This window comes from Kitasatospora sp. NPDC056651, assembly GCF_042792155.1.
Lineage (GTDB): Bacteria > Actinomycetota > Actinomycetes > Streptomycetales > Streptomycetaceae > Kitasatospora.
In genome coordinates, this window is the sequence record NZ_JBHTWX010000047.1 from 1 (window position 1) to 55,485 (window position 55,485).

52 protein-coding genes and 1 pseudogene (1 of these 53 only partly in view) are annotated in these 55,485 nt (G+C 72.3%); 24 read left to right on the plus strand and 29 right to left on the minus strand.

Features of this window, described 5'->3' with window-relative positions; translation table 11 throughout:
* Positions 1 to 182 precede the first annotated feature (182 nt).
* On the plus strand, positions 183 to 905 hold the full coding sequence (locus tag ACFRAR_RS19560; RefSeq protein ID WP_380699361.1) for a HEAT repeat domain-containing protein: 723 nt from the start codon (positions 183 to 185) through the stop codon (positions 903 to 905).
* A 19-nt stretch (positions 906 to 924) separates the two neighbouring features.
* On the opposite strand, the gene ACFRAR_RS19565 is transcribed toward ACFRAR_RS19560, so the two are convergent.
* The 5 genes from ACFRAR_RS19565 to ACFRAR_RS19585 all read right to left on the minus strand — a co-directional run bounded on the left by ACFRAR_RS19565 (position 925) and on the right by ACFRAR_RS19585 (position 4,959).
* Positions 925 to 1,308, minus strand: coding sequence for a hypothetical protein (locus ACFRAR_RS19565; protein WP_380699362.1), 384 nt, complete (start codon positions 1,306 to 1,308; stop codon positions 925 to 927).
* Positions 1,309 to 1,392: 84 nt separating this feature from the next.
* Positions 1,393 to 2,361: a hypothetical protein gene (locus ACFRAR_RS19570; RefSeq protein ID WP_380699363.1), complete on the minus strand. Its 969-nt coding sequence runs from the start codon at positions 2,359 to 2,361 to the stop codon at positions 1,393 to 1,395.
* A complete protein-coding gene (locus tag ACFRAR_RS19575) occupies positions 2,358 to 3,266 on the minus strand; it encodes a hypothetical protein (protein ID WP_380699365.1) in 909 nt (302 codons plus the stop codon). Before ACFRAR_RS19575 ends, ACFRAR_RS19570 begins: the two co-directional genes overlap by 4 nt.
* Positions 3,263 to 4,030, minus strand: coding sequence for a hypothetical protein (locus ACFRAR_RS19580; RefSeq protein WP_380699366.1), 768 nt, complete (start codon positions 4,028 to 4,030; stop codon positions 3,263 to 3,265). Before ACFRAR_RS19580 ends, ACFRAR_RS19575 begins: the two co-directional genes overlap by 4 nt.
* Positions 4,031 to 4,095: 65 nt before the next feature.
* A complete protein-coding gene (locus ACFRAR_RS19585) occupies positions 4,096 to 4,959 on the minus strand; it encodes a hypothetical protein (RefSeq protein WP_380699367.1) in 864 nt (287 codons plus the stop codon).
* Positions 4,960 to 5,262: 303 nt separating this feature from the next.
* Between ACFRAR_RS19585 and ACFRAR_RS19590 the strand changes: the two genes are divergently transcribed.
* Positions 5,263 to 5,994, plus strand: coding sequence for a helix-turn-helix domain-containing protein (locus ACFRAR_RS19590; RefSeq protein WP_380699368.1), 732 nt, complete (start codon positions 5,263 to 5,265; stop codon positions 5,992 to 5,994).
* On the opposite strand, the gene ACFRAR_RS19595 is transcribed toward ACFRAR_RS19590, so the two are convergent.
* From ACFRAR_RS19595 to ACFRAR_RS19605, 3 genes are all read right to left on the minus strand, one after another.
* Positions 5,967 to 6,626, minus strand: coding sequence for a class I SAM-dependent methyltransferase (locus ACFRAR_RS19595; RefSeq protein WP_380699369.1), 660 nt, complete (start codon positions 6,624 to 6,626; stop codon positions 5,967 to 5,969). The two genes, ACFRAR_RS19590 and ACFRAR_RS19595, sit on opposite strands and share 28 nt — an antisense overlap.
* 246 nt (positions 6,627 to 6,872) lie before the next feature.
* A complete protein-coding gene (locus ACFRAR_RS19600; protein ID WP_380699370.1) occupies positions 6,873 to 7,076 on the minus strand; it encodes a DUF397 domain-containing protein in 204 nt (67 codons plus the stop codon).
* Positions 7,066 to 7,926 (minus strand): helix-turn-helix domain-containing protein, encoded by an 861-nt coding sequence (locus tag ACFRAR_RS19605; protein WP_380699371.1) that lies wholly within the window; start codon positions 7,924 to 7,926, stop codon positions 7,066 to 7,068. The genes ACFRAR_RS19600 and ACFRAR_RS19605 overlap by 11 nt, the downstream gene beginning before the upstream one ends.
* Positions 7,927 to 8,162: 236 nt before the next feature.
* Here ACFRAR_RS19605 and ACFRAR_RS19610 point away from each other — a divergent pair, with 236 nt between their 5' ends.
* From ACFRAR_RS19610 to ACFRAR_RS19620, 3 genes are all read left to right on the plus strand, one after another.
* The gene (locus tag ACFRAR_RS19610) at positions 8,163 to 8,555 is read left to right on the plus strand and encodes an ATP-binding protein (protein WP_380699372.1); all 393 of its coding nucleotides are present in this window, start codon (positions 8,163 to 8,165) and stop codon (positions 8,553 to 8,555) included.
* A complete protein-coding gene (locus ACFRAR_RS19615; RefSeq protein WP_380699373.1) occupies positions 8,552 to 8,812 on the plus strand; it encodes a hypothetical protein in 261 nt (86 codons plus the stop codon). The genes ACFRAR_RS19610 and ACFRAR_RS19615 overlap by 4 nt, the downstream gene beginning before the upstream one ends.
* A 164-nt stretch (positions 8,813 to 8,976) precedes the next feature.
* Entirely contained in the window at positions 8,977 to 9,555 is a 579-nt protein-coding gene (locus ACFRAR_RS19620) for an RICIN domain-containing protein (RefSeq protein ID WP_380699374.1), read from the plus strand.
* Between the two features lie 5 nt (positions 9,556 to 9,560).
* Here the strand turns inward: ACFRAR_RS19620 and ACFRAR_RS19625 are convergent, their stop codons facing one another.
* Positions 9,561 to 9,965, minus strand: coding sequence for a hypothetical protein (locus ACFRAR_RS19625; protein WP_380699375.1), 405 nt, complete (start codon positions 9,963 to 9,965; stop codon positions 9,561 to 9,563).
* Between the two features lie 68 nt (positions 9,966 to 10,033).
* Positions 10,034 to 10,555, minus strand: coding sequence for a peptidylprolyl isomerase (locus ACFRAR_RS19630; protein WP_380699376.1), 522 nt, complete (start codon positions 10,553 to 10,555; stop codon positions 10,034 to 10,036).
* A 197-nt stretch (positions 10,556 to 10,752) separates the two neighbouring features.
* On the opposite strand from ACFRAR_RS19630, the gene ACFRAR_RS19635 reads away from it, so the two are divergent.
* Entirely contained in the window at positions 10,753 to 10,959 is a 207-nt protein-coding gene (locus ACFRAR_RS19635; protein ID WP_380699377.1) for a hypothetical protein, read from the plus strand.
* Between the two features lie 78 nt (positions 10,960 to 11,037).
* On the opposite strand, the gene ACFRAR_RS19640 is transcribed toward ACFRAR_RS19635, so the two are convergent.
* A complete protein-coding gene (locus ACFRAR_RS19640; protein WP_380699378.1) occupies positions 11,038 to 11,574 on the minus strand; it encodes a hypothetical protein in 537 nt (178 codons plus the stop codon).
* A gap of 869 nt (positions 11,575 to 12,443) precedes the next feature.
* On the opposite strand from ACFRAR_RS19640, the gene ACFRAR_RS19645 reads away from it, so the two are divergent.
* Both ACFRAR_RS19645 and ACFRAR_RS19650 read left to right on the plus strand, forming a co-directional pair.
* Positions 12,444 to 23,459, plus strand: a complete 11,016-nt coding sequence (locus ACFRAR_RS19645; RefSeq protein WP_380699379.1) for a LamG-like jellyroll fold domain-containing protein — start codon at positions 12,444 to 12,446, stop codon at positions 23,457 to 23,459.
* A gap of 33 nt (positions 23,460 to 23,492) precedes the next feature.
* Positions 23,493 to 24,062, plus strand: a complete 570-nt coding sequence (locus tag ACFRAR_RS19650; RefSeq protein WP_380699380.1) for a hypothetical protein — start codon at positions 23,493 to 23,495, stop codon at positions 24,060 to 24,062.
* Between the two features lie 288 nt (positions 24,063 to 24,350).
* Here the strand turns inward: ACFRAR_RS19650 and ACFRAR_RS19655 are convergent, their stop codons facing one another.
* The gene (locus ACFRAR_RS19655) at positions 24,351 to 25,658 is read right to left on the minus strand and encodes an ALF repeat-containing protein (RefSeq protein ID WP_380699381.1); all 1,308 of its coding nucleotides are present in this window, start codon (positions 25,656 to 25,658) and stop codon (positions 24,351 to 24,353) included.
* 79 nt (positions 25,659 to 25,737) lie between these two features.
* Here ACFRAR_RS19655 and ACFRAR_RS19660 point away from each other — a divergent pair, with 79 nt between their 5' ends.
* On the plus strand, positions 25,738 to 26,382 hold the full coding sequence (locus ACFRAR_RS19660; protein ID WP_380699382.1) for an NAD-dependent epimerase/dehydratase family protein: 645 nt from the start codon (positions 25,738 to 25,740) through the stop codon (positions 26,380 to 26,382).
* 137 nt (positions 26,383 to 26,519) lie between these two features.
* Positions 26,520 to 28,310, plus strand: coding sequence for a beta-galactosidase family protein (locus ACFRAR_RS19665; protein WP_380699383.1), 1,791 nt, complete (start codon positions 26,520 to 26,522; stop codon positions 28,308 to 28,310).
* An 87-nt stretch (positions 28,311 to 28,397) separates the two neighbouring features.
* Here ACFRAR_RS19665 and ACFRAR_RS19670 read toward each other — a convergent pair whose 3' ends face one another.
* The 4 genes from ACFRAR_RS19670 to ACFRAR_RS19685 all read right to left on the minus strand — a co-directional run bounded on the left by ACFRAR_RS19670 (position 28,398) and on the right by ACFRAR_RS19685 (position 32,766).
* Positions 28,398 to 29,549 (minus strand): SLC13 family permease, encoded by a 1,152-nt coding sequence (locus ACFRAR_RS19670; RefSeq protein WP_380699416.1) that lies wholly within the window; start codon positions 29,547 to 29,549, stop codon positions 28,398 to 28,400.
* 132 nt (positions 29,550 to 29,681) lie between these two features.
* On the minus strand, positions 29,682 to 30,560 hold the full coding sequence (locus tag ACFRAR_RS19675; RefSeq protein ID WP_380699384.1) for a DUF4253 domain-containing protein: 879 nt from the start codon (positions 30,558 to 30,560) through the stop codon (positions 29,682 to 29,684).
* A 62-nt stretch (positions 30,561 to 30,622) separates the two neighbouring features.
* The gene (locus tag ACFRAR_RS19680; protein ID WP_380699385.1) at positions 30,623 to 31,636 is read right to left on the minus strand and encodes an aldo/keto reductase; all 1,014 of its coding nucleotides are present in this window, start codon (positions 31,634 to 31,636) and stop codon (positions 30,623 to 30,625) included.
* Positions 31,637 to 31,776: 140 nt separating this feature from the next.
* Positions 31,777 to 32,766, minus strand: a complete 990-nt coding sequence (locus ACFRAR_RS19685; protein ID WP_380699386.1) for a helix-turn-helix domain-containing protein — start codon at positions 32,764 to 32,766, stop codon at positions 31,777 to 31,779.
* Positions 32,767 to 32,924: 158 nt separating this feature from the next.
* Here ACFRAR_RS19685 and ACFRAR_RS19690 point away from each other — a divergent pair, with 158 nt between their 5' ends.
* From ACFRAR_RS19690 to ACFRAR_RS19700, 3 genes are all read left to right on the plus strand, one after another.
* Positions 32,925 to 33,362 carry a hypothetical protein gene (locus ACFRAR_RS19690; RefSeq protein ID WP_380699387.1) on the plus strand — a complete coding sequence of 146 codons (438 nt, stop codon included), beginning with the start codon at positions 32,925 to 32,927 and terminating at the stop codon, positions 33,360 to 33,362.
* A 147-nt stretch (positions 33,363 to 33,509) separates the two neighbouring features.
* The gene (locus ACFRAR_RS19695; protein WP_380699388.1) at positions 33,510 to 33,668 is read left to right on the plus strand and encodes a hypothetical protein; all 159 of its coding nucleotides are present in this window, start codon (positions 33,510 to 33,512) and stop codon (positions 33,666 to 33,668) included.
* 274 nt (positions 33,669 to 33,942) lie between these two features.
* Complete coding sequence (locus tag ACFRAR_RS19700; protein ID WP_380699389.1) at positions 33,943 to 35,388, plus strand: CHAP domain-containing protein; 1,446 nt, start codon at positions 33,943 to 33,945, stop codon at positions 35,386 to 35,388.
* A 72-nt stretch (positions 35,389 to 35,460) separates the two neighbouring features.
* On the opposite strand, the gene ACFRAR_RS19705 is transcribed toward ACFRAR_RS19700, so the two are convergent.
* From ACFRAR_RS19705 to ACFRAR_RS19715, 3 genes are all read right to left on the minus strand, one after another.
* A complete protein-coding gene (locus tag ACFRAR_RS19705; RefSeq protein WP_380699390.1) occupies positions 35,461 to 35,871 on the minus strand; it encodes a sigma factor-like helix-turn-helix DNA-binding protein in 411 nt (136 codons plus the stop codon).
* A 78-nt stretch (positions 35,872 to 35,949) separates the two neighbouring features.
* Complete coding sequence (locus ACFRAR_RS19710; protein WP_380699391.1) at positions 35,950 to 36,735, minus strand: helix-turn-helix domain-containing protein; 786 nt, start codon at positions 36,733 to 36,735, stop codon at positions 35,950 to 35,952.
* 18 nt (positions 36,736 to 36,753) lie between these two features.
* Complete coding sequence (locus ACFRAR_RS19715; protein ID WP_380699392.1) at positions 36,754 to 36,981, minus strand: hypothetical protein; 228 nt, start codon at positions 36,979 to 36,981, stop codon at positions 36,754 to 36,756.
* A 630-nt stretch (positions 36,982 to 37,611) separates the two neighbouring features.
* Here ACFRAR_RS19715 and ACFRAR_RS19720 point away from each other — a divergent pair.
* Positions 37,612 to 38,160, plus strand: coding sequence for a DUF1062 domain-containing protein (locus ACFRAR_RS19720; protein ID WP_380699393.1), 549 nt, complete (start codon positions 37,612 to 37,614; stop codon positions 38,158 to 38,160).
* A 58-nt stretch (positions 38,161 to 38,218) separates the two neighbouring features.
* Here ACFRAR_RS19720 and ACFRAR_RS19725 read toward each other — a convergent pair whose 3' ends face one another.
* Both ACFRAR_RS19725 and ACFRAR_RS19730 read right to left on the minus strand, forming a co-directional pair.
* Entirely contained in the window at positions 38,219 to 38,770 is a 552-nt protein-coding gene (locus tag ACFRAR_RS19725; protein WP_380699394.1) for a hypothetical protein, read from the minus strand.
* Positions 38,771 to 38,786: 16 nt separating this feature from the next.
* Complete coding sequence (locus ACFRAR_RS19730) at positions 38,787 to 39,221, minus strand: ATP-binding protein (protein WP_380699395.1); 435 nt, start codon at positions 39,219 to 39,221, stop codon at positions 38,787 to 38,789.
* A gap of 272 nt (positions 39,222 to 39,493) precedes the next feature.
* On the opposite strand from ACFRAR_RS19730, the pseudogene ACFRAR_RS19735 reads away from it, so the two are divergent.
* The 3 genes and pseudogenes from ACFRAR_RS19735 to ACFRAR_RS19745 form a co-directional block, all read left to right on the plus strand.
* Positions 39,494 to 39,640: pseudogene (locus ACFRAR_RS19735) on the plus strand (helix-turn-helix domain-containing protein); the annotation flags it as partial.
* 48 nt (positions 39,641 to 39,688) lie between these two features.
* Positions 39,689 to 40,324 carry a DUF5753 domain-containing protein gene (locus ACFRAR_RS19740; RefSeq protein WP_380699417.1) on the plus strand — a complete coding sequence of 212 codons (636 nt, stop codon included), beginning with the start codon at positions 39,689 to 39,691 and terminating at the stop codon, positions 40,322 to 40,324.
* Positions 40,321 to 40,533 carry a DUF397 domain-containing protein gene (locus ACFRAR_RS19745; protein WP_380699396.1) on the plus strand — a complete coding sequence of 71 codons (213 nt, stop codon included), beginning with the start codon at positions 40,321 to 40,323 and terminating at the stop codon, positions 40,531 to 40,533. Before ACFRAR_RS19740 ends, ACFRAR_RS19745 begins: the two co-directional genes overlap by 4 nt.
* A gap of 201 nt (positions 40,534 to 40,734) precedes the next feature.
* Here ACFRAR_RS19745 and ACFRAR_RS19750 read toward each other — a convergent pair whose 3' ends face one another.
* From ACFRAR_RS19750 to ACFRAR_RS19760, 3 genes are all read right to left on the minus strand, one after another.
* Entirely contained in the window at positions 40,735 to 40,959 is a 225-nt protein-coding gene (locus ACFRAR_RS19750) for a holin (protein ID WP_380699397.1), read from the minus strand.
* A 105-nt stretch (positions 40,960 to 41,064) separates the two neighbouring features.
* A complete protein-coding gene (locus tag ACFRAR_RS19755; protein ID WP_380699398.1) occupies positions 41,065 to 42,075 on the minus strand; it encodes a questin oxidase family protein in 1,011 nt (336 codons plus the stop codon).
* Positions 42,076 to 42,141: 66 nt separating this feature from the next.
* Complete coding sequence (locus ACFRAR_RS19760) at positions 42,142 to 42,753, minus strand: hypothetical protein (RefSeq protein ID WP_380699399.1); 612 nt, start codon at positions 42,751 to 42,753, stop codon at positions 42,142 to 42,144.
* A 196-nt stretch (positions 42,754 to 42,949) separates the two neighbouring features.
* On the opposite strand from ACFRAR_RS19760, the gene ACFRAR_RS19765 reads away from it, so the two are divergent.
* Together ACFRAR_RS19765 and ACFRAR_RS19770 are read left to right on the plus strand one after the other, a co-directional pair.
* Positions 42,950 to 44,086 carry a DUF4037 domain-containing protein gene (locus tag ACFRAR_RS19765; RefSeq protein ID WP_380699400.1) on the plus strand — a complete coding sequence of 379 codons (1,137 nt, stop codon included), beginning with the start codon at positions 42,950 to 42,952 and terminating at the stop codon, positions 44,084 to 44,086.
* Between the two features lie 82 nt (positions 44,087 to 44,168).
* Entirely contained in the window at positions 44,169 to 44,933 is a 765-nt protein-coding gene (locus ACFRAR_RS19770; RefSeq protein WP_380699401.1) for a hypothetical protein, read from the plus strand.
* Positions 44,934 to 45,229: 296 nt separating this feature from the next.
* Here ACFRAR_RS19770 and ACFRAR_RS19775 read toward each other — a convergent pair whose 3' ends face one another.
* Positions 45,230 to 45,694, minus strand: a complete 465-nt coding sequence (locus ACFRAR_RS19775; protein WP_380699402.1) for a MarR family transcriptional regulator — start codon at positions 45,692 to 45,694, stop codon at positions 45,230 to 45,232.
* 129 nt (positions 45,695 to 45,823) lie between these two features.
* On the opposite strand from ACFRAR_RS19775, the gene ACFRAR_RS19780 reads away from it, so the two are divergent.
* The gene (locus ACFRAR_RS19780; RefSeq protein ID WP_380699403.1) at positions 45,824 to 47,356 is read left to right on the plus strand and encodes an alpha/beta hydrolase; all 1,533 of its coding nucleotides are present in this window, start codon (positions 45,824 to 45,826) and stop codon (positions 47,354 to 47,356) included.
* Between the two features lie 39 nt (positions 47,357 to 47,395).
* On the opposite strand, the gene ACFRAR_RS19785 is transcribed toward ACFRAR_RS19780, so the two are convergent.
* The gene (locus ACFRAR_RS19785) at positions 47,396 to 49,579 is read right to left on the minus strand and encodes an MMPL family transporter (protein ID WP_380699404.1); all 2,184 of its coding nucleotides are present in this window, start codon (positions 49,577 to 49,579) and stop codon (positions 47,396 to 47,398) included.
* A gap of 198 nt (positions 49,580 to 49,777) precedes the next feature.
* Positions 49,778 to 50,170, minus strand: a complete 393-nt coding sequence (locus ACFRAR_RS19790) for a RidA family protein (protein WP_380699405.1) — start codon at positions 50,168 to 50,170, stop codon at positions 49,778 to 49,780.
* Between the two features lie 168 nt (positions 50,171 to 50,338).
* On the opposite strand from ACFRAR_RS19790, the gene ACFRAR_RS19795 reads away from it, so the two are divergent.
* Positions 50,339 to 51,625, plus strand: a complete 1,287-nt coding sequence (locus tag ACFRAR_RS19795) for an FAD-dependent monooxygenase (RefSeq protein WP_380699406.1) — start codon at positions 50,339 to 50,341, stop codon at positions 51,623 to 51,625.
* Positions 51,626 to 51,685: 60 nt separating this feature from the next.
* Here the strand turns inward: ACFRAR_RS19795 and ACFRAR_RS19800 are convergent, their stop codons facing one another.
* Both ACFRAR_RS19800 and ACFRAR_RS19805 read right to left on the minus strand, forming a co-directional pair.
* Positions 51,686 to 52,102 (minus strand): VOC family protein, encoded by a 417-nt coding sequence (locus tag ACFRAR_RS19800; protein ID WP_380699407.1) that lies wholly within the window; start codon positions 52,100 to 52,102, stop codon positions 51,686 to 51,688.
* 10 nt (positions 52,103 to 52,112) lie between these two features.
* On the minus strand, positions 52,113 to 52,511 hold the full coding sequence (locus ACFRAR_RS19805) for a helix-turn-helix transcriptional regulator (RefSeq protein ID WP_380699418.1): 399 nt from the start codon (positions 52,509 to 52,511) through the stop codon (positions 52,113 to 52,115).
* 218 nt (positions 52,512 to 52,729) lie between these two features.
* On the opposite strand from ACFRAR_RS19805, the gene ACFRAR_RS19810 reads away from it, so the two are divergent.
* The 3 genes from ACFRAR_RS19810 to ACFRAR_RS19820 all read left to right on the plus strand — a co-directional run.
* Positions 52,730 to 54,010 carry a PP2C family protein-serine/threonine phosphatase gene (locus ACFRAR_RS19810; RefSeq protein ID WP_380699408.1) on the plus strand — a complete coding sequence of 427 codons (1,281 nt, stop codon included), beginning with the start codon at positions 52,730 to 52,732 and terminating at the stop codon, positions 54,008 to 54,010.
* Between the two features lie 193 nt (positions 54,011 to 54,203).
* Positions 54,204 to 54,782 (plus strand): carbonic anhydrase, encoded by a 579-nt coding sequence (locus tag ACFRAR_RS19815; protein ID WP_380699419.1) that lies wholly within the window; start codon positions 54,204 to 54,206, stop codon positions 54,780 to 54,782.
* Between the two features lie 177 nt (positions 54,783 to 54,959).
* Positions 54,960 to 55,485, plus strand: partial view of a flavin reductase family protein gene (locus ACFRAR_RS19820; protein WP_380699409.1) — the 5' portion only. 107 nt of this gene lie beyond the right edge of the window; only the first 526 of its 633 coding nucleotides appear in the window; the start codon lies at positions 54,960 to 54,962; its stop codon lies off the right edge, out of view.

A 55,485-nucleotide genomic window follows, 5' to 3' on the forward strand; every position in this document is an offset into this window, starting at 1 on the left:
CCGCCCCACCCGCATCCACTCACTCTGCACCCAACACGGCATCGCAACGGCGGCCTGAGCCTGACCTAGATCAAATACTTCGCCAGCAGAGTCGCTCCGTCGACTTCCCACCCCCGCTCCCACCCCCGCTCCCCGGGAAATCGGCTGGTCGCGGGGGGCGGTGTGGGCCAGACTCCGTGGCCATGGACAGCATGATCACCCGGCGGGTCCGCGAACTCGACGCGGACTCGACCGAAGTGGCGGAGGACGCCCAGTACGGGCTGATCGCCCTGGGGCCGCAGGTACTGGACGAGCTGATCGCGGCCACGCCCCGTCTGGGGATGTTCGGGCAGCTCTGCGCCATCGAGGTCTTCAACGCGCTGAAGGACCCCCGGCCGGCGGACGTCCTGATCGGCCTGCTGGACAGTGAGAGCGCCACCGTCCGCCAGTGGGCCGCCGAAGCCCTGGCCGGCCTGGGGGTCCAGCGCGCCGTGCCGGCGATCCGGCGGGTCTACGAGGCCTTCCGGCAGCGGGAGGAGTCCCCCGACGACAGCGAGGGGACGGGCCTTCGCTGGGCGCTGACGGACCTCGGGGCCCGCGAACCCGTGCTCCCGCCCCGGGCCGCCGCGCTGCGCGCCCCGCTGAAGGACCCGAATCCGGCGTGGCCGACGGCCTGCCTCGCCGAGGTCATCGAGGACCTCGCCGCCCACGGTCAGGCGGTGCTCTACTTCCAGGTGTGGCGGGTCGAGCGGGACACGCTGCACGGGGGCGGCGGCCCGGACCTCGACTGGGACGTCGACCGCCGCCTGCCCTGGGAGCGGATCGTGGCCGACTGCCGGGACTGGGCGCTCCTGGCGGCCGAGGAGACCGACAAGGCCCCCGGCCTGGTGGCGACGGTCTGCTGGATCGACGCCTCGGACCTCTGACGATCCGCCGGCCGCGGCCTCACCACAGGCGCAGGAAGCTCCGGACATCGTCGTAGCCGTCGAGGGCCCGGCCGTCCACGTCCGACGGGTCCGCCTCGGAACGCGCCGCCAGCGACCGGGCCAGCGCGACGGCCTCGTCGCCCAGACGCCCGAAGCGCCGGGCGGTGTGGCCCAGGCACAGCCCGGCCAGCCCGAGCAGCGGGCTCCCCGACCGGGCCCGCGTCCCGACCCGCACACACCAGTGCTCGACGAACGCCCCGTCCTCGTCCCCCAGCGCGGCCCCGACCAGCACCCTCGCCGCCTCCCCCTCCCAGGAGGGATCGCGCAGCGCCCGCTCCAACGTCTCGGCCAACACGTCGCGGGGCGGCACGGGCGGGTTCTCGAAGGTCCGGTGCGCAGGCATCCCGCGATGCTACGCGCCGCCTCCCCGGCACAGTCGGGGCGGGGCGGAGCCGGCCGGCCCGGCGGGGGCTCGGCCGGCGGGGCGTCAGGCGAGGAGGTCGGACTGGAGGGTGACGACCTGGCGGAACGGGACGGCGGGGACGCCGGCGGGGTTGGTCATGGTGACGACGGCCACGATGTCGGCGGCGGAGAGGTAGGCGATGCGGGCGGCGGGGGCGCCCTTGGTGCCGGCCGTGGTGGATTCGACGACGGTCAGGCTGTTGCCGTCGGGGGTGTCCCAGTCGTCGTGGGGGGTGCCCTTGGTGTCGGGTGCGGCCTTGGGGGTGCCCTTGGAGCGCAGGTCGGCGAAGGCGCCGAAGGACTCCCCCACGGAGCCGAAGCGCAGCAGCCGGATCTGGGTGCGGGTGCCGTCGGGGGCGGTCCACTCCCGGACGGTGGCCGCGCGGCAGGCGTTCGCCAGCAGCAGGGCGCGTACCTTGACCGGGTCCTTCTGGTCCTCGGTGATCGCGTCGCAGGGCGTCCACCGGCCGAGCGCCGCTCCCGGGTCGGGTGCGCCGGCGGAGGCCGGGGGCGCGGCGGAGGGCGTGGCCGTCGGGGAGGCCGTGGGCGTCTCCGGGGCGGTCGGCGACCCGGCGGGGGCGGGGGCGAGGGTGGGGGCCGGGAAGACGGGCGGGGTCAGGGAGCCGCCGGCCTCCTTGGGGGCGGGCAGCAGCAGGTAGCGCAGGTCCGCACGGTGCGGGGACTTGCCCTTGCCGTCCGGGGTGTCCTGGCCGGCGGGCAGCGGCGGCAGGGTCAGCGGCGCGAAGGTGTAGCGGCCGTCGCCCGCCGTGGCCAGGCCCGGCAGGTCGGTGCGGTCGGCGGCGGTGACGGCCAGGGCGGTGCCGGTACCGGCGAGCACGAACACCAGGGCCGCGCAGCTCCAGCGCACCGCGGCCTTGCGGCGCGAGGCGCGGCGGGCCTCCCGCTCGGCGAGGACGGCGGGGTCCTCGGGCGTGGCGAAGAGGCCGGCGGGGTCCTCGGGGGCGGGCGGCGGCGGGGTGGCGTGGTCGGTCATACGGAGGCTCCGGGGCTGGCGAGGCGGTCGAGCTGGAGGGTGAACAGGGCGACGATCTTGTCCTTGGGCAGCGGTGCCACGCCCTCGGCGCTCATGACCACCAGGAGGTCGCCCTCGGCGGCCGAGCACTCCAGGTAGTCGATCGGCGCGGACGGCGGCGCCGGCATCAGGTAGCAGTGCGCCTCGGGGTGGCCGGGGACGGCCGGGCCGACCCGGAACAGGCCGGTGTCGCCGGTGAAGACCGCGGTGTACTCGTTGATCCGCTGCACTTCCTGCTGGTTGAACTGGCTCAGCGTCAGGCCGATCACCAGGTCGTCCCCGGCGGAGCGGTAGGTGCGCACGCCGGTGGCCTTGACGTGCATGCTCTCCCAGTAGGAGCGCATCGTGTCGCGCTTCTCCTTGGGGAGCTGCTGGAGGTCGGCGGCCCGCTCGGCGGACAGCTGCTCGCCGCTCAGCTCGGTGTCGTTGCCGTAGCCGCCGTCGTCCGGGCCGAGCTGGTAGCCGGCCGGGACGGGCAGCAGCAGGTCGCGCAGCGAGCCGAAGTGGGTGCCGTTGGACTTGGCGCCGTACGGCGTGGCGCTCGCGGTGGGGGTGGGCGCGGTGGACGGTGCGGCGGCGGTGGCCGGCGCCGGGTCGTCGTACTGGGTCCTGATGATGCCGACGCCGATCGCCACGCCGACCAGCGCGGCCGCGGCCGTCGCGGCGCCGGCGCGCAGCAGGCGGCGGGAGGCGGGGACCGGCCCGGCGGGTGCGGTGGGGTCCGCGGGCGCGGCGGGTGCCGCGGGTGCTGCGGGCGCGGCGGGTGCCGCGGGTGCCGCGGGTGCCGCGGGTGCCGCGGGTGCGGTGGCGGGCGCCGGCTCGGGCGTGCCCGGGGCGGCCGCGGTGTCCACGGTGTCGTCGTTCATGCGAGCCGCTCCCACTGTCGCTTGGCGAGGTCCTTGAGGGTGTCGGGGTTCGTCGGCTTGGTGTCGAAGACCTCGATCGCCAACTGCACCGAGCCGCGATTGGCGTTGACCTCGCCGTAGTAGTACTGCTCGGTGCTCTCGGCCCAGTGGGTGGGCACGATGTCCACCCTGTAGCCGCCGTTGGCGTCCTCGGCGAACGGCAGCGCCAAGTAGGTGTGCTTCGCCTCGTCGGCGTGGTCGGCGGTGAACTGGATCAGCTGGACGCGGTAGAAGACGCCGTCCTTCTTCCAGCTCACCTCGGCCGCGCGCCGGAAGCCGCGCGAGGCCAGGTTCTTGAACACCTTGGCCGAATCGCCCTTCTCCTCGGCGAGTTCGCCGATCGAGATCCAGCTCGGCTTGTCCGGGTGGTCTCCCCAGGGGGTGCTGCCCTCGGGCGCGCTGACCAGCAGTCTGGTCAGGTCGCCTTCGATGGCGAGCGGGCCGGGCTGTTCGGCGGCGAGGGCGGCCGGGTCGACCGTGTCGGCCGGGTAGGACGGGAGGGCGACCTGGAGCGCCGGCAGCGGCGTGGGCGGGCGCTGGGCCTGCACGGCGTAGCCGGCGCCGCCGCCGGCCAGGGCGCCCAGCACCAGGGCGCAGGCCGCCAGCCGCACGGGTCGGGGGCGGCGCGGGGCGCGGGGTTCGGCGGGCTCCGGTACGACGGGCGCCGGCGGTGCAGCGGGCGCGGCGGGCACGGCGGGCACCGGCTCCGCGGGTTCGGTGGTCACGGAAGTGGCTCCAGAGGAGGAGGAAGAGGGAAGGAGTGGCTTGGTGCGGGCGGCCGGCGCCGGGCTCAGCCGCCGTTGGTGAGCCACTCGCGCTGGCGCTTCATCAGCTCGTTCAGCAGCGCCTTGTCGGGCGTCCCCTTCACGTCGACGTCGATCGTGTACTGGACGTCGCCCTGGCTGGAGATGCCGGTCATCGAGCCGGTGTAGGCCTGCTGTTTGGGAGCCTTCAGATAGCCGTGGCCGCCGGAGTCGCCGTCGAGGTCGAACGGCTGCAGCGACTTGATCTCGTGGTTCCTGGCGAATTCGCCCGCATTCGCGGTGGAGTCGAACCGGAGCAGGGTGACGGTGACTTCGGCCTTGCCGTCGGCGGTCCGGTACATCCGGGTCGCGCCGCCCTTGTAGCCGTAGGAGGCGAGGATGTCCATGATGCCGTCCTGCTTGCCGAAGACCGCGGCGACGTCCTCGTCGGTCATGGTCATCCCGTCCGCGGGCCCGTAGGACTCGCCGCCGGCCGGGATGGGGAGCAGGAAGTAGCGCAGGTCGCCCTCGTGCTTGCCGCCCTTGACCGTGCCCTTGACGGTGCTGGCGGGGGCGGGCTGGGCCGGGGCGGCGGTGGGCACCGGGACGGGCTCCGCCGAGGGCGTGGCGCCCGCGCCCGTGCCCGTGCTCGGGGTCGCGGTGGCGCCGGCGGCGGCCTTCGGCGGGGCGGGGGCGGCCGCGGCCGGGCGGGCGTCGGGCTTGCCGACGGCGACGGTCACGGCGGCGCTGGCCGCGGTGACGGCGAGCAGGCCGACGGTGGCCAGCGCGACGCCGAGGGCGCGCGGCAGCCGGCGCGGGGCGGGTGCCGGCACGGGCGGCACATCAGCGGCAGCGGCGGCGGCAGCAGCGTCGGCGCCGTCGTTCTCAGGTTCGTTCTCGGGCTCGGGCAAGGCGGTTCCCCCCAGGACAAGGATGCGGAGTCCCACGCGCGGCGCCCCTCGCGGGAACCACTCCCCCCAGCGGGTTCTCCGGGCCTTCCGTCACGCGTGTCGGCAGGAATTATGAGAGGCCGCCGCCGTCGCTGCCAACACGGTCAATCACCACACTCTCACCCAATGTTCGATGAACCGGACGCGTCGTGATCGAACCGCAATGGGCCACTGTCCTGCGGTGATGACGCTGTGTCGACACATCGATTCGAACATGGGGGCCGCCCGGGCCCGGGGACATGAGGCCGCGACTACCGTTGGAGTGTGGACGGAGAGGAGTTCGGCGAGCGGCGCCCGCGCTTCGCCGTCGGCCCCGGGTACGCCCGGTACCGGGGGCCGCTGGCGGACAGCGCCTTCCACCGGCACGCCGCCTTCCAGGTCGCCGTCGCGGTGCGCGGCGGGGACGCGGGCCGGGTGGCCGTCGACGACGCGGACGGGCGGCGCCACCGCGGGCCCGCGGTCGTGGTGGCACCGATGGTGCGCCACCGGATGCCCCCGACCCGCGAGGTGCTCGTCTTCTACGTGGACCCGCACTGCGCCTTCGCCGACCGGCTGCGCGCGGCCTGCGGCACGGGGGTCACCGTCGCCCCGCGCTGGCACGGCCTGACCGAGCGGGACGTGCGGCCGGGCGGCGGGCAGCCGGCCGGCGGGCTGGACCCGAGGCTGGGGGCGGCACTGGCGGCACTGGCCGACGACCAGGTGCCGCTGGAGGGCCTCGCCGCGCGCGTCGGGCTGTCACCGCAGCGCCTGCGGGCCCTGGCACGGCGGCAGTTGGGGGTGCCGCTGGCGCGCTGGCGCAGCTGGCAGCGGCTGTCCCGGGCGGCGCTGGCCCTCGGCGAGGGCTGTTCGCCGGCGCAGGCGGCGCTCGCGGGCGGGTTCGCCGACCAAGCCCATCTCACGCGGTGGATGCGGGAGTTGACCGGGCTGACGCCCTCGCAGGTGCGGCCCGCGCTGCGTGGGGCGGGCGTTCAGCCGCCGGCCCGGCGCGCGGTGTAGAAGGACATCGAGCCGGTCACCGTCGCGACGCTCTCCACCTCGCGCACTCCCTCGAAGCCCGCCTCGGCGATCAGTCGGGGCAGGATGCCGTCGGCGTTGGGCTGGGTGTCCTGCTTGCCGTCGACGAACTGGACGATCCGGAAGGCCAGTCGCATCGCCGGCGTGCGCTGGCGGCCGTAGTCGGCGATCACCAGTTTGCCGCCGGGGCGCAGGGTGCGGTGCATGGCGGCGAGGATCGCCCGCTTCATCGGCACGGGGCACTGGTGGAGGACCAGGCTGGAGACGACGGTGTCCGCCGACTCGGGGCCGAGCAGGTCGTCCACCGCGTCGCCCATGCCGGTGCGGAAGTCGGCGGTGGCGCCGGCCGCGGCGGCCTTGCGGCGGGCCAGGCGCAGCACGGCGGGGTCGGGGTCGACGCCGATGACGGTGGCCAGCGGCTCGGCGCGGCCGAGGAGGACGGCGAGGGAGCCGGTGCCGCAGCCGACGTCGGCGATGACGTCGCCGGGGCGGGGGGCGGCGTGCATGGCCACCAGGCTGCGCCAGAGGCGTTCGCGGGTGAGGGAGACGATGGGGTCGTAGAGGCCGAGGGCGAGGCGTCCGGCGGCGGGGGTGAAGGTGTCGGTCGGGGTCATTCGGCCAGTGTGGGCGGGCGGTGGGGGCGGCGTCTTGAACGAATCGCTCGCCCCTCGCCACCTCGGCCGGGGTTGAACTCCGTTGGGGTTCAGGCGGCTTGGGCCCGGCCGCGTGGGGCGTGGGGGCGCTGCGAAGCGCTTCGGCGGCCCTGGAGGCCGATCCGGCGTGGTCGAGGAAGCGCGCAGGGCCTCCTCCAGGCGAAGGCGGCCCCGCGTGGTGCGCGGGGCCGCCTTGCGGGAGACGAGTCAGAGGCCGACCGGGAACTCGCCCGCCTGGATGCCTGCGACGAAGGACCGCCACGCCTCCGGGGCAAAGCTGAGCGCCGGGCCGTGAGGATCCTTGCTGTCACGAACGGGGATGGAGTCCAGAAGCCCGCTGGCGATCTCGATGCAGTTTCCGCCCTCGCTGCCGCTGTAACTGCTTTTCTGCCAGGTCAATTCAATCGCCATGTCCGTGCCCCTTGATTGCTAGCTCTTGCATCCAAGCCCTGGATTCGTCCGGGCTCATCGCGGCATCTGTGAGCTGTTCGAAGACCAGCTCGTGATGGGCGATGTCTTCGGCCTTCTCCAGGTAAAGGCTGCTTGTCAATGCCTCGACATAGACGATGTCGCCCGGCACATCGGCAAAGGAGAGGATGTGGAACGCCGAGCTCATGGCGGGATGAGAGCCAAGGCTGAACGGGAGGATCCGGATCGTGATGCGGGGCTTGTGTGCGAGCTCGATGAGGTGCTCCACCTGGCTGAGCATGACCTCGGGACCGCCGACCGGCCTGCGAAAGGCCGATTCGTTCAGAACGACCTCCACATCGGGCGCAATCGGCCGGTGAAAGACCTCCTGCCGCTGAATGCGAAGCCCGACACGGCGCTCGACCTCTGGCACACTCAGCCCAACGGGCGAGACCCGAAACATGGCACGGGCGTAGTCCGCCGTCTGAAGCAGACCCGGCACCAACTCAACCTCATAGCCGCGAATCCGCGCGGCGTCGGCCTCAAGGCCCACGTAGGTCTGGAACCAGTCCGGCAGCGTGTCCGCGTAGTCGTGCCACCAGCCGCGCTGAGTGCTGCGGCGGGTCAGGGAGATGAACTGCCGCAGTTCTACCGCGTCGCTGACGCCGTACAGTTCGAGCATCGCACGGACGTCGGATTCCTTCAGGGTCGTCTGACCCGACTCGATGCGCGACACCTTGGTCGCGCTGAAGCCGAGTTCGTCCGCGACGGTTTTGGCCTGACGCCCAGTCCGTTCGCGCAATCTCCGCAGCTCGGAGCCGAGCCTACGGCGCAGCACGGTTGGACTGTCCACGCTCGTCGCTCCCTCTTGGTTGACGTCGGGTCACAGTCTGCCACCTCCCTCGGTGATCACAAGACTCTTGCGGTGCCGCGCAATTGCGCGGGAGTGCGCTTGCGTAACAGAGCTATCGCGGAGCATGCTACAGGGAGTAGCACCATGGGTCGCCTGAGTGACCAAAGGTGGCCGCTACCGGGCATCCCCATGCCCCCGCATGGCTTCAAACTCCGCTCCTGGAAGGCGTCTTCGCCATGTACTGCAACTCCTCCGCCGTCTGGCTGCCGCGCAGCCGCCGCGCACCCCACATCGGCCGCGAGCACCTCGCCGAACTCCTCCACTCCTCCGCCGCCTCGGAGCCGTACCTCGCCCCCGGGCTCCTCCTGGTCTCCGAGCTCGTGACCAACGCCCTGCTGCACGGCACGCCGCCCGGCCACCGCATCCACCTCTCCCTCGACCTCGACCCCGCCCGCCTGCGCATCGAGGTCCACGACGCCCGGCAGGACCGCCGGCCCGTCCTGCGCGCCCTCACCCTCGACGGCGAGGCCGGGCGCGGCCTCCACCTCGTCAAGCCCCTCTCCAAGAACACCGGTTGCGAGCCCCGCAACCCGGTCGGCAAGATCGTCTGGTGCGAGGTGACCGCGTGAGGGCCGACCACGACGTCCGCATCGAGATCCCGGGCCTCCGCCTCCCGGAGGTCCACACCCTCAGCGAAACCGTCCTCGAACGGATCTGGAACGCGGTCTCCCACCTCCCGATGTCCCGCTTCCAGCACTACGCCCTGGAGCGCCGCCTCACCGGCCCCTGCGCCAAGCGCGACATCATCCGCGACCTCACCGACTCCCCCGCCCTCACCCTCCCTGTCGGCGGCGACCACGAGATTCGCATCAGCTGGGCGAACTGACACCTGCCGCCGCCCCCGCCCGCGAAGCTGCGGGCGTCCGGGCATCTGGTTAGCCTGGTCGGGTGAGCACGAAGCATCGCCGTGCCCACCACCCGCCGGGCTTCCGACGCCATCCGCGCACAGAGCCCGCGCACCTCTCGGACACCCCCACAAGGGACACCCCCATGAGAGCGATCACCATGTCTCCTGCCAAGCGCGTCGCGACCGCCGCCATCGCCGCCCTCCTGCTCGGCGCCACCCCCGGCCTGGCCACGGCGGCCACTACGCCGACGCCCTCGCCAGCCCAAACGCCCTCGCCGGTCCCGACGCCCTCGCCCGTCCAGCAGCCCGGGCACTGGTACCGGTACGAGGTCCTGCCGCCGAACCACGTCGTGAAGACCCTGGAGGGCAGCAGCTACGGCAGGGTCATCACGGCCAACCGCCAGCAGTACAACGACCACCAGCTCTGGAGCCTGAGCGGCACCCCCGGCAAGCAGCTGCTGAAGAACAAGGCGACGGGCACGTGCCTGACCGCGCCTGGCGGCTCCTGGGGCGGCGGCGTCACGCTCCGCACCTGCGACAGGAACGACGTGAACCAGCAGTGGAGGACGCGGTACTGGTCGGAGGGCAGGCACACGATCTCGCCCGCGGCGTACCCCGACCTGTACCTCACCGGGAGCGCGCTGATCGGCGGCCCGGTCACCGTCACGCACCGCGACGGGACCTTCGCCCAGCACTGGGCCACGGTGCCCGCGGGGTACTGATCCCCTCAGCCGCTCCCCCGGGCCGTCGACGCGTCCGGGGGTGCGGTCGCGAGGTCGGCCATGCGGTGCATGACCGCTCCGTCCGCCGCCGTCGGCGCCTCCAGGGAGGCCAGTGCCTGGCGCACCGCGAGGCGTCCGGCCATCCGGAAGGAGTGCTCGCGCGAGTCGATCAGGTGCACCACGGTGTGGTGCACCACCAGCGCCAACGCTACTGGTATGCCCGGGAGTTGATCGGCCAGCTCGGCGCGCACGCCGTCGGCGAACGCGGCGTGGAAGCGTTCCGGGTCCTCGGGTGCCGGGCCGCCCGCGACGGTGGCGTCGTGGGCGGCCTCGATGCGCAGGCCCTCCTCCCAGGGCTCGAAGTCCACCACCACGATGCCGACGTCGCTCGGGCAGCCCGTCTGGCGCACGTAGCGGGCCAGGAGGCCGCGGATGGGGCGGGAGGGGAAGGCGGGGCCCCTGGGGGGAGGTCACCGGATCAGGCGTGCTCGATCTCCACGGACGTCACCACGACGTCCTCGACCGGGCGCTCGTCCTCGGTCGGGGTGGCGGCGATCGCGTCGACCACGGCCTTGGAGGCGGCGTCGGCGACCTGGCCGAAGATGGTGTGGCGGCGGTTGAGGTGGGTGGGGGTGCCGACGGTGATGAAGAACTGCGAGCCGTTGGTGCCCGGGCCGGCGTTGGCCATCGCGAGCAGGTACGGCTTGGTGAAGAACAGCTCCGGGTGGAACTCGTCGGCGAAGGCGTAGCCCGGGCCGCCGGTGCCGGTGCCGGTCGGGTCGCCGCCCTGGATCATGAAGCCCTTGATCACCCGGTGGAAGAGGGTGCCGTCGTAGTACGGGCCGGTGCCCGGTTCGCCGGTGCGCGGGTCGGTGTACTCCCGGGCGCCCTCGGCGAGTTCGACGAAGTTGCGGACCGTCTTCGGCGCGTGGAAGGGGAACAGCTCCAGGCGGATCGGGCCCGCCGTGGTGTGCAGGGTGGCGAACCGGGCAGTGGCCACGGGTGACTCCTCGGGGTGCGGTCGGTGCGGTCGGTGCGGCTGACGTGGCCGGTACGGGGTGCGGCCGGTGCGGTGTGACCTGGGCCGTCGGACCACCGCATCCTGGCACAGGCCGCGCTCGCGCGGGCGAACCGGGTGGGAGGATGCACACGTCAAGACGTACAGGAAGCATCGGGAACGAAGGACGGGTGGTCGTGATGGTCGGTGCGGTTCTGGTGGGCGTGCTGGTCCTGGTCGTGGCGGGGTGCGGCTGCGTGGTGTGGGCCGAGCGGGGCGGGCCGCGCTGGACACGGGTGGTCTCGGCCCTCACCCTCGGCGCCGGGGGCGCGCTGCGCGGCTACCTGCGCCGCCGGCGGCGCCGGACCGGCAACAGTGGCGGCGGGGACATCGGGGGCGGCGACTGACCGAGTCATTGGGTGGTGGAGCTCGCTTGTGTCATCATCCACCTTCGCCAGCTCAGGCGGCACCTTGAGGCGATTCAGTCAGTTTCCCGAACCGGTCAGCGCGAGGGCGCGGCGGTGGATCTCGGCGGCCTTGTCCGTGTCGTTGCCGGAGATCGAGTCGATCCCGACCGGCGCAGGCTGACCATCCGAGGCGATCGCAACGAACGTGGTGCGCGGGTTGGCGGTGGCGGCGGCAGTCGAGGCATGCCCAAAGGTGGGACCGAGGGCGATGACGAGGTCGCAGTGCTGGGCAGACAGGCCTGCGAGGTAGGGCACCGCCTGTTCGCTGGTCGAAGCCCGAGCGAATAGCTGCTGAACATTCAAAGGCCGCTGATGGGAGGCATCTTGGAGGGCCGCCCAGATGGCATTCGTATCGCTACGACCACTGGCCTCGGTGGTGTCGCCGGTCAGACAGGCAGTGCGCCGCCCGGCGATGTTGGAGGGCGTGATCGGACTCGGGCGACCATCCCTGTCGTCTCCCGTTCCGAGGTAGAGCAGCGCCGCAGCACCGGCTGCGGCCAGGGCAAAGGCCAGTCCGAGCGCCCCGCAAAGGCGCGGGTTGGTGGGCAACCTCATAGCGGACTGCTCCTGGCGTGTGGGCGGCAGGTGGCGACGGTCAAGTCTTGCCCAGTGGTTCCTCTAGTCAGGTAAAGAAAATGAAAAAACCATGAAGAACATATCTGGATTCTATGGGCATCTACTCCCGTAACGACCGCCAGAGTATGAACTTTTTTCTGTACCTGAAGGGTCGCTTCAGATAGGAAGGGCACGGACCGACTCGGAAGGCGGTCAGTCACTTCGTATGCATCTGTGGGGGATTGGCCATGCGTCGCTCGCTTGCCTTGATCACGTCTCTGGCCGTCATGCTGACTGTCGGCACTCAGGAGGCAAGCGCTTTCACCGCTGCCAGCGCCCCGATCCCAACCGTCACACCGAGCACTCCACAGCAGGTCAGTGGTGATCCGAACCGCAACAGCCACACCGTTCCGTCCTCACAGACCACGAAGGACGGCGCCGGCCCTAGGAACTCCGCTCACCAACCGGGCCCTGGTGAACTGCCCGAGAGCAAGGCGATGGAGGGCGATACGACCCCACACCCTTCAGGTGACGGTCAGCCCAAGGTCCCAGTGGAGGGAGAGGCAGTTACCCCACCGCCATCCTTGGAACACCACCCGGGTGACGTTCCACCCGACAGCCCTGGACCTGGCGACGCGGGACATCAGAAGGCCGCCGCGCCGAAGAACGACTCCGAGAGCAGCACGGGCCCGAAGCCCCCAGCCGCCAAATCGGCATCGCCCTCAGCGAAGGATCGCCCGGCCCGCGACGACGCCACTTCCCTCGGGATGCCTGCCGGGGGCGCCGAGGTCACCGGTGCCCGGACCGACAGCACCTCGGTCTACCAGAACCCAGACGGCACCAAGACCCTTCGGGTCTACCCCCGGCCCGTGCATTACCAGAAGGCCGATGGCAGCTGGGACGACATCAACACCAACTTCTCGCTCGACCGCGCCGGCCGCTGGGCCGAGCAGGCCAACACCCAACAGGCCACCTTCGCCGCCAAGTCCGACGATCCATCGCTCGTGAGCTGGACCCTGGACACGGAGCACATGGTCTCCTATGGCCTGCAGGACGCCACCGCGGTACGCGGTGTCGCGGAAGGCGACACGCTGACCTACCCGCTCGCGCGCCCCGCGAGCGACATCGTCTACAACGGGCTCGCCCAAGGCATCAAAGAGTCCTTGGTCCTGCACGATGCCAGCGCCCCGACCAGCTGGGTCTTCCCACTGCACACTGTCGGGTTGACCCCCGCCATCGGGCCGACCGGTGAGGTGCGGTTCAAGGATGCCTCGGACACGGTGCGGCTGACGATTCCGCGTGGCTTCATGATGGACTCGAAAGTCGATCCGGCATCCGGCGACGGCGTGCTCAGCGACGGCGTCAGCTACCGTCTGATCGACCAGGACGGCAGGCCCGCCCTGCAGGTGGACCTGGACACGGCATGGCTGCACGACGTCAATCGAGTCTTCCCGGTCACCGTGGATCCGTCGACTTCAAGCATCGGCGTCGGCCAGTCGACCTATGTCCGCTCCGACCAGAAGGCGAACTTCTCCACCGATCCGCTGCTGCGGATCGGCACTTCCGACGGCGGCGCCTCAAAGACGAACAGCTATCTCTACTTCCCCGGCGTGGCCACCGCCCTGCCGCACAACTACCTGCACGCCGCCACGCTCAACCTGAACAACACGCACTCCTACGAGTGCTCTCCCCACCCGGTGTACGTGAACCAGATCGCCAGCGCATGGAATCCCGCGACGATCAACAGCTACCCCGGAGTGTCGATTGGTCAACAAGTGGGCAGCGCCCAGTTCGCCGCAGGCGACACTTGTGGCGGCGCCATGTGGGAGGCCATAGACCTTGGCCGCAACCACAACGACGCCGGCGTCCAACTGGTCGAGAGCTGGGCCCGCGGCGGCGCCAACTACGGCCTCGCTCTGACGGCCAGCACCACGGACTCGAACCACTGGAAGAAGTTCTCCAGCGCCAGCAGTGCCTACCCGCCCTATTTGTCGATCGTCTACAGCGACTGGGCCGCAACCTACGCTCCGGCCGGCAGCTACATGCCCCCGACCTACAACACGCCCGGCTACCAGCAGGTCACCCTGACAAACATGGCAGCCAACTGGTGGAACTCGCAGAGCATGCAGGTCAAGGCACGGCTGTTCGACTCCAGCTGGAAGGAGCAGTGGTTCAACGCACCGCTCACCGGAGTCTCCGGCCTGGTCAAGACCTACGAGTCCGTGACAGTCAACGGGGTGATCCCGCCGTTGCCGCTCGGGCGCTCCTACTACCTGTGCTGGGACGGGTACGTCGGCGGCAGCACGTCCCTGCACGACTCCTACTCGATCCCGTTCGGCACCTGTACCACTGTCTCCGGGGCCAACACCGCGCCGCAGCTGGACGTCCTGGCCCCGCCCAACAACACCGTGGTCGGCAACCTCACCCCGCAGCTCTACGCCACCGGCCACGACCCGGACAACTATCCGGGCACAGGGCTGGACTACGACTTCAGGGTCTACACCAACCCGTCCTCGGGGGACCCCCAGCTGATCGCCGAGTCGGGCTGGCAGCCCAGCACCTCGTGGGCGGTACCAGCTGGCAAGCTCGCCTGGAACACCGGCTACCTGTGGAACGTCAAGGTCGGCGACCATGCCGGCGAGAGCCCGTTGTCCAGCACTCTCTTCTTCTCCACCCAGGTCCAACAGCCTGTGATCACCTCCCACCTGGGCGGTTCCGTCGGCGATGGAGCCGGGCGTCCCTTCGATGCCAAGGTCGGAAACTACACCACGGCTACCACCGACGCCGACGTCAAGAGCATCGGCCCGGCCCTGGCGGTCAACCGCTCATACAACTCCCTGGACCCGCGCACGTCGACACTGTTCGGCAACGGCTGGACCTCCAACTTCGACATGCGGGTACAACCCGACAACGACGGCACCGACTCAGTCGTCCTCACCACCACCAGCGGCCGGGCCGCTCGCTTCGGCAAAGACCCGAACAACGGAGCCCTGTACACTCCCCCTCCGGGTGAGTTCCAGTCCCTCAACAAGGTTGCCTCGGGATTCGACCTGATGGCCAAGGACGGAACCCGCTACGAGTTCCACGTCGCATCGGGCAACGGCTACGCCCTGTCGCTGGTACGGGATACCGTCGAACACATCCAGGAGCTGAGCTATAACAGCGGTGTCCTGGCCACGGTGAAGGACACGTCCTCGGGCCGAGCACTGCACTTCGAGTGGACGGCCGACAACCGGCACGTTGCGAAGGTCTACACCGACCCTGCCACCGGCACGGACTGGAACACCGCCCTGACCTGGACGTACACCTACAACGCGAGCAACCCGGACGAGCTGGACCAGTTCTGCGCGCCGCCAACCGGCGGAAACACCGCCAGGTCCTGCACCAACTACTCGTACACCGCCGGCTCCCACCTGCGCTCGGCCGTCCTGGACTCCGCCCCGGCCTCGTACTGGAGGCTCGGGGAGAAAACCGGAGGCACCGCCATCAGCGAGGTGGCGGAGAATCAAGGCAACGACAACGCCCGCTACTCCGGCACCGGCGTCACCCTCGGCACGCCCGGTCCGACCGGCTCCGGTGCCACGGCTGCGGCCTTCGACGGATCCTCCGGTTACGTCGGACTCCCGCAGAACGTTCTGGACACCTCCTCCTACACCTCGGTCGGGCTCTGGTTCAAGACAAGCGGCTGGGGAGTACTGTTCAGCTACCAGGCCGACGCCTTCCCGGGCAACGGATCCACTCCGGCCAACTACACTCCCGCGCTGTACGTCGGCCAGTCCGGCAAACTACACGGAAAGTTCTGGAACGGTCCATCAGCCACAATCGACTCCAAGAACCCGGTCAATGACGGCAAGTGGCACTTCGCCCTACTCTCGGCAGCCGGCAACACCCAGACGCTGTACCTGGACGGCGAGGCACAGGGCGCGCTTCCCGGGGCGGTGATCGCCCCCGGTCAGCGCTCCGAGGCGATCGGCGGCGGTTTCCTTAGCGCCGGCTGGCCGGACAACCCGTACAACAACACCGGTCACGCCAACTACTTCAACGGCAGCATCAGCGATGTGGCCTTCTACAGCCACACACTCGGCGAGCCGGCCGTCAAGTCCCTGTGGCGGGCCGGCAGCCAGCCCTCCACCACACTCACCGGGCTGAAGCTCCCCTCCGGCAAGTCCCGGCTGGCCGTCAGTTACGACACGATCAACGACCGTGCTGCCAAGGTGACCGATGAGAACGGCGGCACCTGGTCGCTCGGCCAACCCACCGTGACCGGCTCCTCCCAGGAGTACCGCGGCTCCGTCATGGGTTCCCGACCCGACGGATACTGGAGGCTGTCCGACGGCGCCGGCGTGCAGGCCGCGAACCAGGTCTACACGCCGAGACCGACGCCCAACAACGGCACCTACGCCAACGTCGAACTCGGTTCGCCTGGTCCGATGACCGGCTCGGCCGGCTCGGCAACCTTCGACGGAAACACGTCCTGGGCGGAAATACCCGCGGCCTACGCGCCGCAGAACGGGCCCGGTGCGCTCGCCCTGTGGTTCCGAACGGATCGGCCCGGCGTGCTGGTCTCGTACCAATCGTTCCCGGTCAACGGCACCCCCAACGGCACCACCGACCGCTGGAACCCGGCCCTCTACGTCGACAGCAACGGCAAGCTGCGGGCCCAGTTGTGGATGGGCGACGCCGGGCGGACCCTGGCCGGCGGAGTGCCCGTCAACGACAACAAGTGGCACTTCGCAGTGATCTCCGCCGACAGCCCGACCAGTCAGACTCTCTACCTCGACGGATCCCCCGCCGCAGGACCGCTGAACGGCACGATCACCCCAAACGGCACCGACCACGTCTTCCTAGGCGCGGGCAACGTCACCGGCGGCTGGCCGCAGGCACCGACCGACCGGGCAGGTCACTTCAAGGGCCAGCTCGCCAATGTGGCCGCATACCCGCACGGCCTGAGCGCCGCCGCCATCTCCTCGCTCTACCAGCTCGCCACCACCTCCGGCGCCACCCAGTACGACGCCGCCGTAGTGGACGGCAAACCCACCGGCTACTGGCGCCTAGGCGACACCACCGGCAACCAGGCCGGCGAGCTGATCTCCTCGGCCGCGCTCGCCCAGAACCGCGGCAGCTACCACAACACCACCTGCTGCCAACCCGGCCCCTGGGCCTCCGGCACGTCCACGGCTGCCAGCTTCAACGGCACCAACGCCTACGTCCAACTGCCCGCCAACACCGCTCCCAAGCACTGGGGCGCGGCAACCGTCGAGCTCTGGTTCAAGACCACGGCCCCCGGAGTGCTGTACGGCTACCAGTCCTTCCCAGTCGACGGGAAGCCGAACGGCTCGACCGACCGCTGGAACCCGGCGCTCTACATCGGCTCTGACAAGAAGCTCTACGGCACCCTGTGGACCGGCTCCGCCAACAACGCCCTGGTCTCGACGAACACGGTCACCGACGGCGCCTGGCACCACGTCGCCCTGGCCGGTGACGGATCCGGCCAGACTCTCTACCTGGACGGCTCCCCGACAGCGAGCAGCACCACGGCGCTGCCCATCACCTACAACGGTTCGGCATACTCCTTCCTCGGCGCCGGCTGGACCGGCGGCGGCTGGCCCAACGCGCCGTCGGACCAGGTCAGCTACTTCAACGGAGCCATCGCCGACTTCTCCATCTTCCGGTCCCGGCTCACCAAGGACACGATCTCCGGCCACTTCAACCGGGCAACCTCCGCCGCCGTGGTCGGCGGCCTGGACGCCGCGAGCTCCTACCGCGCCAAGATCGTTCAGGACAGCGCGATCGGCTACTGGCGCCTCAACGACCCATCCGGTTCCTGGTACGCCGCCAGCCAACTCGGTGACGCCCGTCCCGATGTCACCACCGGCGACCTGACCGACGTCCTGCTGAACGGCAACGGACCTTCCAACGACCCCAACCAGAGGTCGGCCGTGTTCAACGGCACCACCTCGCAGATCAAACTCCCTCCCGAAGCCGCACCGGTCCGAGGCTCGGCCAGCGTCGAGCTGTGGTTCAAGACCACCGGTGACGGCCCGTTGTACAGCTACCAGGACTTCCCCGTCGGCGGCACGCGCGGGAGCTGGAATCCGGCCCTGTACGTCGGGTCGGACGGCCGCGTCCACGGTCAGTTCTGGATGGGCTCGGGCGCCGCCATGACCTCCGACCGGACGGTCAACGACGGCAAGTGGCACCAGGTCGTCCTCGCCGCCGACGACAGCGGCCAGACCATCTACATCGACGGACAAGTCAGCGCCGCCGACACCAGCGGGCGCAAGATCACCTTCAACGGCACCCCGTACGTCTACCTCGGTGCTGGTACCACCTCCGGCTGGCCCGGTGGTGGCACCGAACACTTCAAGGGAAACATCGCGGAAGCCTCCTACTACAGCAGCCGACTCGACGCCGCCACGGTGGCCGCCCATTTCCAGGCCATGGGCAACGGCGGCACCGCCATGCCGGTCACTACCACCGTCGTCACCGACCCCGGCGGCTACAACCTGACCTACCAGTACGACACTCGGTCCTCCCAGTTGCTCTCCCGCACCGACGGCTACGGCAACACCACCCGCTACACCTACGACACCGCTGGGTACCTCTACGCCGTCAGCGACCCCAACGGACACACCATCACCACCGGTCACGACGCGCGCGGCAACACGGTCTCCCGAACCACCTGCCGCGGCACCGGGAGCTGCCAGACCAGCTACGCCACGTACTTCCTGGACAGCGGCAGTCCGTTCAACCCGACCAACGACAAGATCCTGACGTCCAGCGACGGGCGGTCCTCGGGGCCCAGCGACACCACCTACACCACCCGCTACACCTACGACGCCCAGGGCCAGCTGGCTTCCACCACCCTGCCGGCCACGCCGGACTTCCCTAAGGGTCGGGTCAGCTACATCTGGCGCACCATCGGAGTCGGCCTGCCGCCGGGAAAGATGGTCCCATTCGGGCTTGTCCGGGCACAGACCGGCCTGCTCGACGCGGCGACTTACCCGGACCCGTTCAGCGTCCCTGCCGACCAGCAGACCGCGTACGCCTACCAAACCAACGGCGATGTCGCGTCTGTCGCCTCGCCGCTGCGGCCCGCAGTCAACTACGGCTATGACAACCTGGGCCGCATCATAAGTCAGTCGTACAACTGTGACGACTGTCCGGGCGGCACCACCGCAGCTCCCCGGGTGCTCCGGACCGACTACACCTGGGATGGTCAGGACAACCAGGCCACCCGTACCGACCCGTACGTCACCGATGCTGTCACCGGTACCAAGCACACCCGCCGGACCACCATGGCCTACGACGTGGACGGCAACCAGATCAGCCAGACCATCTCGGACATCACGGGCGGCGACCAGCCGCGCACCACAATGTGGATATACGAGGCTGACACCAGCCGGGTGAAGCAGGTCAAGGACCCCGGCGGCCACCTCACCTCGTACACCTACGACCGCTACGGCAACGTCGCCACCCGGACCGACGCGGCCGGCAGCACCTACAGCTACAGCCACTCACCGATGGGCCAGCTGCAGCAGACCGCCATCACCAACTACACCGGCAGCAGTGCGACCCCAACCGCACCGCGCTGGCAGGTCATCAGCTCACTCGGCTACGACCCGGCCGGCCGTCTCGCGACCGATACGGACGCGATGGGGCGCACCACACACACGTACTACAACAACGACAACACCGTCGCCGAGATCGACCTGGACAGCTACCACAACGCCGACGGCTCCATGCGCAACGTGGTTCTGCAGCAGAACACCTACGACAACGCGGGCCACCTCACCCAGCAGGTGACCGGCGGAGGCAAGACCACCGCCGTCACCGCCTACGACGCGGCCGGCAGGGTCAGCCGCACGACCGTCGACCCCGGCGGCCTCAACCGCACCACTGCGTACACCTACGACGTGGCCGACCGCCCGACCAGCGTGGTCAGCACGGGTGGCGCGGACTCGAGCTCGGCCCAGACCGATTACGCCTACGACGTGACCGGAAACCTGTTGAAGCAGACCGCCCGCAACCAGCCCACCGACTCGGTGGTGGCGTTCGGCTACAACAGCCGCGGCCTGCGCACCACCACCGTCAGCCCGAACGGCAACGCGGCCGGGGCCGACCCCGCCCCGTACACGAGCAGCACCAGCTACGACGAGGCCGGCCGCCCCACCGTCACCACGGGCCCGCTGGTCAACGCCGAGTCCTACGACCCGGCCAGCCGAGACAGCAAGCCGCAGCAGGTCCGGCCGATCGGCCGCACAGGCTACGACGCCTTCGGCCAGTTGACCTCCCAGGTCGACGCATTGGGCAACACCGCCACGTTCACCTACGACCTCGACGGCAACCGGGTTGGCACGGCCGGTTCCGCGTACACCGACCCGCAGTCCGGCACAACGACAACCCCGACCACTACGACCGAGTACGACGCGCTAGGCCGACCCGTCACAAACATCGTCGACCCAACAGGCCTCAAGCTGACGCACACCGTGCGGTACGACCAGTTCGGCAACGTGGTGCAGACCACCCTGCCGCCGACCGGTGGTGCCACCGCGCCGACCGTCACCAACTCCTACGACCTCAACGGCGAACTGCTCGCCACCACCGGCCCGACTGGCGCTGTCAGCCAGTCCACCTACGACGACCTCGGGCGACGTATCACCAGCACTCAGCTGGAGCGCTACCCGGTCCCTGCCGCTTACACCAGCATGTTCACCTGGGATGACGCGGGGAACCAGCTCAGTTCCACGTCTCCCGGCGGCGCCGGTACCAAGGCCACCTACAATGCCGTCGGCCAAGCGCTCAGCGTCACCGATCCGGCTGGCGTCACCGTCCGCCCCGCCTACGACGGGCTCGGCCGGACCACCCGCGTGACTCAGGCCGACGGCACCGCGACCGTCACGGGCTACGACCGCCTGGGGCGGACGCTGACCACCACCGACCTGGACACCACGGGCACCACCGTGGCCACCCAGTACGCCACCTACGACCTGGAGGGGAACGTCCTCAGCGCCACCGACAAGGTGGCGAGCAACACCGACATCGCGGCGCACGCGTGGAGGTTCAGCTACAACCCGGCTGGACTGCCGGTCCAGCAGGTCGAGCCGGTCGCCTCAGGGCAGACGATCACGACGTCCTACGGCTACGACACCGGTGGGCGCAGGACCCGCTGGACCAACGGCAAAAACGTTCCGGTCTACTACACCTACAACAGCCTCGGGCTCCCCGAGTCGACAGTCGAGCCGCCAACCACCGCTCACCCGAAGGCCGCCGAAGGTCTGTTCACCACCAGCTACGACCTCGCCGGACGGGCCGTCACCCTCGCTGAACCAGGAGGAGTGATCCGCCGCCGAAGCTACGACGGCGCTGGCAACCTGACCCAAGAAACCGCCACTGGCGCGGAGGTGACCACACCGAACCGAACCCTCGGCTACGACGCGGCCAGCCACCTCATATCCGTCGGCGCCCCCGGCACCATCTCCGACACCTATACCTACAACGACCGCGGCCAACTGCTCGCCTCCACCGGCCCCGGCGGTGCCAGTGCCTACAGCTACAACAGCGACAACCGGATGACCGCCCGCACCGACGCGGCCGGAACCACCGCCTTCGGCTACAACGCGGCCGGTCAAATGACCAGCGCGGCCGATCCGTTGACCGGCACGAAGGTGAGCTACAACTACGACACGGCCGGCCGCATGATCACCGAGCGCTACGGCACCGGCGGCACCCGTAACTACGGCTACGACAACCTCGGACGACTTCGCGACGACACCGTCAAGAACCCGAGCGGTACGACCGTCGCCTCCATCGGCTACGGCTACGACCTCAACAACCGCATCATTAGCAAGGCCACCACCGGCACCGCAGGCGCTGCGGCCAACCAGTACGGCTACGACCTCGCCGGACGGCTCACCTCCTGGAACAACGGCACCACCGCCATCGCTTACACCTGGGACGCGGCTGGCAACCGAACCTCGGCCGGCGGCGTCACCTCCGCCTTCGACGAACGCAACGAACTGCTGAACGACGCGTCCACAACATACAGTTACTCAGCTCGCGGGACCCTCACCGGCAGCATGGCCCAGGGCTCCCAGCCCAAGGACGTCCAATTCGACGGCTTTGACCGAATGGTCAGAGAAGGACCGTCCACCTATACCTACGACTCACTGGACCGAGTCACCCAGACCGGGAACAGCGTCTTCACCTACGACGGCGGCTCCAACAACGTCGTCACCGACGGCACCGCCAACTACACCCGCACCCCTGGTGGCGAGCTCCTCGGCACAGCTGCCACTGGCTCGACGCCCAACCCGCGCCTGACGATCACCGACCAGCACACCGACGTGATCGCCACGATCGACCCGGCCGCCAACGGCGTCGCCGGCTCCACCGCCTACGACCCCTTCGGTAAGCCCACGGCGAGCGCCGGTGCCACCAACTCAATCGGCTACCAGAGCGGTTGGACCGACCCGGCCTCGGGTGACGTCAACATGGCCGCCCGCTGGTACCGCCCGGGTAGCGGCACCTTCGCCTCGCGCGACTCTTGGCAGCTGGGAACCAGCCCGTCCGTCCAGGGGAACCGGTTTACCTACGGCAACGGAGACCCGGTCGACTCGACCGACCCGTCGGGGCACACGACCGAGTGTTATGGCTTCTGGAAGCTCCCCCCGATCATCAACCGGCTCGTCGGCCCGGCGCTCAAGTGCAGACTCATCAAGGAGAACCACATCGCCGAGGATTTCAGTGGCGATTCTTACGGCGTTCCCCCTGCCCTGGGTTACTGCGACAAGTACTGGTGGACGACCGAGTGCGGCGGTTCCGGTCAGCGATGGGCCACGCCCCCGGCAAGCAACGGGCGGGGCTCGCCAGCAGAAACAATCCGGACACTCACTCACGGAGGCGGTTCGGGCGGCGGCGGTCGCAGAAATCCCGGCCCGACCCACAAACGCGCCCCCGGTCCCACCCTGCCCAAGCCCAAGCCCAAGCCTCCGACGAACCCCCGCCCAACCAACGACAATGACCGCCCACACGCCAACCCCGACCCGATCGACTTCTTCACCGACACCATCGTCACCGTCGGCGCCGCCATCGTCACGACCGTCGTCGTCGAAGGCGCCCCAGTAGTCGTCGGTACCGTCACCACTGTTGGATCCGGCATCGTCGCCGGCACCGGCGCCCTGATCGACCTCGCCGACGACCTGCTCACCGACCCGGAACCGGTTCCCGAGCCGACGCCGCGCGGTAGGCCCGCACCCGGGACAGATGAGGATCGCGATTGCCGGAATGGGTTCGGTACCGGCTGGCGACGCTATTCACCGGTAGACGTGGCACACGGCAGTCGGGCCACCGGAGTCGAGGCATGCCTAGACGAAAACTTCACCAAACCGAACGGCAGTAAGACAAAGACAATTGGCAGCGACACGATCACCCCGCCGGGGTATTGGTGGGCCAAGGAATATGTTGAAGAGCTGGGAAATGGTAAGAAAGTAGGAAATTGGCGCAACGCCTGCCACCTGCTGGCTAGCTCCCTGGGGGGCGACGGAGATATTTACGAGAACATCGCGACTTGCTCCCGCACAGCAAACAGCTACGCGACGGACAGGAGAGGGCCCGAACATCGAGTGGACAACATGTACGACTGGGAGAAAAAGGTCAAGAAAGCAGTTGAAAATGAACACCAGATTGTACATTACGAAGTGATTCCAAAATACAACGGAGACAGGATAGTGCCCATCGGATTTCAAATGAAAGCCACCGGCCGTAAACCTGGCGGAGCGCCCGGAATATCTTTCAATGAGTATGTCCCCAACGAAATGTACAGCCTCCACGATCAACAATGGCACAATATGGGCCAGTATGCGCCAGAAGAATTTAAGTACTAGCATGATCGAAAACTCATGGAAGGGTAGGAAATCATGTTCGAACTGACAAATCTTCTGTCGTGTTTCGGGCCTACTTGCGGGGACGTCGTCGACTGGGAGGCCGTGGAGACCACGTACGGGCGGCGGCTCCCCTCCGACTATCAGGAGTTCATGACCGCCTTCGGGTGCGGTTCGGTCGAGCAAGCGTTGTACGTTCAAGCACCTGCCACCACGACTGCCGAGCTCGCCGGGAATTTCGTGTCGACACTTCCCGCCGGCATGCTGGCTGATGGGAGTGCGGGAGACTGGAGGGATTCGGACCAGGTCGGCCTGCACCGTCTCGAGGACATGCTCCTCTGGGGATTCACGGCAGAGGACTTCCTCTGCTGGGTCACCTCTGACGAGAATCCAGACCAGTGGCCCGTGGCCGTCTACTCCCGATTCCATGCGGCCTGGTCCGTGTACCCGTACGGGATGGCGGAGTTTCTACTCAGGTTGCTGCGCGACGGGTTCGACGAATGGCCGATCAGCGATGTAGGCCTTCGGTCCGTCTCCGAACCGCGTTTCCTGCACGACAAGGACGAGGAAGCGGGCTTGGAACTACAGGAGAGGCCCGTGGAGTGATGGCCACGTCCAGCTGCGGATGGCGCCGTGCGGAGCCGGCACGAGGCCGGAGTCCGGGACCGCCTCCACCAGGTGTTGCTGACCGAACCGCGCCGCGCCGGCGAACTGAGTTGGTCGCGGGCGGTGGCTGACGGCTCCCACCGCCAAACTCGTCGCGGTAACCCAACACGGGCCGAGCGCCACCGGCCGCGCCGGATCGGCAATGGCGGCTGGGACACCGGGGGCGGCGACTGACGCCGCGTCCCCGGCCGCCGGGGTGGGCGGCCGGGGACGCGAGGGGAGGGTCCGTCAGCTCTCGGTGGAGCGGCGGCGGGCGGCCACGACCAGTGCCGCGCCCGCGGCGAGGGCCGCGGCAGCGCCGCCGGCCTCCCAGCCGAGGCCGTCGGTGCCGGTGGCGGCGAGCGTGCCGGTGCCGGTGCCCGTGGCGGTCGTGGTGGTGGCGGTGCCGGTGGTCCCGGTGTAGCCGGCGGGCTGGACGGGCTGCGGCTGCTGCCCGGAACCGTCCGTGCCGGTGCCCGAACCGGCGCCGTTGTCGCTGCCGTTGCCCGTACCGGCGTTGCCGTTACCGCCGCCACTGCCGTTGCCGGTGCCACTGCCACTGCCACTGCCGTTACCGCTGCCGGGCGTGGTGGTCGCGGCCTCGTCCTCGGCGCGGGCCTTGGCCCAGCCCTCGTTCAGGAACGCGGTGATGTCCGCGTCGCTGCCCTCCAGGGCGGCCAGCGCGGCCTTCTTCACCGCCGGGCCGCCGGTCTCGGCGATCTGCGAGACCTTGACCCGGTTGTCCTGGGCCTGGGCCTTGGCGAAGCCACTGTCGAGGAACTCCTCGACGGCCTCGTCGGTGCCGGCGTCCAGTGCCTTGCCGGCCGCCTCGCGCACGGCCGGGCCGCCGGAGGACATGAGCTGGGAGAGCTTGACCCGGTTGTCGTCGGCGCGCAGCCGGGGCAGGCTGACCTCCAGGAAGTGCCGCAGGTCGGCGGCGGTGCCCTTGAGGGCCTTCTCGGCGCCCTCGCGCACGCCGCGGCCGGTCTTCGGGTCGGCGAGGATGGCCTCGATCCTGGCGCGGTCCTCGTCCTCGGCGCGGGCGGTGTACTGGCCGGTCTTCAGGAACTCGGCGATGGCGTCGTCGCCGGCGTTGATGGCGGCCCGGGCGGCCGCGTCGAGGACCGGGCCGGCGCCGTTGCGGAGGCGGGCGACCAGCAGCCGGTTGTCCGACTTCTGGAGGCCGTCGAGCTCGGACTCCAGGAAGTGGCGCAGGTCGGCGGCGGTGCCCTTGAGGGCCTTCGCAGCGCCCTCGTGCACCCTGCACCAGGATTCCGCGGGCGAGTTCGCGAGGATGCGCTCGACCTCGGCGCGGTCGCGCTGCTCCTGGTCGTCGGCGCCCTCGGGGGTGGTGTCCTTGGCGCCAGCGCCCTTGGAGGCGGTGTCCTGCGGGGTGGCGTCCTGCGGGGCGGTGTCCTTGGCGGAGTCGGACCCGGTGTCGGGGCCGGAGATGCCGGTCGGCTTCGGGGCGTCGGCGGCCGAGGCCGAGGAGGGGAAGAGGACGACGGGGGCCAGGACGGCGGCCGCGACGACGGCGGACACCCGGGGGAGCTTCATCGAGAGAAGACCTGCTTCGCGCGAGACGATCATGAACGACCGACAGCATAGATCCACTTTTACGATTACCGCACCGATTATGCGCAGCTCCCTCATACGTCCCCGGCCGGCGGCGCGTTGCGCCCGGCGACTGCGGCCGGGGCTGACGGCCTCGCTGTGCGCGGCGGCCGAGGAGAGCGGCGCGGTGCTGGTCATGCTCGGCAACCTGTACGGCTACGGGCCGGTGACCGGGGCGATGACCGAGGACCTGCCGCTCACCGCGACCGGCCCCAAGGGACGGGTGCGGGCGGCGGCCTGGGAGCGGGCGCGGGAGCTGCACGAGGCCGGGCGGATCCGGGCCGTGGAGGTGCGGGCCGCGGACTTCTTCGGCCCCGGCGTCACCGACGGCGGCCACCTGGCCGCGCGGGTGATGCCCAAGCTGCTCAAGGGCCGCCCGGTCGCGGTGCTCGGCGACCCGGACGCCCCCCACAGCTGGACCTACCTGCCGGACGTGGCCCGGGCGATGGCCGAGGTCGCGGACGACGAACGGGCCTGGGGCCGGGCCTGGCACGTGCCCACGGCCCCGCCGCTGCTGCGCGAACTGCGGGAGGTGCGCTACCAGTTCGACCGGCCGTTCGTGGTGGACTGCTCCGCCTACGAGGCGGCGTTCACGGTGCGGGCCACGCCCCTGGAGGAGCAGGTCCGGGCCACGGTCGCCTGGTGGCGCGAGCGCGCGCGGCCGTAGCCGGCCGGGGTATCGCGCCGCTGCCCGGACCGCGTCGACGACACCCGCCGCCGCGTTCGGCCCGCGCGGCCCGTTCCTCGCCGACAGGCCGTACGCTCGGCACGGCCAGGGTCTCCGGTTCGAAGGCGGGTGCGCGCATGCTCGGGTACGACGCGGACGGGTTCGTCCGGGACGGGGCCCCGCACCGGGTGGTGGCCGGGGCGGTGCACTACTTCCGGATCCACCCCGGGCTGTGGGAGGACCGGCTGCGGCGGGTGCGGGCGCTCGGGGTGAACACCGTCGACACCTACGTGCCGTGGAACTTCCACGAACTGCCCGACGGCACCGTCGACTTCACCGGCTGGCGGGACGTGGCGCGCTTCGCGCGGCTGGCCGGCGGCCTGGGGCTGGACGTCATCCTGCGCCCCGGCCCGTACATCTGCGCGGAGTGGGACCTCGGCGGGCTGCCCGCCCGGCTGCTGGCGGTGGACGGGCTGCGGCTGCGCTGCGCCGACCCGGCGTACCTGGCCGAGGTGGACGGCTGGTTCGACGCGGTGGTGCCCGAGCTGCTGCCGCTGCTGGCGAGCCGGGGCGGCCCGGTGGTGGCGATGCAGGTGGAGAACGAGTACGGCAGCTACGGCGACGACGCCGCCTACCTCGCCCACCTGCGCGACGGCCTGGTGCGGCGCGGCGTGGACTGCCTGCTGTTCACCACCGACGGCGCCCACGACACCATGCAGCAGGGCGGCGCCATCCCCGGCCACCTCGCCACCGCCACCTTCGGCTCGCGCGCCCCCGAACGCCTGGCGGTGCTCCGCCGCCACCAGGGCGAAGGCCCGCTGACCGCCATGGAGTTCTGGATCGGCTGGTTCGACCAGTGGGGCCTGCCCCACCACGTCCGCGACCCGAAGGAGACCGCCGCCTCCCTCGACGAACTCCTCGCCACCGGCGCCTCCGTCAGCCTCTACATGGCTCACGGCGGCACCAGCTTCGGCCTGTGGGCCGGCGCCAACCACTACGGCACCCACCCGCTGGACGCCGGCTACGAGCCGACCGTCACCAGCTACGACTACGACGCGCCGATCGGCGAGGCCGGCGAACTCACCGCCAAGTTCCACGCCCTGCGCGAGGTCATCGGCCGCTACCTGCCGCTGCCGGAGTGCGAACTGCCCACCCCGCCACCGCGGGTGGCCTCCCGGCGCCTGGAGCCCGCGCACGGCCGGGCGACCCTGGCGGGGGCCCTGGACGCACTGTCCCGGGTGCGGCGCCACGCCGCGCCGCTGCCGATGGAACAGGTCGGCCAGGACCGCGGCCTGATCCACTACCGCACCCGCGTCCCCGGCCCGCGCCCCGAACTTCCCTTGCGCATCGACGGGTTGGCCGACCGCGCGCAGGTGTTCGCGGACGGGCGCCCGCTCGGGGTGCTGGACCGCAACTCCCCCGGCGCGGCACTGCCACTGGCCACCGGGACCGACGGGGTCGTCCTGGACATCCTGGTCGAGGCGCTGGGCCGGGTGAACTACGGCCCGCAGATGGACGACCGCAAGGGCATCACCCGCGGCGTCTCGCACGGCCACCAGCGGCTCTTCGACTGGCAGATCCGCCCGCTGCCCCTGACCGACCTCACCGCGCTGCGCTTCACCGACGAGGAACAGGCCCGCGCCGGGGAACCGGCCTTCCACCGCTTCACCGCCGAACTCCCCTCCCCCGCCGACGCGTTCCTCGCCCTGCCCGGCTGGGGCCGCGGCCTGCTGTGGCTCAACGGCTTCCTCCTCGGCCGCCACTGCGCCGCCGGCCCCCAGCGCACCCTCTACGCCCCCGCCCCGCTCTGGCGCGCCGGGGCCAACGAACTGGTCGTGCTGGAACTCGAACACCACGGCACGGCCGTGGAGCTGCGCGACGAGCCGGACCTCGGCCCGGCCACGGCGGCCCCCAGCTCCGAGTACTGAGCCAACCTCCGCACACGCCTCGGCACGCACCACAGGAAGTCGGCCCATCGACTTCCCGCTCCGCGCAGCCTCGGATCCCGGCCCCGGTCAGGTGCCGATCAGGCGCAGCGAGCCCCACAGGGCCAGGACGGCGGCGGTGAGGGCGGCGGGGACGGTGAGCAGGCCCAGGCGGGTGAACTGGCGCAGGTCGACCGGTACTCCGCGGTCGCGGACGATGCCGCGCCACAGCAGGGTGGCCAGCGAGCCGGCGTAGCTGAGGTTGGGGCCGATGTTCACCCCGAGCAGGACCGCGAGGACGGCACCGGGGCCCGCCGGGGCGGCCAGCGGCACCAGGGCGAGGGTGGCGGGCAGGTTGTTGATGACGTTGGCGAGGACGGCGGCCAGCACGGCGGTGGCGAGCAGCGCGGGCAGCGCCGTGCCGGAGGGGACGAGGTGGGCCAGGCCTGCGGCCAGGCCGTTGTCGACGACCGCGCGCACCACGATGCCCAGGGCCAGGACGAACGCCAGGAACGGCAGGGCGGCCGAGCGCACCACCGTGGCGGCGGTGGCGTGACCCCGGGCCAGGGCGAACACCGGCATGGCGGGGGCGGGCCCGTCCTCGGGTGCCCCGGCCGTGGCGGCGTCCAGGTCGGCGGAGAAGAAGCGGCGCAGCACCAGGTACTCGACGCCGACGGCGGCCAGCCACGGCAGTGTCATCAGGGCGGCGAAGCGGCCGAAGCTCAGGCCGCTGGCGGTGAAGGCGAGCAGGTTGGTCAGGTTGGAGACCGGCAGCAGCAGCGAGGCCGTGTTGGACAGGTGGGCGCAGGCGTACAGGTGCGGTGCGGGGCGGGCGCCCAGGCGGGCGGCGGTGGCCAGGACGACCGGGGTGAACAGCACGACGGTGGCGTCCAGGCTGAGCACCGCGGTGACCACGGCGGCGACGGTGAACACCTGGACCAGCAGTCTGCGCGGGCGCCCGGCGGCGCTGCGGGCCATCCAGGCGCCGCAGGCGCGGAACAGCCCCTCGTCGTCGCAGAGTTTGGCCAGCACCAGGACGGCGGCCAGGAAGCCGATCACCGGCCCGAGCCGGGCGGCCTCGGCCGTCGCGTGGGCCGGGGGGACGGCGCCGGTGGCCACCAGCAGGGCGGCGGCCGGGACGGCGGCGGCGGCCTCCGGCCAGCCCCACGGCCGGACGACGGCGCACACCAGGACGAGCGCCAGCAGGCCCGCGGACAGGACTTCGACCCAGGCGGTGTTCAGGGGGTGCTCCTCGGGTGCTCCTGGGGGCGGTCCGTGCTCGGGCCCGGTTCGGGGCCCGGCGCAGCATGCCACACCGTCGGCCGGCCGGCGGGGGTCGCCCTGCCGGCCGGCGGCCGGTCCCGGGCGGGCCGGTCAGTCCCACCAGAAGGACCACTGGTGGGTGCCCACCAGCTGCTCGGCGTACGCGGTGAGGGTGCCGGCGCCCTGGAAGACCAGGTCGGGGCAGAAGGCGGTGTGCTCGGCGGCCAGCGGGAGCGCCTCGGCGAGGGTGGCGGGCGGCACGGGGACGCTCAACTCCAGGGTGGCGAAGCCGACTTCGACGATCTGGGCGCCGAAGCGGCGTTCCCAGTCGGCGAGCACGGCGGCGATCTTGGCGGTGTCGTTCTCGTGGTTCACGGGGCCGCCCCAGCCGCACGCCGCGAGGGCGTGGGCGCCGCTGTCGGCGCGGACCAGGCCGAGGCGCACGTCCTTGAAGGACCCCAGCACGTCGGCCAGCCCGCGGGCCTCGCGGCCGGCGGCGCCGTCGGGGAGGGTGGCGGCGCGGGCGGTGCCGGGGAAGGCGCGGCCGTAGGGGGCGAGGGACTCGTCGAGGATCTCGGCGTCCTCGCTCGGCGCGCCGCCGTCGCCCTCGCCGTCGCCGCCCTCGCCGTCGCCGTCCTCGCCGTCCTCGCCGTCCTCGTCCTCGTCCTCGGCGCTCTGCTTCCACCAGGTGTTCAGCAGGGCGGCGGGGTCGTGGAGGTCGGGCGTGGAGGCGTCGCCCGGGTAGAGCTCGCCGGACAGCCAGGGCCGGTAGTCGGGGTCGCCGTGGTCCAGCGGGGTGAGCAGCAGCGGCCACAGGCCGCTGGCCGGGTGGGCGCGGTGCAGCCGCGCCCACAGGCCGGCGGGGGCGGGGCCGTCGCTGATCCACAGCACCGGCCCCTTTCCGTCGTCGTCCCCGCAGGCCAGGCGGCCGGGCGGCAGGGGGAGGGTCAGGGCGTCGAGGGCGGCGGCGAGGTCCAGGGGCTCGGTCATGCGGCTCACCGTAGGGGCGGGCACCGACAGGGCCGGGTGGCGCCCCCGCCCCCGGCGGGCCGTCAGGACCAGGGCAGCCCCGCCCGCGTCGCCCAGTACGCCTCGGCGGGCTCGGCCAGGGCGTCGAGGGCGGCCAGGTCCTCGGGGGCCGGGCCCAGGCCGGCGGCGGTGAGGTTGGAGGCGAGCTGGTCGAGGGTGGCCGCGCCGGACAGCACGACGTCGGCCCAGGGCTGGGCGGCGGCCACGGCCAGGGCGAGGGCGTCGGGGGTGGTGGCGGTGCGGGCGGCGAGGGCGCGCAGCGCGGCGGTGCCGGGGCCGGTGGCGTTGCGGCCGGCCAGGCGGCCGTTGGCCATGGCCTCCTTGACCACGACGAGCCATCCGGCCTCGTGGGCTTCGGCGAGGGCGGGGGCGGCGGAGGTCTCCAGCAGGTTCCAGGTGGACTGGACGGCGGTGAACAGGGGGCGGCCGGCCGTGGTGACGGCGAGGGCGCGGCGGATGGTGTCGGCCTGGGCGGGGCCGCTGGTGGACAGGCCGATCCGGACGCCTTCGGCGGCGAGGGCGGCGAGGCGTTCGCGCAGGGCGGGGTCGGTGAGGGCGGGGCTGTCGGGGGTGACGGAGTGGATCAGGTAGACGTCGAGGTGGTCGCCGAGGTGGGTGCGGGTCTCGCGGATCTGGCGGTCGTAGACGGCGGTCGAGTGTTCCTTGACCTCGTGGGCGGCCACTCCGCTGGTCTGCCAGTGGGCGGTGTAGGTGTAGCCCCACTTGCTGCCGACCGTCACCTGGGCCGCGGCCTCGGGGTGGGCGGCGAGCCACTGGCCGAGGAACTCCTCGGCGCGGCCGTAGGAGCGGGCGGTGTCGAGGTAGCGCACGCCGGCGGCGTACGCGGCGTCGAGCAGGGCGTGGGTGCGTCGGCGCAGGGCCTCGACGGTGCGTTCGGCGGGCAGGTCGGTGTCGCGTCCGAGGTTGATGTAGCCGGGCCGGCCGACGGCCGCGGTGCCCAGGCCGAGGCGCGCGGCGTGCGGGTGCGCGGTGGAGGCGGGGGCGGGGGTCGCGGTGGCGGCGGGGTCGGTCGGCATGGCGGGGTCTCCTCGGGCGCGACGGTTCTCACCTGGGACTTTAGCCCGCCCGCCGCGCCGGCCCGCAGCGAGTGAGCGGGACCTTGGCGGACGAGCGGGACATCGGCGGGCGAGCCGGCGCTCAGCGAACGAGCCGGACCTCAGCGGGCGAGCCAGCCCGCCTGGGCCGCCCGGACGCCGGCCTGGAAGCGGCTGCGGGCGTCGAGGCGTTCCATCAGGTCGGTGGCGATGCGGCGGGCGGTGCGGGGTGAGACGCCCAGGCGTTTGGCGATGGCGTCGTCGGTGTGGCCGTCCGCGAGCAGGGCGACGGCGGTCTGTTCCTGGGCGCTGAGTCCGTGTTCGTTGAGGCGGGCGGTGGCGCCGAAGGGCTGGGCGCCCGTCCAGACGGTCTCGAACAGCGCGCACAGCGCGGCCAGCATGCCCTGGCCGGTGAGGACGACGGCGCCGGTGGCGGTGTCGTCGCTGCGGATGGGGATGACGGCGGTGGCGCGGTCGATCACGATCATCCGGGTCGGCAGCGCGGGCGCGGTGCGGACCTGGCCGCCGTGGGAGACCAGCCAGTTGACGTACTCGACGGTGTGCTGGCTGTTGCGGACGCTGTCCAGGTAGACGGTGCGCATCCGGATGCCGCGTTCCAGCAGGTCGAGGTTGAGGGGCTTGGCCGCCTCGATGTTCTCGGGTTTCTGGCCGCCGTCCGGCGCGAAGGTCATGACCTCCTCGCGGACGTCCCGGGTGAGGGTGGCGAGCCGGTCCCGGATCTGGTCGAGTCCGGTCAGCTGCTCGACGCCGGGCTGGTCGGCGGACGGGCGCAGGTCGGCGTACTCGGCGATGAGTTGGGCGGCGGCCGCCCGGGAGGCCTCGATGCGCTGTTGCTGTGCGGCGAGTTCGGCCTGCTGACGTGCCATCAGGATTTCCATCCCGACTTCCGGGGAGACGGCGCGCAGTTCGCCCTCGCGGTGCGCGGACGGGCACAGCAGGGCGAGTTCGCTGAGCGTGTCCAGGGCTTGTCTGATCTGCCCTTCGGACAGCCCGAGGCGTGCGCGGAGGGCCGCCGTGCCGTCCTGCGGGTGGGCGAGCATCGCCCGGTAGACCGCTTCGGAAACCCTGTCCAGTCCCAGTGTTGTGAGCATGTCCCCACCCCATGATGAACTCGTGTTCGATCCGCGCGTGATCATTTCACAGCCCTCCGGGAGGAGACCATCGGCCTTGTGGCCGATTCCGGCCACGGACGGGACAGTCCATCCGGCCCCCCTGTGGGCCCCGGGCCCGGGTCCGGCAGGCTCGGTGCATGTACCTCGTCCACACCGCCCTTCGACCCGACGCGCCGGGTCGGGTGCTGCCGTACGGCGCCCGCGATCTCCTCCTGGCCGCCGCCCGCCCCGAGGACGGGGTCGAACACCTCGCCGTCCACCGGGGCGCGGTTCCGCATCCGGTGCTCGGGGTCTTCCTCGTCGCCGACTCGCTGGCCGAGGCCGAGCGCCGCGCCGCCGCGTTCTGCTGCCACGCGCTGGCCGTCGAACCGCAGTTCACGGGCTGGAGCTTGGCGGGGATCGCGGTGCCGCTGATCGCGCCGTACTACGAGCGCCTGCTGTCCGAGCCCTCCGAGCCCTCCGGTCCCGCCGAACCCGACGGTCCCGCCGACCCGTTCGGCCCCGACGGTCCCACCGGCCCCTCGGGTCCGGGGCCTTCTGGCCGGAACGGTCCAGGGGCGATTCCGTCCACCTGACAGCCCTTCCGCCGGTCGCGGCGGGCGACGAAGCTTGTTGTCGCCGGCAGGGAACACCGACCGGCAGCAGACCGGAGAGAGCGTCACCGCGGGACGCCGACACCGGAGGAACCATCCGTGCGCCACATCCGAGAAGGAGACACCGTCATGCTTCGCACCGTCACCGCCAAGGCCGCCGCGGTCACCGCCCTCGCCCTCGCCGCGCTGGCTCCGGCCGTCGCCGCCCAGGCCGCCCCGGCCCAGCCGGCCTCCGTCACCACCACCGTCGCCGCCACCGGTCCGGCCGACGACATGATCTGGGGCTGATCGCCCGCCCCACGGACACCCCGCCCCACGGACACCCCGCCGATCGGCCGCTCCTGCAGGGCAGCCGCCCGGCCGGGCCGGGCCCTCCCGCCGCGCATCGCCCGCGGCGCCTGAGGGCCGCCGGCCCCCTTGATCCTCCGCACCCCTCGGCCCCCTCGGCCTTCAAGCCCCTTGGCCCCTCGGCCCACGGCGCCTCACGCCGACGCGTGACCTGCGCCTCCCGTGCCGTACCCCGAACTCTTCCGACACCCACGAACAGCTCTGGAGATCTGTCATGTCCACGACCAGTATTCGTCGTACCGCCGCGCTCACCACCGCCACCGCCTTCCTGCCGCTCAGCCTCGCCCTGGGCGCATCCCCCGCCTCCGCCAGCGTCGGCACCTCGATCGCCGCCACCGCCCAGGCCAACCTGGGCAAGGGCGCCTGCTCGACCAACACCGCGGGCGGCGGCGCCTACTACAGCAGCTGCACCGGCAACGGCGGCAGCCCCGAAGCCTGGTGCGCGGACTTCGCCAAGTGGGTCTGGGCGCAGAACGGCGTGGACGTGCGCGGCCTCACCCCGGCGGCCGGCAGCTTCGGCACCTACAACGGCGGGCTGCACAGCACCCCGCAGGCCGGCGACGCGGTCCTGTACAACTACAACTACAACGGCTACGCCGACCACGTGGCGATCGTGACGGCCGTCGGCAACGGCACGATCACCACCATCGGCGGCAACGAGGGCGGGGTCAGCGGCAACTGGTCCGCCACCTCCAAGGTCAGGCAGTCCGCGACCCACAGCTCGGCGATCGGCTACAGCTGGGGCGGCCAGCGCATCAGCGGCTACGTGTCGCCGATCGGCGGCACCGACACCGGCGGCACCACGACCGCCCCCACCCCGGTCGCGCCGAACCACGTGTACGACAACGTCCGCTTCGCCAACGGGAACTGGCAGGGCGTGGCGCTCGCCGACGCCGGCGCGGACGTGTCCCAGGTCGTCACCGCGGCCATGCCCAACGGCGACCTGCACGTCGTGACCCTGAGCAGCGGCAAGGTGTACGACAACGTCCGCTTCGCCAACGGCAGCTGGCAGGGCACGGCGCTCGCCGACGGCAGCGGCTACATCACCTCGATCGCGGCCGTCGGCATGCCCAACGGCGACATGCGCCTGGAGACGGTGTCCAACGGCAACGTGTACGACAACGTCCGCTTCGCCAACGGCAGCTGGCAGGGCGCGGCGCTCGCCGACGCGGGCGGCAAGGTCTCCCAGGCCGCGCTCGCCGCGATGCCCAACGGGGACATGCACCTGGTCACCCTGAGCGCCGGCAAGGTGTACGACAACGTCCGCTTCGCCAACGGGAACTGGCAGGGCACGGCGCTCGCCGACGGCAGCGGCTACATCACCTCGATCGCCGCCGCCGGCATGCCCAACGGCGACATGCACCTGGAGACCGTCAGCGACCGCTACGTGTACGACAACGTCCGCTTCGCCAACGGCAGCTGGCAGGGCGCGGCGCTCGCCGACGCCGGCGGCGCGGTGGGCCAGGCCACGGTCACCGCGCTGCCCAACGGCGACCTGCACCTGGTCACCCTGAGCAACGGCAACGTGTACGACAACGTCCGCTTCTCCAACGGTACTTGGCAGGGCACGGCGATCGCGGACGGCAGCGGCAAGGTGAACGCCGTCGCCGCCACCGGGATGCCCAACGGCGACATGCACCTGAACACCCTGGCCAACTGACACTCCCCCGGCGCGGCCGCCCGGTCCCTCCCCAGGGGCCGGGCGGTCGGCGGTGGCGGTCGGCGGTGGCGGTCAGCGCCGGGCGGCGGCCAGGGAGCGGAGCTGGACGTGGACGGCGGCGGGCTCGGTGCCGGTGAGGGCGGCGACCTCGGCGGCGGACAGGTCCAGGACCAGGTGCAGCAGCAGGACGTCCTGCTGGGCAGCGGTGAGGTGGGCGACGGAATGGAACGGGCGCGGGCCGGCCAGGGCGCGGACCCGGTGGCTGACCGCCTGCCAGGCGCAGGCCGTCGGGCTGGCGGTGGCCAGGGCGTCGAGCCAGTGGCCGCCGAGTTCCTCGAAGGCGTCGCGCACGGCCCGTGGCGCGTCGGCGGGCGGCAGGAGCAGCGCGGCGTAGTCGAGGTAGTGGCGCCGGTGGAGGTCGTGCAGCGCCCACAGGCCCAGGGCGGGCGCGGGGACGGGGGGATGGTGCGGCGGTGTCGGCATGGTGGTGTCCCGGGGTGGCGCGGGTGGGTGCTGGTCCGCGGGCGGGGTGCGGGTGGCGCGCCCCGCCCGCGGACCCGGTCACACGAGCATCGACGGGTTGTCGTCGGTGCCTTCGCGGCCCGCCGCGGCGGGGTGGGCGGACCCTTCGTCCCGTTCGGCGGCCAGGTTGGTGCGCAGGGTCATCCACAGCCGGAACAGGGTGTCCGTCGGGGTGCCCGCGCTGGAGGACTGCATGGCCCGGACGAACTCACTGTGGTACGTACGGGAGTTGACCGGGATCGGGGACCTGGCGTTGTTCGTCCGGTCCCAGGCGGCCGCCCACAGGGCGCGGCGGGCCTCCTTGACCCCGCAGACGTCCATGTAGGCGAGGAACACGGGTTTGCGCAGCGGGGCCTCGCCCTTGAGGACCAGGGCCAGGGTGCTGGAGGGCAGTCGTTCGCCCCGGTCGCGGGCCCGGCGGTCCAGTTCCCTCAGGGAGGGCCAGTCGGCCTTGCGGCGCATCTCGTGCATCGCGCGGCGCAGGTCGGCGAAGGAGTCGACCTGTTCGGGGTCGACCCGTCGGGGTGCGCGCAGCCGCCGGGTCCTCGACGGATGCGGGACGTGGGCCCAGTAGTTGGCCTGGGACCACTTGCGGCGGGCCGTCTTGAGGTCGCCGCCGCATTCGCGGACGACGGCCTCGACGACCTTCCAGCTCGGCACGGAGCGCCCGGCGGCGGCCCGTTGCAGGGTGGTGGGGTGGTAGTTGGTCCGATCGGCCAGCTGACGGTACGTCAGCTTCGCCTCCTTGCGCTGCTCGCGCAGCCATTCGGCCAGCCGGCGCAGCGCCGGCTCGGCCGCCTCGACCGGCTTCTCTCGGCGTCCCATCGCAGGCAGACGTTCTTCCTAGGCCCGCCCCCGTCGGAGCCTGAGGGCCAGCAGGCAGCCGCCCGTGGCCAGTTCGAGCGCGGCTCCGGCCGACATGCCGGTCGCCACCAGGGCGGCGGCCAGCGCGACCGTCAGGACGACCACGACGACGACCACGACCACGGCCGTCGCGCCGAGCGGGCCGTCCGCCGTCGCGCAGCGGGCGCGGTCACGGGTGTGCGGGTGCTTGTTTCGCTTCCTCGTCATCGAGGAACCCTCCATATCACTGTCCACTCCAACTGGCGGGCACTTGTGCGGTTGGCGTCGCACTGTGTGTCCGGTGGCATCACACTCTGTCAGGCGTACGGGTGAATCCCAATCGGTTCGGTGAACATCGCGCGGATTGATGCGCCAGAGTCCCGCCCCCTGCCCGCAATTTTGCGAACGCCCTAGCAGAGACGCACAGTTCAACGAACTGAAACCGGATTTTGATGCGCCTTTGTGCAGCGCGCCCTTGTGAGCCCTCCTGGCGGGATGTGACGATTTGGAGCGGCGTCACCCGGACCTGTCGGGTCCGGAACCCGGGGCGCTGTTCACTCCAAACAATTCGGGATCATCGGCAGCGGGCCGTGTTGGCGCATGGGCCCGTCCGGACAGCAGAGACCGCCCGGCCCGTTGGTGGCCCGAGCGGTCTCTCTGCGTTGCGTCCGCCGCCGCGGAAAACCGGTGGCAGGGCGGCCGCGCGCGGGGTTACCGTGCCGTCCTGCCAGGCCGCCTAGCCAAGGGAATCCCGTTGTACACCGTGTGAGACCTCCCGATCGCTGATCTGTCGCGCGTCGCGCCTGTGCGCCGCGCTCCTTTCCGCTGCGGACTTCTCACTGGAAACGGTGTACCCCTGTGCTCGAAACCTGGGTGGTCATGCCCACCTGCCTGCCCCTTGTCCGACGGCGCTGCCACACGTGCGCGTCCGAACGCTTCCGGGCGAGCGGCAAGTTCCGTGTCAACGCCAACCACAAGCTGATCGACGTCTGGCTGCTGGTGCTCTGCACCGGGTGCGGGCGGACCGCCAAGCTCACCGTCCTGGAGCGGGCGCGGGTGCGCTCCGTGCGGCCCGATCTGCTCGACCGGCTGCACGCCAACGACCCGGGCCTGACGGCCGAGTTGCTCCGGGACCCGGCGGTGCTGCGGCGGGGCCGCGTCGCCCTCGACTGGGACGGCGCCTGGCGCCTGGACATCGGCGGCTCGAACCTCCTGGACCGCGAGGTGCTCGATGTCTCGGTCCGCTTCGCGGCCCCCGTCCCCGTCCGCCCGGTGCGGCTGATCGCCGAGGCCTGCGGCCTGTCGCGCGGCGAGGTCGAGCGGCTCCTCGCGCAGGGCCGGCTCGTGTCGGCGGTCCGGCTGGACGGCAGGCTCAGCGACGACTTCACCTTCATCCTGAAGCGCTGAGCCCTCCCCCGGGTGCCCTCGCGTGGGAAGTCGGCCGGGCCGACTTCCCACGCAGGGCTCAGGTGCGGGTGGTTTGGGTGCGGCAGTGGGTGAGGGCGTAGCGGATGCGGGGGTCGGGGTTGGGTGTGGTGGTGAGGAGTTCGCCGACCTGGACGAGGGTGGTCCAGTAGGTGGTGGGGTTTCCGGTGCGGGGCAGGGGGTGGGTGGCGGCGAGGGAGAGGTAGGCGGCGGTGAGGTTGCCGGTGGTGAACCAGCGCTGGAGGCCGTGCTGGTGGCCGGGGCGGATGCCGCCCATGGCGTCGATGGCTGTCAGGAAGTGGGCGACGACGGTGCGCTCGGTGGGGGTGAGCTGCTTGGGGACGTCGAAGACGCCGAGGGCTTCGAGGACTTCGCCGGTGTCGGCCTCGGAGTTGGGGCGGGGGTCGGCGAGGAGGGCGTCGTGGCATTCGGCGAGGCGGCGGGTGGTTTCGGCTGCGGGGATGGCGAGGGCGACGCAGACGGCCTGGGCGCAGGGCAGGGGCTGGTGGCCGAGTCGGGCGAGGAGGGCGTAGGTGGCGGCGGGGGTGGCGCCGCGCGAGAGGGTGTGGCGGGCGAGGGTGGCGAGGTGCATGGGTGGGGTTCGGCTTTCAGGCGGTGACGAGGACGGGGGTGGGGGCGGGGGCGATGAGGGCCCAGACGAACTTGCCGGGACTGCCGGGGCGGGGGCAGCAGCCCCAGCGTTCGGCGAGTTCGTTGACGAGGAACAGGCCGCGCCCGTGTTCGTCGTCCGGAGCGGCGGTGCGGAGGGCGGGGAGGCCGCTCCCGGTGTCGTGGACTTCGAGGCGCAGGCGGGAGTTGACGAGCGCGAAGCGGATCTCGATGGGCTGGTCGTCGGGCGCGTTGGAGTACTGGACGGCGTTGGCGAAGAGCTCGCACAGGAGGAGTTCGGCGGTCTCGGCGTAACGCTCGCCGGCGGGGAGGCCGGACAGGTAGGCGCGGAGCATGTAGCGGGCCAGGGGTGCGGATTCGACGCAGGAGTCGAGACGCGCGACGAACATACGGGGGCGACGGGAGGTGAGCATGGGGGGACCTCAGAGGGGCAGAGGAGGACATACGAACGGAGCGCGGCATCAGGCTGCACGCGCCTGATCCGGTGCCACCCAGCTGCCGAGTCAGCGCGACTTGAGCGCGAACGGGGCCGCCACTCGGGATTCCACACGTCAGACATGAGGCCTCCATAGGTTGCGCTGTGTTTCCGGCGAATCACCAGGCGTAGCCATGGTGGCGTGAATGCCGCTACGATTTCCAGCGTCTTACTCTTGACAGCAATGTCATGTGAAGGAGTCGAAGGGTCATGACTGAAGCCGTTGTTGACGCCCAGGCATCGCCGCAGATCCGCTTCGGCCAAGAACTTCGCAGGTCGCGTCGGGCAAAGCGGTGGTCACAGACCGAGGCAGCCAAGCAGCTGGGGTACTCGGGCGCACACATCTCATATGTCGAGAACGGGAAACGCTCACCAACACGCCCCTTCGCTGTTAAGGCCGATGAGGTGTTCGGATCGGGCCAACGATTCTTCGAGTTGTGGCGGCGATTCAGCCGGGCGGCCCTCCTTGAGGGATTCGCCGAGTTCGCTGATGCCGAAGCCCGGTGCCGACGGCTGCGTACGGTCGGCCTGGTCATCGTTCCCGGCCTTCTCCAGACCCCTGCATACGCAAGGGCGCTGGCGCAGGCAGCTGTCCGACGTGGCGCGATCACTCCAACCGAGGCGGACGAGCGCACCGACTACCTGGCACTTCGACAGGAAATCCTCAGCCAGAAGAACCCCCCGACACTTCACGTGGTGATCGAGGAAGGAGTGCTGCTGCGCCCCGTTGGTGGCCCTCGAGTCATGGCTGAGCAGCTACGACACCTTGAGAGCTTGTCCCAGCGCCCGAACATCACCATTCAGATCGCCCCGTTCAGCATGGGCGAGAATCTCTCCTTCACACTGCCGGTCGTTCTGTTGACTCTCCCGGACCACACGGTCGTGGGGTATGCGGAGTCGACCGCGAGGGGCCACCTGGAACGGTCACGCGCAACGGTTGCGGGATGGGAGAGTGACTACGATCAGCTACTGGTGGAAGCGCTGCCGAAGGCCGCTTCCCAGGAGAAGATCCGCAGGGCCCGAAAGGAACTCCCGTCATGACCGACCACGTAGACCTGTCCAGCGCCTCCTGGGCCAAGTCCTCGTACTCCAACAACGGCGGCGACTGCGTCGAGGTCGCTGCCGGTGTCCCCGGGCTGGCTCCCGTCCGCGACTCGAAGGACCCCGAGGGCCCCGCTCTCGCCTTCCCGGTCGATGCCTGGTCGAGCTTCGTTGCTGCCATCCGCTCCGGCGAGTTCGGCGACGTCTGATTCTTCCGTCCCGAACCGCAGGCCCGGACCGCCGGTTGCGCGGTCCGGGCCCTGCCGGCCGGCCTCGGGATCGGCGAGGGCGACCTGACGGCCGAGCTGTACACGGACGCGGTGGCCGCGGCCCGTACCTGACGGCGGCGCCACGAGGCCACAGGAGCGGCCTCGTGGCGCCGGCACGTACGCGTCCTTCCGGTCAGCCGGTCAGTCGCGGGGGCCCGACAGGAAGGCGGCGGACTTCGGGTCGCCGACGAGGGTGGAGACCGCGCCCTTGACCACGGTCAGGGCGGCGGGCAGCGAGGCGACTGCCGCCGCCTTGATGGCGGTGAAGGACGTCAGGTCGAACTTGTCGGCGAGCAGCAGGCCGAGGAACGCCACCGAGTAGGTGGCGACGGTGCGCTCTACCAGGTCGATGATGAGCTTCCGCATGGTCGGGACTCCTTCGCGTCGGAGCATGCGGCGTCGGGGAGTTGGCGCCTTCGGTGTACACGTTCGACCCGGGCGGTTGTGACGACGGGTCGGTGGAGCAACTCCTCACGCCGGGCGGGCGCTCAGCTCCATCGCGCGCAGCGCCGCCGCCAGCGCCGGTGCGTCGCCGACGTCCAGCGCCGTGTCCGTCAGTTTGATGACGTGTTCGTCGCCGTGCGCCAGCGCCCGCTCGAACACCTCCTCGGGGGTGGGCACGGCACGCGGTGCGTGGACCACCGGCGCGGCCGGCGCGTACATCGCGGTCACGGCCGCCGAGGCCGTCCAGGCCGCCCGCAGGCTCGGCGGCCACAGGGCGTGCGGGAGTGCGGGCAGGGCGCGCAGGACGGCGTTGGGCGCCGTGGCCGCGTGGACCAGCATCGTCTCCTCGCCGTGGCCGTAGGCGGCGTACCGGTGGGTCGCCGCCCGCACCAGTTCGGTGAGCCGGTCGTGCGCCTCCCGGGGCCGTGTCACGGCCCCGGCCCACACCGGCAGGGCCGTGACGCGCTCCAAGCGGGCCGGGAAGCCGCCGTCCCGGGCGGCGATGGCCGGCACCGCGTCGAGGGCGGCGCCCGCACGCTCGGCGCCGGGCAGGGGCGCGAGCGGGGCGAGGGGCCGGTGGCGGGCCGCCCAGTAGCCGAGGCCGTGGGCGAGTTCCGCCAGCCGGGGTGCGGTGGGCGGGCCGGACAGCAGGGTGCGCACCGCGTGGCCCACCCGGATCACCGGGTGCGTCGAGCCGCCGTACAGGCCGGGCAGCAGCCGGGGCCACCACCGGGTGAGCACCTCGCGCCAGGGGCGGTCGGCGACCTCGCGCCCGAAGTAGCCGATCCAGTCGGCGAGGCGGCGCGGATCGCCCAGCGCAGCAGGCCAGTTGGCGTCGGTGACCGGCTCGGCGCGGGCCGGGAAGTCCTCCAGCTTGTGCGCGTACCGGTCGAGCCAGCGGTGCACCGAGCGGGCCTGCCCGTGGGCGGCGAGGGCCTCGACGGCCATCGGCGCGTGGTTGGTGAGCCGCCCGAGCCGCTCGGGCCCCGAGCCGTGCAGCCGCTGGAGCGCTTCGTCCAGAATCCCTGTCGTATCCACGGCGCCGACGGTAGACCCCGGTGCCTGGGCGGCGTAACGGTCCGGAGACGTAGGCCCTGCCCGGGGTCAGGAGGTGGTCTGCGCGGTGCAGGTGCCCAGCAGCTCCCCGGGCTGGATGCTGTTGTCGCCGAACGTGGCGTTCATGACGTTCGCGAACTCCGGCAGCACGCGCATCCGGATGTCGGAGAGCGCCAGGTCGACCCGGGGCGGGACCACGGACTGCACGTCGGGGCTGATCTGCGGCCGGGCCGGGATGTTGTACACGGGCAGGCGGGTGCCCGCCGGGTCGCTGCTGGTCTGCACGACGAACGTGCTGTCGCCGGAGAGGCTGCCCTCCAGGTTCGAGACCTGCACGTAGTGGCCGGCGGCGTCGGTCAGGGTGAATCCCCCCTTGGCCGCCGTCCGGATGTAGACGGAGTTCGCCAGGGTGACGGGGTTGCCGACGGCGGTGAGGTCGATGGTGACCGTGCCGGTGGCGTCCGCGTCCCGGAAGGCCGTGGCGTTGCTGCCGGGGGTGAGGGGTTTGAAGGCGACGCCGTCCTTCGTCCACAGCACCGTGCAGTCGGCGCTGCCGGTGGCCATGTTCAGGGTGACGGGCGCGCCGGCGTAGGCGAAGTGCGCGAGGACGAGGGTGCCGGCCAGGGCCGCGACGGCGACGGCGACGGTCTTCGGGGACATGCGCGGGGACTCCTGATCTTCCGGGTGCTCCCCCTTGGTGCCCCCAGCCTTCCGGGCCCGGTGGCGCCCGGCAACCGCACGACGACCGGAACGGCGACCTCGCCTCGGCCACCCGGGGCACCCGGGGCACCCGGGATACCCGACCCCGAAAGGAATCCGCTGGCCGACAGCCCCGCCCACCGGCACAGTGGGCGCAATGAGGACTCCCGACACCGCCGACGCCGCGTTCACTCCCGGGCTGGAACTGGCCCGCCTGCTCCACGAGGAGGCCGTACGGCCGCTGCTGGCGCGGGAGTTCCCGCACCTGCCGTACGCGGCGGCGCGCGTGGGCGCCGGCTCCGAGGTGCTGTGCTTCGACACCGCGCGCTCCGCCGACCACGACTGGGGCCCGCGCCTGGAGCTGTTCCTCTCCCCCGCCGACGCCGCCCGCCACGGGCCCCGCCTGCGCGAGCTGCTGGCGCACCGCCTGCCCAAGCAGGTGCGCGGCGTGCCCACGCACGTCCGGCGCGGCCCGGACCCGGACGACCCGGTGCGCCACCTGGCGTGGACCGACGGCCCGGTGGACCACCGCGTCGAGGTGCACGACCTGCCGTCCTGGCTGGCCGGGCGGCTGGGCCCGGCGGCCCTCGCCCCGGAGCCGGACGTGCTCGACTGGCTGGCCCTGCCCCAGCAGCGGCTGCTGGAGGTGACCGCCGGGGCGGTGTTCCACGACGGCCCCGGGGAGCTGACCGCCGCGCGCCGGCGCCTGGCCTGGTACCCCGACCAGGTGTGGCGCTACCTGCTCGCCTGCCAGTGGCAGCGCGTCTCCCAGGAGGAGGCGTTCGTCGGCCGCTGCGCGGAGGCCGGCGACGACCTGGGCTCGGCCGTGACCGCCGCCCGCCTGGTCCGCGACCTGATGCGGCTGTGCCTGCTGACGGAGCGCCGCTACGCCCCGTACGGCAAGTGGCTGGGCAGCGCGTTCGCCCGCACCCAGGCCGCCGCCGAACTCGGCCCGCTGCTCCGGGGCGCCCTGGCGGCACGCGAACTCCCGGAGCGGGAACGGTACTTGTGCGAGGCCTACGAGGCGGTGGCCCGCCGGCACAACGCGCTCGGCCTGACCGCGCCCCTGGCCGCGACGCGCCGCCCGTACCACGGCCGCCCCTACCTGGTGCTGCACGCCGAGCGCTTCGCGCGGGCGCTGCTGGCCGGCCTCACGGACGAGCGGCTGCGCGCCCTGCCGCCGGTGGGCGCGGTGGACCAGTGGGCGGACGGCACCGACCTCTTCAACCGGCCGCGGGCCCTGCGCTCCGCGGTGGAAGCGATCGGCGACAGCACCGACACGGTGGGCGGTTGAGTACCGGGACGGATTGCGCGGCCGGGCCCCGACCGGCCAGGGTGTGGGCGCGAACGCGCGCGAGGCGAGAGGACCGCTGCCGGTGAAGAAGCTGCTGAAGGACGTGGCCGAGAGCTCCTTCTACCTCGTCGGCATGCCGCTGTACCGGCTCGTCGACGGCGCCCGGGGCCTGCGGGCGCTGCGCTGGCCCACCGAGCGGCGCAAGGTCAGGCTGGTCAACTCGCCGCGGGCGCGGGCCGCCCGGGCGGCGGAGCGGGAACGAATCCGGACCCTGGTCGAGGCGATGGGGGCGGTGCCGGGGGTGGAGCACGTGCTGACCCAGGTCCAGGACCTGTCCACCCGCCCGAGCTTCCATGGCCTCGACCACCCCCGGGACACCCTGCTGGTCTGCCGGATCCACGCCCGCGCCTTCTTCGTCGTCCGCGAGGACGTCCTCGACGTCCTGCCCCGGATCGCGGCCGCGGGCCTGGCCGAGTGGCGGGCCGTCGGCCAGGGACCGGACCCGGGCGGCACCCTCGACCACGCGCTGCGCTGGTACCGCGACGGCGGCATCGGCGCCGACGGCTTCCGGATGGACTCCCCCTGCCTGTCCAGCCCCGGCGCCACGCTGCACTGGGAGCGGCCCGGCCTGCCGCCCCGGGAGCCGATGCCGATGACCTCGTACACCAGCCCGCTGTACGTCCGGGAGCAGAGCCCGCCGGACGCGGACCCGGCGCGACTGCTGCGCGAGGCCCGGGCGGACGGGCGGGGCGTGGTCCTGGAGCTGGTCCTCGGCGCGGACTGGGTCGGCTACTGCCAGTACCACAGGGTGGCGCGCGGCGGCTTCCTGGGGCGCGGACGGCTCTGAAGCGGTGCGGCGAGGCGACTCCGAAGCGGTGCGGCGAGGCGGCTCCGAGCAGGGGCGCGGCGCGCCCGGACGGCCGTGCGGCCCGTCCGGGCACCCTCACCCGTTCGGCCGCAGGTCAGCACTGGGGGCGGCGGCCGTGGTTGGCCCCGCGCCTGGCCCTGGCCTTCTTCTTGCGGCGGCGCTTCGACGACATGGCCACTCCTCTCGCAACCGGGACACCCCCGGCCTTCCACCGTTCCACACCCGGGCCCACCCGGCCCGTCGAGAAGCCGCGCCCGGCCCGTCGAAGGGGTGCGTCAGTCGGGGAGGTTCCCGTTGCCGCCCAGGTTCGCGACCATGCGGCGCAGCACGTTGACCGTGGTGACGAACTCGGCGGGGTCGATGCCCTCGTGGGCGCGCTCGGTGATCTCCAGGTTGCGCTCGCGGGCGCGCAGGCGCCCGGCCTCGCCGGCCTCGGTCAGGGTGAAGCCGCCGTCGGTGTCCTCGGTCAGCCAGCCGCGGGCGATCAGGTCGTCGAAGACGGTGTCGTAGGCGGTGCCCTGGTCGTCGTAGGGGGTGAGCCGTTCGGTCAGGGTGGTGCGGGTCCAGCCGCCGGGACGGCCGGCGGCGTGGTTGAGCGTCCACCAGTGCGGCTGGGTGAGGTCTTCGACCGCCAGCCGGCGTCGCAGGCCCTCGACCACCAGGCGGCGGAAGACCTCGCCGGTCCATGCCCCGATGGGCTGGGCGGCGATGACTTCCGGCGCGTACGTCTTGATCGTCACGTTCCCGTGCTCCTTGCGATGCGGTCTTCCGGACGCGACCGACCGTAGGATCTCAAGTCGGCTTGAGGTCAAGGCGGTTCGAAGGTGCGGCCCGGCGGAAAGCGTCAACTCCCTTCTAGGCTGCCCCTCATGAAGACCGCATCGGCGCTCGCCGCCGCCCTCGCCCTGTCCGCGGCCACCGCGCTCGCCGCGGCGGCCCCGGCCGCTCCCGCCGCCCAGTCCTCCGATGCCTCGTCCTCCGCCCAGTCCTCCGCCGATCCGCTGGAGCGCTTCCGCCGCCAGCCGCTCGCCTGGTCCGCCTGCCAGGAGCCGCAGTTGGCCGCCGCCGGCGCCGAGTGCGCGGCGCTGACCGTCCCGCTGGACTACCGCGAGCCGCGGGGGCGCACCCTGTCGCTGGCCGTCTCGCGGATCCGCTCCGCCGACCCCGCCAAGCGCCGCGGCGTCCTCCAGACCAATCCGGGCGGGCCCGGTGAGCGCGGGCTGGACATGCCGGTGGCGCTGCGGGAGCGGCTGGCGCCCGCGGCGGCGGCGGCCTACGACCTGGTCGGCATGGACCCGCGCGGGGTCGGCGCCGGCGGCGGCCTGGACTGCGGCCTCACGCGCGGCACCTGGCTGCGTTCGGCCGGGGCCGGGCGGGCCGGCTTCGACCAGGCCTGGAGCCTGGCCAAGGCCGACGCGGACGCCTGCTGGAGCAAGTACCCGGACCTGCTGCCGCACCTGACCACCCGCAACACCGCCCGGGACGTCGACGTGCTGCGCGCGGCCCTCGGCGAGCAGCGGACGTCGTTCTTCGGGCAGTCCTACGGCGCGCTGCTGGGCGCGGTGTACGCGCAGCTGTTCCCGCAGCGCGTCGACCGGCTGGTGCTGGACAGCGGGCTCGACCCGGCGCGCTACGGCATCGGGCTGTTCCAGGACATGGCCGGCGCCAACGAGCGCGCGCTGGACGGCTTCGCGGCCTGGGCGGCCGCGCGGGACGCCGACTACCGCCTGGGCGCCACCCCGGCGGCGGTGCGGGCGACCGTCGAGGGCCTGGTGCGCCGGGCGGAGGCGGCGCCGATCGCCATCGACGGGTTCCGGCTCGACGGCGCGCTGCTGCCGGTGCTGCTCGCGGTCTTCCAGAGCGACGACCGCGACGACGCCCTCTACGCGGACGCGCTGCGCCGGCTGCTGGACGCCGCCGACGGCAGGCCGGTCCAGGCGGGCGAGGCCCTGCACGAGGCGCTGGCCATGCTCCTGCTGCCGAGCCCGGAGGGCGGCGCCGGCCTCGCGTCCACGGCCGCGGTGCTGTGCGACGACGTGGCGGTGCCGCGCTCGGCGCAGTGGTACCGCGAGGCCGTGGAGCGCTCCCGCGCCGCCGAGCCGGTCTTCGGCCCGGTCTACAACGGCCCCACCCCGTGCGCCTCCTGGCGCGGCGCCCCGCTGGAGGCACCGGTCGAGGTCCGCACCGCCGTCCCGGCCCTCCAGCTCCACGCCACCGGTGACACCCACGCCCCCTACCGGGGCGCCCTCGCCCTGCACGACCGCCTGCCCGGCTCCCGCCTGGTGACCGTGCCGGGGCGCGTCCACACGCTCTACCTCAACGCCTACAGCGCCTGCGCGGACGCGGCCGTGGACGCCTACCTGTCGACGGGGGCGCTGCCGGCCTCCGACACCGTCTGCTGAGGGGCGGGAGCGGGGGCAGGCGCGTGCGGAACGGGCCGCTCAGTCGTGCGAGAAGGAGATCCGCGGCAGTACCCGGTCCAGCAGGCGCGGGGTGTGCCAGGCGGCGCGCCCGGTCAGGCGCAGCAGGACGGGGAGCAGGACGAGCCGTACCAGGGCCGCGTCCAGCAGGACGGCGGTGCCGAGCACGATGCCCATCTCCTTGGGCGGCAGCGGGCCGGACAGGGCGAAGGTGAAGAACACCGCGACCATGACGCCGGCGGCGGCGAAGACGACCCGGCCGGAGTGGGCGAGGGCGCCGGTCATGGCGGCGCGGGGGTCGCCGGTGCGTTCGTAGTGCTCCTTGGCGGAGGCGAGGAGGAAGACGGTGTAGTCCATCGCGATGGCGAAGATCATCGCGAAGAAGAACACCGGTGCCCAGCCGTCCAGGAAGCCCTGGGGGGTGAAGCCGAGCAGGCCGGCGCCGTGGCCGTCCTGGAAGACCAGGCGGGCGACGCCGAAGGCGGCTCCGGTGGACAGCAGGCTGGCGGCGGTGCCGAGGGCGGCGATCAGCGGGGCGCGCAGGGCGGCGAGCAGCAGCAGGAAGCCGAGGACCATGACGACGCCGATGACCAGCGGGGTCTTCTGGGTGAGCAGGTGCTGGAGGTCGAGGTTCTCGACGGCGGCGCCGCCGACCAGGGTGTCGGCGGGCAGTTCGGCGCGCAGGGTGTGGACGGTGCGGGAGAGGTCGGGGCTGGAGGGGTCGACGGTGGGCACGGCCTGGATCATCGACCAGGCGGAGCCGTCGGCGGCGGCCTGGGCGGGCATGGCGGCGGCGATGCCGGGGGTGGTGGCGACCTGGGCGGCGACGTCGGCGGCCCGGTCGGTGGGGGTGAGGATCTGGAGGGTGCCGGGGGCGCCGGGGCCGAAGGCCTGCTGGACGGCGGTGTAGCCGGCGCGGGCGCTGGCGTCCTCGGGCAGGACGGCGATGGAGGGCATCGCGGTGCGCAGTCCGATGACGGGGGCGGCGAGGGCGATCAGGGCGGCGAGGGCGAGGGCGCCGTAGCGCAGCGGGTGCTTCCACAGGCGTTCGCCCCAGGCGGCGAAGCGCGGGGAGGCGGTGGTGTGGGACTTGGCCCAGGGCAGGGAGAGGGCGTCGACGCGGTGGCCGAGCTTGCCGAGGACGGCGGGCAGCAGGGTGAGGGTGGCGGCGAGGACGAAGAGGACGGCGAGCATGATGCCGCCGGCCATGGAGCGGAACGCCGGGGAGGGGACGAGCATCACGGCGGAGAGGCTGACGAGGACGGTGGCGCCGGAGAGCAGGACGGCCTTGCCGGCGGTGTCCATGGTCTCGGCGACGGCGCGTACGGGGTTCGAGCCCCGGTCGGCCCGGTCGGTGCGGCGGGCGGAGCGGAAGCGCACGACGAGGAAGAGCGCGTAGTCGATGCCCAGGGCGAGGGCGAACATCATGGCGAAGTTCATCGCCCAGACGGAGACCGGGAAGAGGTGGCTGATCAGCACGAGGGAGCCGGCGGAGGCCGCGAGGCCGGCCATGGTGAGCAGCAGGGGCAGGCCGGCGGCGACCAGGGAGCCGAAGGCGAGGACGAGGATGGCGAGGGTGACCGGCCAGGACATGAACTCGGACTTCATCATGGCGTCGTGGTTGGCCTTGTTGAAGTCGCTCCACAGGACGGAGGCGCCGGTGGCGTGGACGCCGATGCCGTCGGTGGACAGGGCGTTCAGGGGTTCCTTGAGGTCGTCGGCGGCGCGGACCATGTCGTCGGGCGAGGCGGCGGCGCCGGCGAGCAGGACGGCGGTGCGGCCGTCGGGGCTGATGGTGGCGCCGGGCTGGGGCTGGACGACGGTGGACACGCGCGGGTCGGCGGCGGCGAGGTCGGCGGCCTCGGTGATGACCTGCCGGACGGCGGGGTCGGTGACCGGGCGGTCGGCGGTGACGACGATCTGGATCGCGGAGGAGGCGTTGCCGGCGAAGTGCTGTTCGGCGAGTTCGCGGACCTGGACGGACTGGGAGCCGTCGGCCTGCCAGCCGGCGCCGGAGAGCGCGGTGGTGACCTTGGGGGCGAAGGCGCCGAGGCCGATGACGACGATCAGCCAGCCGATCAGGACGGCCTTGAAGTTCCGGGTGGACCACACCCCGAGGCGGCCGAGCGGCCCGGGTCGGGTGCCGCCGGTGTCCGGCGGGTCGGCGGCGGGCGTACGGGCGGCGGCTGGGGCGGGGCGGTTCACGGACGGCTCCGTTCTCGGTCGGACGGTATGCCCGAAATAATACGGGTGGGGGTATCCGACCTGGGCCAACGCAGCCCTTGCGTGGTTCATTCCACCCCCGCTGCCCCCCCGATCCCCGGCCCCCGGCCCCCGCCCCCCGACCCCCGGCCGCTCCGGGGAGCGGCCCGCCGTCCGGGCCGCTCCCCCGCCGGCCGGGGCCTAGCCGATCACCGCGTCCACCTCGACCTCGACCAGCCACCGCTCGTCGATGAAGCGCGAGACCTCCACGAAGGTGGTGACCGGGCGGATCTGCGCGAAGCGCTCGCCGTGGGCGCGCGCGGCCTCCCGCCACCGGCTCATGTCGGTGAGCATGACGCGGGTGCGCACCACGTCCGCGAGCGTGGCGCCCGCCTCCCGCAGGGCGGCCTCGGCGATGTCCAGGCAGCGGACGGTCTGGGCGTGGACGTCGCCCTGGCCGACCGTCGCGCCGTCCTCGCCGATCGGGGCGGTGCCCGCGACCGCGACGTAGGCGCCCTTGCGCACGGCCCGGGAGAAACCGATCCGCGGCTCCAGGGGCGAGCCGGAACTGACTGTCTGTCGAATGATCTCCATCGCCCCATGGTGCCGCACTAGTGCACCCCCGGGGCCGCCCGCCTGCGCGAACGTCCCCACGCGCCGCGCGGCCCGCCCTCAAGCGCCCCACCGCACTAGTGCACCACTCCCAAGTAACCGCAGGAAGAGGCTTGTTGAGACCGACGCGTACGGCGTACATTCCCCGGCATGGACAACCCCGCCACCGACAACCGCGCCACCGACACCCGCGCCACCGACATCCTCGTCTCCGGCGCCGGCATCGCCGGCCCCGCCCTCGCCCACTGGCTGCGCCGCCACGGCTTCAACCCCGTCGTCGTCGAACGCGCCCGGGGCCCGCGCCCCGGCGGCCAGGCCGTCGACCTGCGCGGCGCCGGGCGCACCGTGGTCGAGCGGATGGGCCTGATGGAACGGGTCCGCGCGCGGTGCGTCGACCAGCGCGGCATCGCCCTGGTCGACCGCGACGGGCGCGCCACCGCCCGGATACCCGTCGACCTGTTCGGCGGCGAGGGCATCGTCTCCGAGGTCGAGATCCTCCGCGGCGACCTCGCCGACCTGCTGCGCGAGGCCACCGACGGCGTCGAGTACCTCTGGGACGACACCGTCACCGCCCTCGACCAGGACGAGGACGGCGTCACCGTCACCTTCGAGAACGCCCCCGCCCGCCGCTTCGCCCTGGTCGTCGGCGCGGACGGACTGCACTCGGCGGTGCGCCGCCTCGCCTTCCCCGCCGGCGGCACCAGCGGCGGCACCAGCGGCAGCGGCAGCGGAGGAACCCACTACCGCCCCCTCGGCGGCTACCACGCCTGGTTCACCGTCCACGACCCCGCCCTCGCCCGCGAGCTCGACGGCTGGTTCCTGATGTACAACGCCCCCGGCGGCCTCGTCGCCGGCGCCCGCCCCGGCCGGCTGCCCGGCGAGGTCAAGGCCTCCCTCGGCCTGCGCTGCCCGCCCCTGGCGTACGAGCGCCACGACACCACCGCCCAGCAGCGCCTGCTCGCCGACCGCTTCGCCGGTGCCGGCTGGTGCACCGACCGGCTGTTGGTCGGGATGCGCACCGCCGGGGACTTCGCCTTCGACTCCTTCGGCCAGATCCACCTCGACCGCTACAGCCGCGGCCGCGTCGTCCTGCTCGGCGACGCCGGCTACAGCCCCAGCCCCCTCACCGGCCTGGGCACCAGCCTCGCCCTGGTCGGCGCCTACCTGCTGGCCGGCGAACTCGCCGCCGCCGCAGGCGACTTCGCTGCCGCCTTCGCTCGCTACGAGGACCTGATGCGCCCCTACGTCGCCCGCGCCCAGGAACTGCCGCCCGGCGGCCTGAACGGCTACGCCCCCGGCAGCGCCCTGGCGATCCGCCTGCGCGCCGCCTCCATGCGCTGGATGGGCCGCTGGCCGCTGCGCCCCGTCCTGGCCGCCCAGTTCGCCAAGGCCGGCGACATCGCCCTGCCCGACTACCCGCTGCCCGCCCGCGCCTGAGACCGAGACCGAGACCAGGTCCGGGTCCGGGTCCGGGCCTGAACCCGGGCCCCGCGGTGGTCAGTTGGTGCGCGGCTGGTTGAAGCGCAGCATGTTGCCCGACGGGTCGCGGAAGGCGCAGTCGCGCACCCCGTACGGCTGGTCCATCGGCTCCTGGAGCACCTCGGCGCCGGCCGCGCGCAGCCGCTCGAAGGTGGCGTCGCAGTCGTCGGTGCGGAAGATGACGCCGCGCAGCAGGCCCTTGGCGAGGAGTTCGGCGGCGGCCCGGCGGTCGTCCTCGGAGGCGTGCGGGTCGGCCAGCGGGGGCTCCAGGACGATCTCCACGCCGGGCTGGTCGGGCGAGCCGACGGTGACCCAGCGCATGCCCTCGAAGCCGACGTCGTTGCGCACCTCGAAGCCGAGGACGTCGCGGTAGAAGGCGAGCGCCCGGTCGTGGTCGTCGACGGCGATGAAGCACTGCGCGAGTTCGATGCTCATGCCGCTCACGCTACCGGCCGGGGCGGTCGAGGCCCCCGGTGTCCCCGGGGCTCCCGGTGTCCGGGCGCCGCACCGGGCGGGTGCGGACCTTGGCGACGCAGGCCGGGATCGCCGCGCCGTCCCGGTGGTCGCGGGCCCGGTAGGCGCTGGGGCTCTCCCCCACCAGCTCGGTGAAGCGGGTGCTGAAGGAGCCCAGCGAGGTGCAGCCCACCGCCATGCACACCTCCGTCACGCTCAGGTCCCCGCGCCGCAGCAGCGCCTTGGCCCGCTCGATCCGGCGGGTCATGAGGTAGCTGTACGGGGTCTCGCCGTACGCGGTGCGGAAGCTGCGCGAGAAGTGGCCGGAGGACATCAGCGCGGTACGGGCCAGCGCCGGCACGTCCAGCGGCTGCGCGTACTCGCGGTCCATCCGGTCCCGGGCCCGGCGCAGCCGGACCAGGTCGTCCAGCGGCAGGCGGGAGGCGCGGTTCACGGGGCTCGTACCAGGAGACACACCGGCCACCGTACCGAGTCGCGCCGACAGCCGGTGTCCCCGCCCGGCGTCCCCCACCCGGCGCAGCCCGCTCGCGCGCCCGCCCGCGCGCCGATCACCCTGGAGCAACGGCCGGACGGCGGAGAGGGCGGCGGGTGGACAGCGACGACACCGCCCCGCGCGCGCCCGGCAACCGGGCGGTGGCCCTCGGTGTGCTGGCCGCCACCGCCGCCGTGCTGCTCGTCCAGGCAGCCAGCGGCACCGGCTCGCGTCTGGTGCTGCTGCTGGTGTTCCTGCCCGCGCTGCTGGCGGGCCTGGGCACCGTCACCCAGACGGTGGCCGTCTCGGCGTGGGTGACCGGTGTGGTCGCGGTCCACTCGTTCCTGGTGCCGCCCGGCGACCTGCCGGCCCGGGTGGGCACCCTGCTGGGCGTGGTCGCCGCCGAGGCTGCGGTGATCGGCCTGTGCGCGCGGCGGGTGCGGCGCGAGCGGCAGCTGTCGCGGCTGCGCCAGAGTGCCGTGGCCCTCCAGCGCCAGCTGCTGCGCCCGCTGCCCGTGGCCACCGCGGACCTGCGCCTGGACGGGCTGTACCGGCCGGTGGAGCAGGACGCCCTGATCGGCGGCGACCTGTACGACGTCGCGGCGACCCCGCACGGCACCCGGGTGCTGGTCGGCGACGTCCAGGGCAAGGGGCTGCCCGCGATCGGGGCGGGCTTCGCGGTGCTGAGCGCCTTTCGGGAGGCGGCGTTCCGGGAGGCGCGGCTGGCGGCCGTCGCCGACGCGCTGGAGGCGGCGGTGGAGCGGCACAACGCCTACGCGGTGCAGAGCGGCGAGCAGGAGCGTTTCGTCACCGCGACCGTGTTGTGCGTGCGCGCCCGCGATGCGGACGGCCGGGACGGGGGCGGCGGGCACGGCGGGCACGGCGGGGACGGCGGGGACGGCGGGGACGGCGGGGACGGCGGGGACGGCGGGGACGGCGGGGACGGCGGGGACGGCGGGGACGGCGGGGACAGGCACGCCACCGAGGTGCGGGCCGTCAACTGCGGTCACCTCGCCCCCTACCTGCTGCACCCCGACGGCCGGGTGGAGCCCGTCGCCCTGGACGCCGGCCTCCCGCTCGGCCTCGCCTCGCTGGCCGCCCCCGCCGGCGCGCCGCGCCCGGTGCGGCGCTTCGCGCTGCCCGGGGACGGGGTGCTGGTGCTGCTCACCGACGGCATCACCGAGGCCCAGGACGCCTCCGGCGCGTTCTACCCCGTCGAACAGGCCCTGGCCGACCTCGCCGCGCTGCCCGCCGAGGCCCTGCCCGAGGCCCTGGACCGGCGGGCCCGGCAGTGGGGCGGCGGGCACAGCCGCGACGACGTCACGGTCCTCGCCCTGCGCCGCGCCCCGGACACCGGCTCCGGCCCCGGGGCCGCCCGGACGCCGCCCGCCCCGTGACCGGCACCGTCCGCTCCGTGACCCTGGGCTGCGGGCTCCACCTGCGGCGATCTAGGGTGCAGACATGATCCCCACACCGATATCCGACTCCGAGCCCGGCCCGGGCGGCGGCCCCGCCGACGGCCCGACACCCGGCCCCACCGGCGGCCCCACGGGCGACTTCCTGACCGACCCCGCCCAGGCACTGCGGGTGATGATGGAGGGCAACGCCCGCTTCGTCTCGGGCAACCCCGAGCACCCCAACCAGGACGCCGGGCGCCGCAAGGCCCTCGCTCCCGCGCAGCGCCCCTTCGCGGTGCTGTTCGGCTGTTCGGACTCCCGGCTGGCCGCCGAGATCATCTTCGACCAGGGCCTGGGCGACCTGTTCGTGGTGCGCACCGCCGGGCACGTCACCGGCGCGGAGGCGCTGGGCAGCATCGAGTACGGGGTGAGCGTGCTGGACTGCCCGCTGGTGGTCGTGCTGGGGCACGACTCCTGCGGCGCGGTGGCGGCGGCGCTGGACTCCCTGGAGGAGGGCCGGCTGCCGGGCGGTTTCGTCCGGGACGTGGTGGAGCGGGTGACCCCGAGCGTGCTGTCCGCCAAGGCCGCGGGCATCGAGGACCGGGACGGCATCGTGGACGAGCACATCCGCCAGACCGTGGACCTGCTGGTGGAGCGCTCCCAGGCGCTGGCCGCCCGGGTCGCCGAGGGGAAGGTCGCGGTGGTGGGCCTGTCCTACCGGCTGCGCGACGGCCAGGCCCGGCTGATCGCCGCCCACGGGCCGGTGGGCTGACCGGCCTCGTGCCGTAACGGGCCGCAGCAGGACCTTGAGCCGTCCTCGGGAACTGTCGGGAACTGTCGGGAGCTGTCGGGAGCTGGATGTCCGATCACCGCCAGCGCCCCCGCCGGGGCGCGGGCAGAGTCGTGACCAGCAACGATTCCCCCTTTTCCCGAGGACGGCAGTTCCCCCGTGCACAAGGTCACTGATCTCAAGGTCCTGTACTTCGGCACCCCGGTGGTGCTGATCGGCTCCCGCAACGAGGACGGCAGTTCCAACCTGATGCCGATGTCCTCGGCGTGGTGGCTGAACCAGTCCTGTGTCCTGGGCCTGGGCGACAGCTCCCAGACCGCCGCCAACCTGCGGCGCGAGGGCGAGTGCGTGCTCAACCTGCCGTCCTCCGCGCAGGTGGACGCCGTGGACGCCCTCGCGCTGCTGACCGCCAACCCCCACGTCCCCGAGTACCGGCAGCGCCAGGGCTACCGGCATGAGCGGCGCAAGTTCGAGGCCGCCGGGCTGACCGAGCTGCCCGGCGAGCTGGTGAAGGCGCCGCGCGCCGCCGAGTGCCCGGTGCAGCTGGAGTGCCGGGTGGAGTCCGCGACGGCGCTGACCGGCAACCGGTGCACCGCCTTCGAGGTGACGGTGGTGCGCGCCCACGTCGAGGAGAGCCTGATCGTGCCCGGCACCGACCACTACGTCGACCCGGTCGGCTGGGACC

What these genes read in the sequence shown, in the direction of transcription:
- ACFRAR_RS19560 (WP_380699361.1), top strand. Translation starts at nt 183, where the DNA reads ATGGACAGCATGATCACCCGGCGGGTCCGCGAACTCGACGCGGACTCG.
- ACFRAR_RS19640 (WP_380699378.1), bottom strand. Translation starts at nt 11,574, where the DNA reads ATGAGGTTGCCCACCAACCCGCGCCTTTGCGGGGCGCTCGGACTGGCC.
- ACFRAR_RS19705 (WP_380699390.1), bottom strand. Translation starts at nt 35,871, where the DNA reads ATGCCGACACCGCCGCACCATCCCCCCGTCCCCGCGCCCGCCCTGGGC.
- ACFRAR_RS19780 (WP_380699403.1), top strand. Translation starts at nt 45,824, where the DNA reads ATGAAGACCGCATCGGCGCTCGCCGCCGCCCTCGCCCTGTCCGCGGCC.
- ACFRAR_RS19815 (WP_380699419.1), top strand. Translation starts at nt 54,204, where the DNA reads ATGATGGAGGGCAACGCCCGCTTCGTCTCGGGCAACCCCGAGCACCCC.
- ACFRAR_RS19795 (WP_380699406.1), top strand. Translation starts at nt 50,339, where the DNA reads ATGGACAACCCCGCCACCGACAACCGCGCCACCGACACCCGCGCCACC.
- ACFRAR_RS19635 (WP_380699377.1), top strand. Translation starts at nt 10,753, where the DNA reads ATGGTCGGTGCGGTTCTGGTGGGCGTGCTGGTCCTGGTCGTGGCGGGG.
- ACFRAR_RS19690 (WP_380699387.1), top strand. Translation starts at nt 32,925, where the DNA reads ATGTACCTCGTCCACACCGCCCTTCGACCCGACGCGCCGGGTCGGGTG.
- ACFRAR_RS19650 (WP_380699380.1), top strand. Translation starts at nt 23,493, where the DNA reads ATGTTCGAACTGACAAATCTTCTGTCGTGTTTCGGGCCTACTTGCGGG.
- ACFRAR_RS19655 (WP_380699381.1), bottom strand. Translation starts at nt 25,658, where the DNA reads ATGAAGCTCCCCCGGGTGTCCGCCGTCGTCGCGGCCGCCGTCCTGGCC.
- ACFRAR_RS19660 (WP_380699382.1), top strand. Translation starts at nt 25,738, where the DNA reads ATGCGCAGCTCCCTCATACGTCCCCGGCCGGCGGCGCGTTGCGCCCGG.
- ACFRAR_RS19575 (WP_380699365.1), bottom strand. Translation starts at nt 3,266, where the DNA reads ATGAACGACGACACCGTGGACACCGCGGCCGCCCCGGGCACGCCCGAG.
- ACFRAR_RS19680 (WP_380699385.1), bottom strand. Translation starts at nt 31,636, where the DNA reads ATGCCGACCGACCCCGCCGCCACCGCGACCCCCGCCCCCGCCTCCACC.
- ACFRAR_RS19725 (WP_380699394.1), bottom strand. Translation starts at nt 38,770, where the DNA reads ATGCACCTCGCCACCCTCGCCCGCCACACCCTCTCGCGCGGCGCCACC.
- ACFRAR_RS19700 (WP_380699389.1), top strand. Translation starts at nt 33,943, where the DNA reads ATGTCCACGACCAGTATTCGTCGTACCGCCGCGCTCACCACCGCCACC.
- ACFRAR_RS19610 (WP_380699372.1), top strand. Translation starts at nt 8,163, where the DNA reads ATGTACTGCAACTCCTCCGCCGTCTGGCTGCCGCGCAGCCGCCGCGCA.
- ACFRAR_RS19760 (WP_380699399.1), bottom strand. Translation starts at nt 42,753, where the DNA reads ATGTCCCCGAAGACCGTCGCCGTCGCCGTCGCGGCCCTGGCCGGCACC.
- ACFRAR_RS19730 (WP_380699395.1), bottom strand. Translation starts at nt 39,221, where the DNA reads ATGCTCACCTCCCGTCGCCCCCGTATGTTCGTCGCGCGTCTCGACTCC.
- ACFRAR_RS19800 (WP_380699407.1), bottom strand. Translation starts at nt 52,102, where the DNA reads ATGAGCATCGAACTCGCGCAGTGCTTCATCGCCGTCGACGACCACGAC.
- ACFRAR_RS19805 (WP_380699418.1), bottom strand. Translation starts at nt 52,511, where the DNA reads ATGGACCGCGAGTACGCGCAGCCGCTGGACGTGCCGGCGCTGGCCCGT.
- ACFRAR_RS19715 (WP_380699392.1), bottom strand. Translation starts at nt 36,981, where the DNA reads ATGACGAGGAAGCGAAACAAGCACCCGCACACCCGTGACCGCGCCCGC.
- ACFRAR_RS19710 (WP_380699391.1), bottom strand. Translation starts at nt 36,735, where the DNA reads ATGGGACGCCGAGAGAAGCCGGTCGAGGCGGCCGAGCCGGCGCTGCGC.
- ACFRAR_RS19665 (WP_380699383.1), top strand. Translation starts at nt 26,520, where the DNA reads ATGCTCGGGTACGACGCGGACGGGTTCGTCCGGGACGGGGCCCCGCAC.
- ACFRAR_RS19600 (WP_380699370.1), bottom strand. Translation starts at nt 7,076, where the DNA reads ATGGCGATTGAATTGACCTGGCAGAAAAGCAGTTACAGCGGCAGCGAG.
- ACFRAR_RS19565 (WP_380699362.1), bottom strand. Translation starts at nt 1,308, where the DNA reads ATGCCTGCGCACCGGACCTTCGAGAACCCGCCCGTGCCGCCCCGCGAC.
- ACFRAR_RS19765 (WP_380699400.1), top strand. Translation starts at nt 42,950, where the DNA reads ATGAGGACTCCCGACACCGCCGACGCCGCGTTCACTCCCGGGCTGGAA.
- ACFRAR_RS19750 (WP_380699397.1), bottom strand. Translation starts at nt 40,959, where the DNA reads ATGCGGAAGCTCATCATCGACCTGGTAGAGCGCACCGTCGCCACCTAC.
- ACFRAR_RS19695 (WP_380699388.1), top strand. Translation starts at nt 33,510, where the DNA reads ATGCTTCGCACCGTCACCGCCAAGGCCGCCGCGGTCACCGCCCTCGCC.
- ACFRAR_RS19685 (WP_380699386.1), bottom strand. Translation starts at nt 32,766, where the DNA reads ATGCTCACAACACTGGGACTGGACAGGGTTTCCGAAGCGGTCTACCGG.
- ACFRAR_RS19570 (WP_380699363.1), bottom strand. Translation starts at nt 2,361, where the DNA reads ATGACCGACCACGCCACCCCGCCGCCGCCCGCCCCCGAGGACCCCGCC.
- ACFRAR_RS19790 (WP_380699405.1), bottom strand. Translation starts at nt 50,170, where the DNA reads ATGGAGATCATTCGACAGACAGTCAGTTCCGGCTCGCCCCTGGAGCCG.
- ACFRAR_RS19675 (WP_380699384.1), bottom strand. Translation starts at nt 30,560, where the DNA reads ATGACCGAGCCCCTGGACCTCGCCGCCGCCCTCGACGCCCTGACCCTC.
- ACFRAR_RS19620 (WP_380699374.1), top strand. Translation starts at nt 8,977, where the DNA reads ATGAGAGCGATCACCATGTCTCCTGCCAAGCGCGTCGCGACCGCCGCC.
- ACFRAR_RS19745 (WP_380699396.1), top strand. Translation starts at nt 40,321, where the DNA reads ATGACCGACCACGTAGACCTGTCCAGCGCCTCCTGGGCCAAGTCCTCG.
- ACFRAR_RS19595 (WP_380699369.1), bottom strand. Translation starts at nt 6,626, where the DNA reads ATGACCCCGACCGACACCTTCACCCCCGCCGCCGGACGCCTCGCCCTC.